This is a genomic window from Micromonospora costi, assembly GCF_003626655.1.
GTDB classification, from domain to species: Bacteria; Actinomycetota; Actinomycetes; order Mycobacteriales; family Micromonosporaceae; genus Micromonospora; species Micromonospora costi.
In genome coordinates this window covers 399898-456598 of record NZ_RBAN01000004.1, presented here as the reverse complement: position 1 = coordinate 456598, position 56701 = coordinate 399898, and the positions used below count along the sequence as shown (strand labels likewise).

Sequence of the window (56701 nt, the reverse complement as noted above, 5' to 3'; positions counted from 1 at the left end):
TCCCCGGTGCGGACGACGTAGTAGACGCTCACGCCGGCGGCCACCAGCGACAGCACGCGCAGCGCCCACGTCAGCGCCGGGCGGGCCGGGGCGCCCGCCGTCGACGCGGGTGCCACCAGGTAGACCAGGGCCAGCGCCACGACGCCCAACCCGATCGTGGCGTAGAGCGTGAGGTTGCCGAACTCCTGATGGGCCTCCAGCCTCGGCACGTACTCGGGGCTGACCCGGTTGCCGGTCAGCAGGCGGTCGAAGAACGCGTCGCCGGTGAGCTTCGCCCCCAGCGCGGACAGCGGTGCGCCGACGGCCAGCAGCCCCAGCACCCAACGGGTGTGGGAACGGATCGGCGGGATGAACGCGTACCCGACGGTCAGCACTGCGAGCAGCGGCACGAACACGACGGCGGCGTGGAGCACGAGAGGATGGGCGGGGATGCCCATGAACTCCTCGAACAAGGGCCTCTCCTGTACGTGAGGGGACATCAGGTCAGCCACGGCAGGCAGCGAACGCTATCGGGACGCGGCGGGCCTGTCACCCCCTGGAGGATCGGCGGGCGAGGTACACGACGTCGGGTTCGCCGCGCGGCACGTCGACGAGGCGGGTGGTGACCGGCCCGACCACCGCCGCCAGGCGCGTGGCGTACGCGGGCGCTGCCGACGCGCTCCAGGCGGCGAGTACACCCCCGTCCGCGAGGTGGTCGCGCAGCAGCGCGGTGCCGTCGTCGTCGTACAGGGCGGTGTTTTGCGGGAACACCGTCCACTCGGGGCCGTTGTCCGTGTCGAGGCAGATCGCGTCGAAGACGTCGTCCGTGGCACGCAGCCAGGCGACGACGTCGTCGGTCACCACCCGGACCCGGGGGTCGTCCAACGCGTGCCCGCTGAAGCGGGCGAGGCTCGACCGGTGCCAACCGACGAGGGCTTCCTCGATCTCGACGACCACGATCTCCGCGGGCACCGGGGACGCCACGGCCTCGGCGAGCGAGAAGCCGACGCCCAGGCCGCCGATCAGGACCCGGGCCCCGGGGCGTACGAGCGCCAGCGCCTCGCGGACGAGCAACCGCTCGGAGGAGCCGGCCCGGGTGTCCATGAGGAACACCCCGTTGCTGATGATCTCGAAGTGCTCGGCGCAGCGACGCAGGACCAGCTCACCGCGGTCGGTCACCACGCGTTCGACCACCGTCGCCGCCTCGCCCACCGGGCCAATCTAGGCCAGGGAACCGGCAACGACGGCTGATTTTCCGGCCACCTCAGAGGTTGAGCGGGCCCGGGTCGGCGGCGAGGGCGCGGAATCGCTCCCGGGGCTCGGGCACCAGTCGACGCGCCGACAGGTCGAGCAGCCCGCCCACCCCGGTCAGCGTCGCGACCCGGCTGCCGTCGGGGCGCGTGTAGTCCTGGTCGATGTGGAACGTCTTGCCCTCGCCCCAGCGGAACGCGCACGACACGTCGACCTCGTCGCCGCCGCGGAGCTCGCTGAGATATCGCAGCGTGACCTCCAGCGCCACGGGTCCCACGCCGCTGGCGAGGAGCCGGTCCTGCGAGATGCCGGCGGCACGCAGGCACTCCCACCGTGCGTGCTCGCCATACTGGAGGTAGACGGCCTGGTTCAGATGGCCCTGGGTGTCGAGCTCGTAGCCGCGCACCGTGACACGCACCCGGAACGGATCTCCCACACCCCGAGCCTACCGAGGGGTACGACACGGCCGGTCGAGGCGCCCGCCCCGGGATCAGAGCCGTCGGCCGTGGGCGTCCCGGGCGATGATGCCGTCGAGCCGGACCCCCGGCGGGAGGGCCTTCGGATCGAACCAGAAGATCACCACCTGCGCGTCCTCGCTCCACCGCGCCTGACGGGCCACGATCTCGCGGCCGTCGACGGTGCCGATGATCTGCTCGGCCGGTCCCACGAAGTATCCGAAGGTCGGCGCGGCCGGCCGGCTCGGGCCCGGCTCGTCGTAGCCGATCTCGTGGAACCCGGGCCGGCGGTCCCGGCCCGACACGTCGTTGACCAGGTAGTCGGAGACGAGTTCGCCGGTGGCGGTGCGGCGGCCGGCGACCAGACCGATCGTGACCTGCGGGAGATCCGGCACGTCGACGGGGACCAGGTAGAAGACGCGCTCGTCGGCGCCGTACCGGATCCCGCTGCGGACCACTGTGCCGATCGGCCGCGGAGCCGGCTCCGCGCGGGTCGCGGCGAGATCCGGGGTGGGTGTCGGTGTGGGGCGCTCGACCGGCGCCGAGGCCGCCGGGACCGCCCGCCGGGACGGGTCTGGGCCGCCCGAGCGCAGGCCCACCGGAACGCCCACCGCCACCGCCAGCGCGAGCGCGGCGACGCCGGTGGCCGCGAGACGCCGCCGTCTGCGCAGGCGACGGCCGGTACGCATCACCGCGGCCACGTCGATGCTGGCCCGGCCCGTCCACTCGGTCGCCCGCATGGCCTCGCGAAGCTGCTCCAGCTCGTTCATCGGCACGTCCCGTGGACCTCGCGCGCCGGCGACCCGCTGCTGCGCAGCTTCTCCAGGGCACGGGAACTGGTGCTCTTGACGGTCCCGACCGACACGCCGAGTTCGCGTGCCACCTGCGCCTCCGACAGGTCGAAGTAGTAGCGCAGCACCACGATGGCCCGCTCCCGGGGGCTGAGCGCGCCGAGGATGGCGAGCAGCCAGCGGCGCGTGGCGACCGCGTCGGCGACGTCGTCGGCGCGCTGCTCCGGAAGATCCTCCGTGGGGTACTCGCGGATCGGCCGCCGCCACCGGTCGACGAGGTGGTTGACGAGCACCGAGCGGGCGTACCCGTAGGCGTCTCCCTCCCGGATGCGCGACCACGACGCGTAGGTACGGGCCAGCGCCGTCTGCGCCGCGTCCTCGGCCTGGTGGTGGTCGCCGGTCATCAGGTAGGCGGCGTGCACGAGCCGGCGGGAGGCGGCCCGGGCGAACTCGACGAACTCCGCGTCACCCCGGGCCATGGCCGCCCACTCCGTACTCCACGCCGATCAGGACGGGTGAGGCGGGCGGAAAGTTGAGTCCGTCGCTGATCAACTTTTCGGCCGGGCGGGCCGTCCTCCTCCCTGCGCACCGGCCGTCCGCGGTGCGGGGTGAGGGGAGACGCATGAGACCGAAGAGTACGAGCCGCGCGCGGGCCGCCGCCGTCCGGGCACTGCCGCTGGCGGCCCTGCTCCTGACCGCGCCGACCGCCTGCGGGGAGCCCGCGGCGGGCCAACCGCCGTTCGCCCCGCCCGTCCGGTTCGCCGAATCGTCCACACCCGCGGCCCCGCTCCGCTCCACCCGGCCGGCGCCCACCCCCGTCACCTATCCCGCCGACGGCGGCAACCGCTGGCAGGTCGCCGCCGCCGAGCCGGGTCGCGGGCGGGGCGGCGGTCACGTCCTGCGCTACCGGGTGGCGGTGGAGCGCGACATCGCCGGCCTGCCCGTGGCGGGCTTCGCGGCCGACATCACCCGGATCCTGAGCGACCCGCGGGGTTGGACCGCGGCCGGGACGCTCGGTTTCCGCCGGGTCGGCCCCGGCCAGTCCGCCGACTTCACCATCTACCTGGCCACCCCCGGCACCCGGGACGAGCTGTGCCAGGACGTGCCGGACGGCTATACGTCCTGCCGCAACGGCGACCGGGTGGTGCTGAACGTCGCCCGCTGGGTGAGGGGCGTGCCCCGGTACGGCGCGAGCCTCGCCACCTACCGGACGTACATGGTCAACCACGAGGTCGGGCACCGGCTCGGCCACGGCCACGAGCGCTGCCCCGGGCGCGGCCGCCCGGCACCCGTGATGCAGCAGCAGACGCTGGGCCTGCACGGCTGTACCGCGAACGCCCTGCCGTACCTCGACGGCGACCGGTACACCGGGCCGTCCGGCGCGTACGACGACCCGATCCCGCCCCGGGAGGGCGCACGGCGACGCTGAGGTCACCCCGAGCAGCGTCGCCGTCGGCCGGCCCGGTGGACCGGCCGGGTCATCTCCCGGAGCGGCGGCGGACGGCCCGGGAGCGGTGAGGTGGTACGCGCCTCAGCGCAACGGGCCGTCGCCCGCGCCGAACGGGTCGTCGACCAGGTGGACGGCGGCCTCCTCCGCGCTGGCGCCGCCGGCGTCGATCCCGGCGTCCCAGGCCACCGAGTCGGCCTCCTCGTCCTCGCCGAGACCCTCGTCGTAGGCGACGAGGCGGCCCGCCCGCGTCTCCACCTCGTACCCGCGGCGGGTCAGCTCGTCCTCGTCGTCGACCGGCTCGGCGTACGGGTCGATGTCCGGCTCCTCCTCGGCGAGCAACTGCTCGAGGGACTCGCCGGCGCGTTCCTCGGCGGGCGTGGTCCCGAACCGGTCCGCGCCGACCCAGCGGTCGCCGGCGGCGATGCCGGTGTCGAGGGGATCGGCGACCCGGTCGTCGTCGAGCGTGTCGGACGCGTCGAGGACGCCGTCGTCCTCGGCGACGTTCCACTCCTCAAGGCGGTCGGTGTTGTCGGTCTGGCTCATGGCGGTCTCCCCTCGTCACGCCCGCAGGCGACGGGTGCCAGCCTAGGGCGCTCCCACCCCGTTGGTCAGGCGGGGGAGCGCTCGGGTGTGCCCTGCGTCGCAGCGGGCGGGGAGACCGGCGGCCGTCGCCGCAGCCGCGCCGCGCCCACGGCGTTCAGGCCGACCCCCCACAGCAGGAGGACGACCAGCCACTGCGCCCACCGGACGGCGTCCATGTCGCGGGAGAGCAGGTTCCGGACGGTGGCGTACGGGGTGAGCCAGCCCTGCGCGGGCCGCAACGCGTCGACGCCGAGCAGCGCGTACAGGCCCAGGGGCAGGACGATGCTGGCCAGGGCCGCGACCACGAACGAGCGCAGCAGCAGACCCAGCCCGACGCCGACCAGCTGCGCGACCACCTGGACGAGCACGCTGCCCAGCGCGATGGTCCCCGCGTACCGCCACGTGTCGGCCGCGGTGCCGCCCGGCGCGAGCACCAGCGCGGCGGCGCAGACGAGCACCCCGAACACGCCGACGGCGGCGGCCACCAGGGTGGCGGCGACCATCGTCGGGGCGAGCCGGGCCGTGCCGGGCGCGCGGCGGAGGTCGTGGGCCAGCAGGATGCCGAGGAACGGCACGGTCACCGACATGAGGCTCTGCACCGTGTCCGCGAGCGCGGCGAACGTGCGCTCGCCGGCCGGTGTCGCCGCGGTGACGCCCACCCCGGCCAGGACACCGAGCAGCAGGGTGACCGCGACGAGCCACCGCCGGGGGCGCGTCGCGCCGCAGCGCCGCAGTGCGGCGAGGGTCGCCGGGGCGAGGCCCGCCCGGTCGTCGTCGTCGTCCCGAGCGTGCGGCATCGCGGGCCCCCGTCCGTCGTCGTCTCCGCACATGATCCCGCACCTCTGTGTGGCACGTCACGATCGGATGGACGTCACAGCGCAGGCGAGTTCGCGTTTGAAAAACGGGACGAACGCCGGCGTACGCGGACGGATGGCCAGCCGGAAGGGCCGGGTCGGCGGTCGTAATCCGGGGCGGGCTGTCGGTACCGGCGGCTACTCTGCCTGCGAGCGTTCGCCCTCCGCACCGCGCCGTGCACGTCGCGCGCGCACCACCCCCCGCCGCTCACCTTCTGCCGACTCATCCGACCTCAGGAGATTGTGTGACCCAGCAAGCTGTCGCGGCACCGGACAAACTCGATGCCGCGGTTCTCAAGGTGGCGGGGGTCGTCGTTCTCGGCGCGATCATGTCGATCCTCGACGTGACGGTGGTCAGCGTCGCGCTGCCGACATTCCAGCGCGAATTCGACGCCTCCTACGCCCGCGTCGCGTGGACGATGACCGGCTACACGCTCGCCCTGGCGACGGTGATCCCGCTCGCGGGATGGGCCGCCGACCGGTTCGGCACCAAGCGGCTCTACATGATCGCGTTGGCCCTGTTCACGATCGGGTCGGGGCTGTGCGCCACGGCCGACTCGATCGGGCAGCTCATCCTCTACCGGGTCCTTCAGGGCCTGGGCGGCGGCATGCTCATGCCGATCGGCATGACGATCATGACGCGCGCCGCCGGCCCGAACCGCATCGGCCGACTGATGGCCGTCCTCGGCATCCCCATGCTGCTCGGCCCGATCTGCGGCCCCATCCTCGGCGGCTGGCTGATCGACACGGCGAGCTGGCACTGGATCTTCCTGATCAACCTGCCGATCGGCGTGATCGCGCTGCTCTACGCCCAGATGGCGCTGCCGAAGGACGCGCCGAAGCCGTCCGAGTCGTTCGACTTCATCGGCATGCTGATGCTCTCGCCGGGTCTCGCCCTGTTCCTCTACGGCATCTCCACGCTGCCCGAGGCGGGCACGTTCGCCGACGCCGAGGTGTGGGCGCCCATGCTGGTCGGCGCCGCGCTCGTGGTGGCGTTCGTCCGCTACTCGTTCAAGCCCCGGCACCCGCTGCTCGACCTGCGGCTGTTCGCCAACCGCAACCTGACGATCGCGTCGGTGACCCTGTTCGTGTTCATCATCGCGTTCATGGGCGCCGGGCTGCTCTTCCCGAGCTACTTCCTCCAGGTGCGCGGTGAGTCGACGCTGGACGCCGGCCTGCTGATGGCGCCGCAGGGCATCGGCGCGATGCTCACCATGCCGATCGCCGGGACGCTCGCCGACCGGGTGCCCATCGGCCGAACCGTGCCGTTCGCCCTGGCCCTGATCGTCGTCGGGTTCTTCTCGTTCACCCAGGTCGACCCGACGACGTCGTACTGGCTGCTCTGCGGTTCGCTGTTCGTCATGGGTCTGGGCATGGGCGGCACCATGATGCCGATCATGACGTCGGCGCTGAAGACGCTGCACGCCCAGGATGTCGCCCGCGGCTCGACGCTGGTCAACATCCTCCAGCAGATCGGCGGGTCCGTCGGCGCCGCGGTCATGTCGGTGATCCTCACCAACGAGCTCAACGGCTCGCAGCCGATCCCGGGCGTGACCGATCCGGCCAGCGGCAAGCCGGTCACCGAGGCGGGGCTGGCCACCGCCGTCCAGTTGCAGCCGGACCTGCTGCGGCAGTTCCCGGTCGATCCGGCGCTCATCGAGCGCGGCCTCGACTTCGCCGCCCGCTCGTTCTCCAGCACCTTCTGGGTGGCGTTCGCGCTGGTGCTGGCCACCTTCATCCCGGCCGCGCTCCTGCCGCGCCGGCGGGAGCCCTCGCACCTGCTCGACGGCGAGCAGGGCGACGAGCAGCCCAAGACGCCCGTCGTCATCCACTGACGCGCGTCGCGGCGGGGGCCGTCGGGCGGTTGTCCCGGCGGCCCCCGCCGTGTGCGTAGGGGCGTCCGCGCCTCCGCCCTGTGTCGGCGCACGCCCGGGCGCGGCCGAACCGTCCCGGCTCAGGGGCGCAGGGCGCCCACGACGACCCGCGTGGCCCGGGCGATGAGCGCGTCGTCGTACGGGGCGTCCTTCGCGTCGCGGCGGGACATCACGGCCAGCACGATCGGCGCACCGTCCGGCGGCCACAGCACGGCGATGTCGTTGCGCGCGCCGTACCCGCCGGAGCCGGTCTTGTCGCCCACCACCCAGCCCTGCGGTGTGCCGGCACGGATGAGCCCGTCGCCGGTCGTGTTGCCCCGCAACCACCCGTTGAGGATGTCCCGGTCCTCCCGGCCCAGCGCGTCGCCGACCGCGTACGCCCGCAGGTCGGTGGCGAAGGCACGGGGCGTGGTGGTGTCGCGTCGGTCGCCCGGCCGGCCCTCGTTGAGGCTCGTCTCGTAGCGTTCCGCGTCGGTGGCCGTGTCGCCGAGGCCGCGGAGCGACTCCCCGAAGCCGGCCGGCCCGCCGAGGCGGCGCAGGATCAGGTTTCCGGCGGTGTTGTCGCTGTAGCGGACCGCCGCGTCGGCCAGGTCGCGCAGGGACATCCCCGTGGCCACGTGCCTCTCGGTGACGGGGGAGTGGGCGAGCAGGTCCTCCCGCGTGTAGTGGACGACCTCGTCGAGCTGGGCCGCCGACGTCCGGTCGAGCAGCGCGGCGGCGGCCAACGCCTTGAACGTGGAGGCGTACGCGAACCGCTCGTCGGCCCGGTACGCGACGGTGCGACCGGTGCCGGTGTCGACCGCGTGGACGCCGAGCCGCGCGTCGAACGCGGCCTCGAGCCGGCGGAACTCCGGGGCGAGGTCGATGGCCGGGGAGGCGGTCACGCCCGGTACGGACGGGCTGGCGCCGCCGGGTGCGGTGGCGGAGGGGGACGGGCCGCCGGCGGCGGGACGATCGTCGTCGGGACCGCACGCGGCGAGCCCGGCGAGTGCCGTGGCGGCCGTCACCGCGGCGACGCCGCGTCGTACACCGGAGAGATCCACGTCCCCGCCCCCTCTGCCGCCACGGCGCCGGCTCGTCGTCCGTGCCGCTTCCGGAATGCGCCCGGACCCGGACGCCACCGGGGCGCAGCACGGACCACCGACCCTACGTCCCGTGGCGGGCCTGGTTGGTTCAGGCCGGCGCCGCGCCGCCCAGCGGGTCCGCGAGCAGGTGCGCGAAGGCCAGCTCGGCCGCACCCACGAGGGCGGCGGTGCCGCCCAGCGCCGCGGGCCGGAGCTGCACCTGCTCCCGGGAGGCGGGCAGCGCCAGCTCGTCCAGGCGGCGGTGCACGGTCTCCGCTCCGGCCAGGTAGACCTCGCGCAGCGAGCCGCCGAACACGACCGTGTCGGGGTTGACCACGTTGACGAGGTTGGCCACACCGAAGCCGAGCCAGTCGGCGACCTGCTCGACGGCGGCCCGGGCCGCCGGCTCGCCGTCCGCCGCGGCGCGCAGCACCTCGGCCACCGTGTCGGGGGACTCCTGGTCGCGCCCGGCGTGGCGCAGCAGCGCGGCGTCGCCGATCTCGGTCTCCCAGCAGCCGCGCGAGCCGCACCGGCAGGGGTGGCCGTGCGGGTTGACGACCATGTGGCCGACCTTGCCGCTGTGCCCGCCGTGGCCCCGCACGAGCCGGCCGCCGATGATGATGCCGGCGCTCACGCCGGGCCCGCCGTGCAGGTAGACGAGGTCGTCGACGCCGGCGGCCACGCCCCGGACCTGTTCGGCCAGGGCGGCGATGTCGGCCATGTCGCCCGCGACGACGGGCGGGCCGGAGGGGAACTCGGCGTCGAACGCGACGCGGAGTGCGTCGTCGGGGCCGGCGATGCGGATCCGGCCGTCCCGGCCGTGGGTCGTGTCGGTCACGGCGACCGCCGCGCCCACGCAGATCGCGTCCGGCCCCGCCGTGCGCTCCATGTCGCGGATCAGCCATGACAGCGGGCGTACGGCGTCGGCGGGACACGACCCGCGGGGGTGTTCGACCTCGCGCAGGTCCAGCACGCGGCCGCCGAGGCCGACGCGGGCGGCGCGCAGCCGGTCCGGCTCGATGGTCATGGCACGCGCGTACACGCGGGTCGAGCGGGGGCTCACCACGAGCGAGGGGCGTCCGGCCCGGCGGGTGGTGGTGGGTGCCTTCTCGGTCACGAGACCGGCGGCCGCGAGGTCGGCGGCGAGGGCCCGGATGGTGCTGCGGTTGAGGCCGAGCCGGGCGGTCAGCTCGGCGCGGGAGGTGGGGCCGTGCACGTGGACGTGGCGCAGCACGGCACCGAGGTTCTGCCGGCGGACCTCCTCCTGGTTGGCGGCGGGCGCCGGCGGTGCGGGGACGTCGGGACTTCGGCCGGTCGGGGGAAGACCGGAGAGCGCGGGGTGCACGATTGGGCCTCCTCTCCGTTGACGAGTCCGTCGTGCCCCGGGACGACGAAGGGTCCCGGAAGTTACTCCGGGACCCGACGTCGCCACGCGGTGTTACTTGGTCAGCGGCGCGAGCTTCGGGTCGTTCGCGTACGCCTCGGCCGCGTTCGCCTTGGTCACGGCGACCGGCGGCAGCAGGTAGGTGTCGACGACCTTGGAGCCGTTGTTGTACGACTTGGTGTCGTTCACCTGCGGTTCGTTACCGGCCTGGAGGGCCTTGACCATCTCGATGGTCTGCTTCACCAGGTTGCGGGTGTCCTTGTTGATCGTCATGTACTGCTCGCCAGCCATGATCGACTTCACGGACTCGACCTCGGAGTCCTGGCCGGAGACGACCGGGACCGGCTTGCCGGCGCCCTTCACCGAGGTGATGATCGCGCGGGCCAGGGTGTCGTTCGGGGAGAGGACGCCGTCCAGCTCCTTGTTGCCGTAGGTCGAGGTCAGCAGCTGGTCCATGCGGGCCTGCGCACCCTCGGCCTTCCAGCCCTGGATAGCGGTCTGCTTGATGTCCTTCTGGCCCGAGGCGACGACGACATTGCCCTTGTCGATCTCCGGCTGGAGAACGCTCATGGCGCCGTCGAAGAAGACCTTCGAGTTGTTGTCGTCCGGCGAGCCGGAGAACAGCTCGATGTTGTACGGGCCGTTCGGCTTCTTGGCCTTCATGCCGTCCAGCAGGGCCTGGCCCTGGAGCTGGCCGACCTTGAAGTTGTCGAACGCGACGTAGTAGTCGAGGTCCGGCGTGTTCACGATCAGCCGGTCGTACGCGATGACCTTGGCGCCGGCCTGGTGGGCGGCGGCGACCTGGGTCGACAGCTGGGCGGCGTCGGTCGCACCGATGACGATGACCTTGGCGCCCTTGGTGACCATGGCGGTGATCTGGGCCTGCTGGTCGGCGACCGTGGTCGACGCGCCCGCGTACTGCACGTCGCTCTGGAAGCCGGCCTCCTTCAGGCCGTTGGTGAACAGGTCACCGGCGAGGACCCAGTTCTCCGAGGTCTTGGCCGGCAGGGCGACGCCGATCAGCGAGTTGGCCGCGAAGCCCTTGCTGTCGCTGCCCGAGCCGCCCGAGGAGCCCTCGTCGCGGCCGGAGCCGCAGGCGGTGAGGGCAAGCATGGCGATGGCGCCGACGGCCACCGACTTGCCGAGTAGCTTGCGCATGATGAGCCTTTCTTGATGGTTGGGGTGAGGTGAGGTCGGCGTCAGCCGGCCACCGTCGTCCGGGCGGGCTCACGGGTCGCCTCGGACGATGACGTTGGGGTGGTTGGTTCGTCGCGTCGGAACGGCCGGGTGATGCTCCCGATGACCGAGAAGCGACCCTGCCGCTTGTTGTAGACGTCGATCGCGACGGCGAGCAGCAGGACCAGGCCCTTGATGATCTGCACACGGTCGGTGCCGACGCCCATCAGCTGCAGGCCGTTGTTGAGCACGGCCATGACCAGACCACCGACGATCGAGCCGCTGATGGTGCCGATACCGCCGGAGACGGCCGCGCCGCCGATGAAGACCGCGGCGATGGCGTCCAGCTCCCAGCCGTTGCCGTCCTGCGGGCCGGAGGCCGCCGAACGGGCCACGAAGATCATGCCCGCGAGCGCGGCCAGGACCGACATGTTCATCATGACGTAGAAGTTGACCCGCTTGAGCTTCACGCCGGACAACTCCGCGGCGCGGGAGTTGCCACCCACCGCGTAGATGTGCCGGCCACCCGCGGTGTTGCGGGTGAAGAAGGAGTACGCGAGCACGAGCGCCACGAGGATGATGCCGGAGACCGGGAAGCTGGTGCCCACGCGGCCGCTGGCGAAGCGCAGCGAGATGAAGACCAGCACGCCGACCATGACGGCCATCCGCAGGATGGAGATCCACATCGGGATCGGCTCCGCGTTCATCTCCCGCCGGGTCCGGCGGTTCTTCAGCTCCCGCCACACGACCGCGATGCAGCCCGCGAGACCGAGCAGCAGCGTCAGGTTGTTGTAGCCCGTGTTGGGCCCGGTCTCGGGGAGGAAGCCGGAACCGATCACCCGGAAGCCCTCGGGCACCGGGATCGTGTTCGCGTTGCCGATGAACTGGTTGCCACCGCGGAAGAGCAGCATGCCCGCCAGGGTGACGATGAACGCCGGCACCCCGATGTAGGCGACCCAGAAGCCCTGCCAGGCACCGATCACGGCGCCGATCGCGAGGCCGAACAGGATGGCCACGGGCCAGGGCAGGTTCCAGTCCGCCATCGACTTGGCCACCAGGATGCCGGTGAAGGCCGCGATCGAGCCGACCGACAGGTCGATGTGCCCGGCGACGATCACCATCAGCATGCCGATGGCCAGGATGAGGATGTACGAGTTCTGCTGGAACAGCGCGATCAGGTTGTCCGATCGCAGGGTCAGGCCGTCGGTCAGGATCTGGAACAGGACGACGATCGCCACCAGCGTGAAGATCATCCCGAACTGACGGGCGTTTGAGGTGGTACCTCCGAAGAGGTTCTTCTGAAGGTCCTTCAATCGGCTCATCGTGTCTGCATCTTCTTCGTGGAGGTCATCAGCTTCATGAGGTTCTCCGGGTCCGCGTCCTGCCGGGCGACTTCGCCGGTGATGGTGCCTTCGGACACCGTGTAGATGCGGTCGCAGAGCCCGATCAGCTCAGGCAGTTCCGAGGAGATGACGATGACGCCCTTCCCCTGGTCGGCGAGCCGCTGGATGATGCCGTAGATCTCGTACTTGGCGCCCACGTCGATACCGCGGGTCGGTTCGTCGAGGATCAGCAGGTCCGGGTCGGTGAACATCCACTTCGCCAGGACGACCTTCTGCTGGTTGCCGCCCGAGAGCTTGTTGACGCCCTCGTCGACCGTCGGAGTCTTGATCCGCAGGTCGCGGCGGTACGCCTCGGCCGCCTTGTACTCGGCGACCTCGTCCAGGACGCCGTGGTGCGTGATCTTGGACAGCTTGGCGGCCACCGTCGACGTCTTGATGTCGTCGAGCAGGTTGAGGCCGATCGCCTTGCGGTCCTCGCTGACGTACGCGAGCCCGTGGGCGATCGCGTCCGCCACCGACTTCAGCACGATCTCCTTGCCGTCCTTGATGATCGTGCCCGACTCGTACACCCCGTAGGAGCGGCCGAACACGCTCATCGCCAGCTCGGTACGGCCGGCGCCCATGAGGCCGGCGAAGCCGACGATCTCGCCGCGGCGTACGACGAAGCTCTCGTCCTTGCAGACCTGCCGCTCGGCGGAGATGGGGTGCCGGACGTTCCAGTTCCGGACCTCGAAGAAGACCTCGCCGATCTTCGGCGTGTGGTCCGGGAACCGGCTGTGCAGCTCCCGGCCGACCATGCCCCGCACGATCCGGTCCTCGTCGACGCCGTCGCCCTTGACGTCCAGCGTCTCGATGGTCCGGCCGTCGCGGATGATCGTGATCCGGTCGGAGACCGCCTCGACCTCGTTCAGCTTGTGCGAGATGATGATCGAGGTGATGCCGCGCTCGCGGAAGCCACGCAGCAGGTCCAGCAGGTGCTGCGAGTCGTCCTCGTTCAGCGCGGCGGTCGGCTCGTCGAGGATCAGCAGCTTGACGTCCTTGGCGAACGCCTTGGCGATCTCCACGAGCTGCTGCTTGCCGACGCCGATGTCCTTGATCAGGGTGTCCGGGTCCTCCCGGAGGCCGACCCGGGCCATCAGCTCCAGCGCCTGCCGGTTCGCCGCCTTCCAGTCGATCGCGCCCCCCTTGCGGGGTTCGTTGCCGAGGAAGATGTTCTCGGTGATCGACATGTGCGGGATGAGGGCGAGCTCCTGGTGGATGATCACGATGCCGGCTCGCTCGCTGGCCCGGATGTCCGAAAAGCGGGAGACCTCGCCCTGGTAGTAGATGTCGCCGTCGTACGTGCCGTACGGGTAGACGCCGCTCAGCACCTTCATCAGCGTCGACTTGCCCGCGCCGTTCTCACCGACGATCGCGTGGATCTCACCGGCGCGGACCGTCAGGTTCACGTCGGACAGGGCCTTGACCCCGGGGAACTCCTTGGTGATGGAGCGCATCTCCAGGAGGATGGGCACGTCGCTCATCGTTCGTACCACCTCGCCAACGTCATGGATGCCTCCGGAATGTTCATGGCCCGGATCTGTGGTTTGTTGCCGACGGCAACCTATTCGGACCAGAGGACCATTCGCAAGCTGGGGGCCCCATCAATTCCGTAACAACCCGGTAATAATGACCCCCCGGCGGTGCCACCCACCAACGGTGCCCGTGGGATCCACGCCACACTCATCACAGAGTGTGAGCGGCGCGGCACGCAACCGCGTCCCGGCCTGCGGACCCCGTCAGCCGGCGCTCTCGGCGGACGGTCCGGCACGATCAGCGATCGTGATCATGGACACGGCACCGGGAGCCCACCCGTCCTGAACCCGCGCCGCGCGCGGTCAGGTCCGTGCCGGTACGGGCTGGTGGCCCGACTGACCGGGCAACAGTACGCGCCGCTCCTCGGCCCCCTGCTGGGAGGCATCGGGTGTCGATCCCGAGGTGGCCGCCCGGCGGCTGACCCCGGGCCGGAACGACGTAAGGCCCGGCCGCTGCTCGCGGCCGGGCATCGTCGCCCGTGAGCCGGGCGGGGGCGGTCAGGCGGGTACGACGTACGGGAAGGTGTCGGACCGGGAGTCCTTGTTCACCTCGGAGGTGAGGCCGGAGGTCATGCCGGTGTTCAGCACCAGGGAGAACATGACCTCGGGCGCGTTGTCGGCCATGGTCCGCCCGTTGCGGACGGCGAAGCCGTAGTTGGCGGGGGTGCCGACCTGGTACGTGAGCAGGTCGGGGTAGACCTCCCGGGCCACGCTCCAGCCGTACGCCATGGGGTCCGGCGCGGTGCCGTTCGCCGCGACGACCCGCGAGACCGCCGTGGCGATCTCCTCGCCGTCGGCCCGCAGGTCGTCGCAGGGGTGGCGGACGTTGGCCGGGTTGGAGAAGTCGGTGTCGGTGGGCCAGAAGATCGGCCACATCATCGGGTGGCCCGCACGGTTGATCTGTCGCCAGCCGCCGGCGTCCGTGGCGAGCTTGGTGGCGGCCCAGACGCCGAGCCGCGTCCCGTCGTGCAGCATCGGCTCGTCGCGGGACACCTCCAGGACGATCGACTCGACCGTGGTGCCGGCGAACGTGTTCTTCGCCTTCTCCGGTCGCCAGGCCGAGCGGTCCAGCTTCGCGCCGTTCTTGAAGGCGTCGTTCACGGTGGCCAGCTGGTCGAGGTCGATGTAGAACGGGTCGGAGATCCGGCCCGCCCAGAGCCGGAGGTTGGTGGCCTCGACCACCTCGCCGCTGCGGCCCTGGGCGAGCATCGTCCCGGTGGCGGCGTCCTCGCGTGCCTCGCTGTCGATGAGCGCGTGCAGCGTCAGTTGCTGCCGGCCCTGACCGTCGGGCTCGCCGAAGGCCACCCGGTAGGTCAGGTCCTCCATCTCGGCGCCGTTGAAGTGGAGCTTGAACTCGTACCGCGCCTCCGAGTGGAAGCCGCGCTTGATGTCGGCTCTCGTCACCGAGCTGTTGACGTCCATGACGAACACGGTGCCGCGCTCGCCGTCGAAGACGAACAGGTCGTCGAGGTAGAGCTGACCGCTCTGAGCGGCGAGCGGGGTGTCGAGGTGGTGCGACATGGGCACGCTCCGGTCCGGACGGCACTGCTGGGGCGAATCCGAACATACCGGTGAGAAGTGCTCGGTTCGCGCGATCGCCCGGAACTCACCCGATACACCGCCAGCGGCTCAGCGGGCGGTGCCCAGCGCGGCGCGCAGCACGCCGACGGCCTGGGTGATCGCCGCCTGCGCCGCGTACGTCCCGCGCAGCGCGTTGAGCATGACGAAGTCGTGCGTGATGCCCTGGTACCGCACGGCGGTCACCGGTACGCCGGCCCGGCGGAGCTTGCCGGCGTACGCCTCGCCCTCGTCGCGCAGCACGTCCGCCTCGGCGGTGATCACCAGCGCCGGCGGCAGCCCCCGGAGTTGCTCGTCCGTGGCCCGCAGCGGTGAGGCGGTGATCTCCGCCCGCCGGGCCGGGTCGGTCGTGTACTGGTCCCAGAACCACTGCATCGCGTCCCGCCGGAGGAAGTAGCCCGTGGCGAACTGCCGGTAGGAGCCGGTGTCGAAGGCGGCGTCCGTCGCGGGGTAGAAGAGGACCTGCTGGACCAGCCGTACCCCGCCCCGCTGCCTGGCCATGAGGGTGAGCGCGGCCGCCATGGTGCCGCCGGAGCTCTCGCCGGCCACCGCCACCCGCTCGGCGTCGAGGCCGTGCGCGGCGCCGTGCGCCGTGATCCAGGTGGCCACCGTGTAGCTCTCCTCGATCGCGACCGGATAGCGCGCCTCGGGGGAGAGGCGGTACTCCGGGAAGACCAGCGCCGTCCGGGTGCCGGCGGTGAGTTCGCGGACGAGCCGGTCGTGGGTGTGGGCGTTGCCGAACACCCAGCCGCCGCCGTGAAGGTAGATGATCACCGGGAGTGGACCGGCCACGCCGGGCGGGCGCATGATCCGGACGGGCACCGGGCCGACCGGCCCGCCCGGCACCAGCACGTCCTCGACGTCGACGTCGGGCCGGTCGACCGCGCCGGACTGCACCTCGTCGAGTCGCCGGCGGCCCCGCACCGGTCCCAGGTCGAAGGGGTACGGCGGGTTCGCGGTGGCCTCCACGAACGCCTGGGCCGCCGGTTCGAGCACCACCGGCTGGCTCACGCCGCGGCTCCCGCCGTCCACCCACCCCGGGCCCCTGGAACACGTCGATTTCCCCACGATCCCGACCATAGGCCCCTCGCCGGATGCCCGGGCGGCGCAACGGCGGCACCGCCCGCCGGGGTGCCGGTCAGGGCGCGTCGACGACCTCGCGCCCGAGCGGCCAGAACGCCGCCGGCACCAGCTTGATGTTCGCGACGCCGAACGGGATGCCGATGATCGTGAGGCAGAGCACCACGCCGGCGACCAGGTGGGACAGGGCGAGCCACCAGCCGGCGAGCACCACCCACAGGATGTTGGCCAGGCCGGACGCCACGCCGGCGCCCGGCTTCGGCACGACCGTGCGCCCGAAGGGCCACAGCGAGTACCCGGCCAGGCGCAGCGCGGCGACGCCGAACGGGATGGTGACGACCAGGGCGAAGCAGACGAGGGCGGCGACGCCGTAGCCGACCGCGAGGACCAGGCCCCCGCCGAAGATCAGCCACAGCACGTTCAACACGAAGCGGATCACGCCTTCCAGCATGAGCGGCGCTCGCCAGTACCCGCGGCCGCCTCAGACCAGCCGGGCGTCGTGGGCCAGCAACGCGATCTGCGTCCGGTTCGTGAGGTCCAGTTTCGTCAGGATGTGCGAGACGTGGGCCTTCACCGTGGTCACGCTCATCAGCAGGTCGGCGGCGATCTCGGCGTTCGAACGCCCCTGGGCGATGGCCAGGACGACGTCGCGTTCCCGTGCGGTGAGGGGCGCCAGCCGGGCGAGCGCCTGTTCGTACGACTCGCCGCCGGAGGCCACCTGCTGCATGAGGCGCCGGGTGACGCTCGGCGACAGGATCGGGGCGCCCGCCGCCACGTTGCGGACCGCCTGGCTGATCTGCTCCGGCGGGGTGTCCTTGAGCAGGAACCCGCTGGCACCCGCCCACAGCGCCCGTACGACGTGCTCGTCGGTGTCGAAGGTGGTCAGCACGATGATCTCGGGCGGACGGGGGCGGCGGCGCAGCCGCTCGGTGGCCGTGATGCCGCTGACGTTCGGCATCCGGATGTCCATGAGCACCACGTCGGGCGCGTGCCGTTCGACAGCGGTGAGTGCCTGACCGCCGTCCGCGGCCTCGCCGACCACGGTGATCCCGTCCGCGCCGTCGAGCATCAGCGTCAGCATCCCCCGTACCAGCGGGTCGTCGTCGACGACGACCACGCGGATCGGGCCGGTCACGCCGACCACGGCAGCCACGCGTCCAGGTGGAAGTGGCCGTCGTCGCCGACGCGGTGCGTCACGCGCCCACCGGCGAGCGCCGCCCGCTCGGCGAGCCCGATGAGCCCGCTGCCGGCGTCCCGATCCGGCGCGGCGCCGGGCGGCGCCGGATTGCGGACCGCGATGCGGAGGCCCGCGCCCGGAGCGCCGGACAGGGCGAGGGTCACGGGCTGCCCGTCGGCGTGCTTGCGGGCGTTCGTGAGCCCCTCCTGCACGATCCGGTACGCGGTGCGGCCCGCCAGCGGCGGGATCTCCACCGGCGGCGCGATCGAATCGTCCACCTCGACGCTCTGGCCGGCCGCCCGCGCCTCCGAGACCAGGCGGGGCAGGTCGGCGAGATTCTGCCCGGGCGGCTCGTCCGCCGGCGCGTCCGGATCGTCGTTGCGCAGGACGGCGACGACCTCGCGGAGTTCGTTGAGGGCCTGGTGCGCGCTCGTGCGGATGACGCCGGCCGCGGCGCTGAGCCGTTCGGGCGGCGCGTCCGGCCGGTACTCCATGGCGCCGGCGGCCGCGGCCAGCAGCGACAGCCGGTGGGCCAGCACGTCGTGCATCTCCCGGGCGATGCGGTTCCGCTCGGCGGCGCGCGCCTCGGCGACGCGCAGCTCCTGTTCCTGCTCGGCCCGCCGCGCACGGTCGCGCAGCGCCTCCACCAGCGCGTGCCGGGCGCGAGCCCACGTGCCCCAGCCCAGCAGCGCCCCGAAGGCGGCCGTCATGAGCAGCAGCCACCACCCGTACGGCAGGCCACGCACCGGCCGCCACATCCCCTGGACGGCGGCGCCCGCCGTGCCGGCCAGGGCGACCGTGAGGGCACGCCGGAAGGGCCGGTGCTGGGCGGTGAACAGCACCGCGAAGCTCACCGCCGGGGTGGCGACCGGCGACAGGGCCACGAGCAGGCTCGCGAGGATGCCGCCGGGCACCGGGCGCACCATGACCAGCGGTACGGCCGCGAGGGCGGCGACCGCGACGGCCACGTCGAGCCGTACGGACGCGGGAGCCGCCGAGCGCGTCGCGCCGAACAGAGCCGACGCGATCAGGATGCCGATCCCCGCGGTCGACACGGCCACCGCGACCGTGCGCCGCGTCCGCGGCAGGCGGAACCCCCAGGTGGCGGAATTCATGGGCGCAGGCTACTGGGCCGCGAACGGGCCGGACCACCTTCTTTGGTAGGAGCCGACCAGCCGCCCGGTGTACCCGGCGGGGCGTCCGGATCCATGTGTACGACGGTCGCGGGCGCCCAGACTCGGCGTATGACGAACCTGCGCACCCTCCTGGCCATGACGGTCGCCGGTGCCACCGGTCACGGCCCGGCCTGACTCGCCGGGTGCTCACGCCGTCGGGGTCGACCGGTAACCTGCCGTCATGATCCCTGGCCCGGGCACCGCCCGTCGATCCCTGTGGAAGGACCGGACCTTCTCCACGTACTGGGTGGCGCAGTCGCTCTCCGCGGCAGGGGACGCGTTCGCCTACCTCGCGGTCCCGCTGCTGATCCTGCACGCCACCGGGTCCGTGGCGCAGATGGGCCTGCTCACCGCCGTGGCCGGGGCCGCGTCCGTGGGCGCGGGCGTCTTCGGCGGCGTCCTGGTCGACCGGTACGACCGGCGGACCCTGATGATCGCCGCGGACCTCACCCGGCTCGTGCTCTACAGCCTGATCCCGCTGGCCTGGCTCGCCGGCCCACAGGTGTGGCTCCTCTTCGTCGTCCTCCCGATCTGCGAGGCGGCCGGGATGATCTTCCAGATCGCCGCGGTCGCCGCCGTCCGGAACCTCGTGGACCGGGATCGGATCACGGAGGCCAACGGGCGGTTGCAGGCCACGTACGCGGCGACCGCCGTGGTCGGGCCGCTGCTCGCCGGCGTGGTCTCCGCCCGGTTCGGGCCCTCCGCGGCCGTCGCCGTCAACGCGGCGAGCTTCGCGCTGTCCGCCGTCGGTCTCGGGCTGATCCGGTTCCGGTCCCGTGTGGAGGGTGCGGACGCCGCGCGGCGGGAGGGGCCGGTGGCCGAGTTCCTGGCCGGGGCGCGGTTCCTCTGGCGTGAGCCCGTGCTGCGGGCGCTGACCGTCCTGCTCTCGGTGTTCATCTTCCTCACCTACGGCTTCACCGACGTGCTCGTCTACCACGTGAAGCACGGCCTCGGCGGCACCGACGGCACGGTCGGCACCGTGCTCGGCCTGGCGGCGCTCGGCACGGTCGCCGGGGCGCTGCTCGTGGCGCCGCTGCGGCGCCGGCGCGGCTTCGGCGTCGCCTGGATCGGGGCGCTGCTGGTGTCCGGCCTCGCCATCGTGGGCGTCGGGCTCGCGGGCACCGTGCCCGTCGTCACCGCGCTCACGGCCGTGTACCTGTGCGGGGTGAGCGTCGGCGGCATCTCGTCCATGTCGCTGCGCCAGGAGATCACCCCGGACCACCTGCTCGGCCGTGTCACGTCCGCCTTCTGGAGCACGCACTACTCGCTGGGGCCGGCCGGGGCGGCGCTGCTCACCTGGGCGGCGGGACGGTTCGGCGTCCTGGCGGTGACCCTCGTGACGGGCATCGGGTGCGTCCTGATCGCCGTGGCGGGGCTGTTCACACCGATCCGTCGCGCCGGGACGCCGCAGGCCGTCCCCCGTGCGGAACCCGCCGCCGTCGCCACCTGACGGGTCGGGTCGGCGGCGTCCCGTCCGCCCCGCGGATGCCGTCACGACACTGCGGCGCGGCGTGCGGCGCCGGTGCCCGACCCCGTCCCCAGCGGGCGGACGGAGAAGACCGTAGAGTCTCGCCGTGATTGAGATCGGCGCACAGGTCGACCTGTTCCACCCTGTCGACAGGGTGTGGCATGCACTGACGGACCGGGAACTGCTCGGCCGCTGGTTCACCGACGTGGAGAGCGTGCCGGACGCGCCGGGGCGGCTGCGGTTCGCCACCGCGGACCTGCCCGGGTTCGACGCCGCCGTGGAAGCCGAGGTGATCGAGCAGCAGGTGCCCGAACTCATCACGCTGCGCTGCCAGGAGGCGGACCGGCGCAGCCGCCTGACCTGCACCGTCAAGGCCACCACCGAGGGCTGCCGGCTGTCGATCCGGGAAACCCTGGAGTACGGCGAGTGGGCTCCGCCGCAGCGCGACGGTCGCGAGCAGGCGTACGAGCAGGCGCTGAACGGCCGGCTGCCGGCCATCCTGGACTGGTTCGCCTTCCAGCAGGTCGACCTGGGCCGCGGCGACGCCGGCATGACCACCGAACTGCCGGTCGTGGAGCTGCCAGGGGGCACGAAGCCGCGACGGGGCACCTGGGCGGTGCTCGGCGCCGCGGGGATCGCCATGCTCCTGGCCGGAGGGGCCGCCGTCTGGGCGCTGCAACCGGACCAGCCCCGAGAGGCCACCGCCCAACCCACGCCCACGCACACGCCGAGCGCGAGCGGCGCCGCCAGCCCCACGACCCGTTCCGCCGCCGCCGAGCCGGCGGCCCGCCCCAGCCGGACGTCCAGCGCGACCGCCAGCCCGAGCCGCAGCGCCGGCTCGCTCCCGCCCTCCCGTACCCCCTCCTCGGCGCCCCCCACGTCGGCCGCACCGCCGGCCATGACGGCCCGGTACGAGACCGTCTCCACCCGGCTGCTCGGCTACAGCGGCGAGGTGGAGGTCGCGAACCCGGGCAGTGCGGCGGGTACGGAGTGGACGGTCGTCGTGACCTTCTCCGACGACAGTGAGGTCACCAAGGTCAGCGGCGCCGAGTGGCGGCAGGAGGGACGGACCGTGACGTTCACCGGGTCGCCCCTGGCCGCGGGCCGGTCGCAGACGATCAGGTTCGACGTCCGGGACAGCGCGCCGTTCGCCAAGGGGCCCGAGAGCTGCACGGTCGAAGGGAACCCCTGCGAGGGCCTGTGAGCCCGGGCCCGGTCGGGGCGCGATCGGCTCGGGTTCCTGGATGTCGCGGTGTCCGGGGTGGTGGGACGGCGCGACTTCAAGGAACCGGAGTGGATCAGGTGCCGATGGCACCCGGGGGCGCCTGCGTCCGGGTGATCGACTCCGTTTCGCCGATATGGCGGGGTCCGGGTGGGTGGGACACCGCCACATCGGCGAGCTGGTGTTGATCGGGGTGGCGGGCACCCGGTCGTGGGTGTGCGGCCCCCGGCCGCCGAGGAACCGCCGGCCTACGTCCGGCGCCCGCCTCGGCCCAGGATGAGGTCGGCGGCCCGCCAGGCGAGGGCCATCACCGGGGCGTTGAGGTAGCCGGACACGAGCACCGGCAGCACCGAGGCGTCGACGACGCGCAGGTTGGCCACGCCCCGGACCCGTAGCTGCGGGTCCACCACGGCGTCGTCGTCCGGGCCCATCGCGCAGGTGCCCACCGCGTGGTAGCCGCAGTAGCCGTTCACCAGCGCCGCCTCGATGATCTCGTCGTCGTCCTGCACCGCGGGCCCGGGGAGCGTCTCCGCCGAGATCCGCTTCGCGATGGGACCGGTGGCGAAGAGCTCCCGCATGCGCCGGAAGGCGCCCACGGCGACCGCGCGGTCGTACGGGGCCTGGAAGTAGTTGGCGACGATCCGCGGCGGTGCGCCCGGGTCGGCCGACGTGATGGCGAGGCTGCCCTCGCTCTCCGGTCGGGTGACCGTCATGAGGCCCATCAGCCCGGGCTCGCGTTCCAGTTCCAGGGCGCGCCCGGGCCGCCGGGGCGCCGCCGAGAAGGGCGAGATCAGCAGTTGCGCGTCGGGGCGGTCGGTGTCCGGCCCGGACCGGACGTACGCCCCGATGTCGGACACCGGGAGGGCGAGCGGCCCGCGGCGGGTGAGGAGGTACCGCACCGTGGCCCGCGCCTGGCCGAGCGCGCTGCTCAGCGCCTTGTTGTAGCCGCCCGGGCCGGTCAGCCGGTACTGCACCGGCACCGACCGGTGTTCGCGCATCCCGGCGCCCACCCGGGGCCGGTCGAACAGGACCGGGACACCCGCGCGCCGGAGGACGTCGGCCGGGCCGATACCGGAGACCTGCAACAGCTGCGGTGTGGCGAGCGCCCCGGCGGCGAGGACGACCTCGGCGGACGCGCGGTAGTCGACGGTTCCGCCCTGCTGACGGGTGCGTACGCCGATGGCGCGGCCGTTGTGGATGAGCAGCCGGAGCACGACCGTGCGGACGGCGACCGTCAGGTTGGGCCGGTTGCGGACGGGGTGCAGGAAGGCGTCGGCGGCGCTGGTGCGGCGACCGTCGCGGATGGTCGCCATGAGGTAGCCGATTCGTTCGCCGTCGTCGGCGTTCAGGTCGTCGACCCGGCGCAGGCCAAGGTCCTCCCCGGCGGCGATGATCTCCTCGCAGAGCTCGTCTGTGCCGGTGGCGGTGGACAGGCGCAACGGGCCGCCGGTGCCGCGCAGCTCGGACGCGCCGAGCGGGTTGTCCTCCAACCGCCGGTAGATCGGCAGCATGGTGTCCCAGCCCCAGCCGGGGTTGCCGAGGCGCTCCAGGGCGTCGTAGTCGAGCCGGTCGCCCCGGCCGTAGACCATCCCGTTGATCGAGCTGGATCCGCCGACGAGCCGTCCGCGCTGCCAGACCTCCTGCCGGCCCGGCGTCACCTCGGCCGTGTAGTGCCACGCGGTGCGCTTGTCGTCCATGAGTCGGCTGAAGCCCTTGGGGATGCGGACGTACGGGCTGCGATCCCAGCCGCCGGCCTCGACCAGAAGCACCCGTGTTCGCGCGTCCTCGGTCAGCCGGTTGGCCAGTACGCATCCCGCCGAGCCCGCGCCGACCACGATGTAGTCGAACTCCTCCACGAGGTACCCCCGTTCCGCCGGCACCAACACACCTACGGTAAGTCCTTGATCACGCAACGGAAAGCCCCCCGGCGCCGTGCACGTTGCGCGCGAACCGTCCCCATTGACCCGCGATCTTGCACTTTCTGCCCCGGCACAAGCCGCGAACCGGGGCATAACAAGGGCAAAAACTGCAAGATCGCGGGGGAGCGGGGAGCGGGGAGCGGGGTCAGAGGACTCTGCGGAGCCACTCCTCGACGCCCGCCACGTGCACGGTCGCCCAGGAGCGGGCGAGGTCGGCCTGGCCGGAGGCGACCGCGTCGAGGATCGCGGCGTGCTGCTCCCGGGTCTTGGCGACCGCGCCCTCCTGCGTGAGCCCGCGCCAGATGCGGGCGCGGGTGGTCGGTCCCGAGAGGCTGTCGAGCAGGGACGACAGCACGTTGTTGCCCGCGCAGGCCGCGATCAGCCGGTGGAACTCCAGATCGTTGGCGACGAGCTCGTCGATGGTCGGCTCGTCGCCGAGACCGTCCAGGACGGCGCGCAGCGCCGCGACGTCCTGCTCGGTGGCCCGCTGCGCGGCGAGCGCGGTGGCGCCCGGTTCGAGGATGCGCCGGACCTCGAGGAACTCCAGCACAGTGTCGTCGCGGTGGAAGTCGACCACGAAGCTCAGGGCGTCGAGCAGCAGTGCCGGGTCGAGGCTCGTGACGTACGTGCCGTCGCCCTGACGCACGTCGAGGACCCGGATCAGCGACAGCGCCTTCACCGCCTCGCGCAGCGAGTTGCGGGACAGGCCGAGCCGTTCGGCCAGGTCGGGTTCCCGGGGCAGGCGGTCGCCGGGGCGCAACTCGCCGGCGAGGATCATCTGCTTGATCTTGTCGATCGCCTCGTCCGTGACCGCCACGTTCGCCTCCGCCCTCGTTCCGTACCGCAGGGTATGGGACTACTCACCGGGGGAGCCCGTAGGTCCGCGCGGCCGTGTCCCCGAACACCGCCGCCCGCTCGCCCGGCGACAACGGAGGCAGCGCCTCGGTCAGCGCCGACAGCACCGTGCCGTAGTCGGCGGCCAGCCGGCAGACCGGCCAGTCGGACCCGAACATCAGCCGGTCCGGCCCGAACCGGTCGACCGCCTCGGCCACGAACGGCCGCAGGTCGGCCACCCGCCACCGCGCCCAGTCCGCCTCGGTGACCAGCCCGGAGAGCTTCGCCGTGACGTTCGGCGCGGCGGCGAGCGCCGCGATCGGGCCGGTCCAGGCGGCCAGACCGGCGGCGCCGTCGCGGATCGCCGGCTTCCCGAGGTGGTCGAGGACGAACCGCAGCTCGGGCACCGCCCGCGCCGCGCCGGCCACCGCGGGAAGCTGGTCGACCCGGACCACGACGTCGAACGCCAGCCCGGCCTCGGCGATGGTACGAAGGCCGCGCCGCACCGCCGGCCGGTCCAGGTAGCCGGGGTCGGTCTCGGCCTGCAGCTGCGGGCGGACGCCGACGAGCAGGTCACCGCCGGGGGACTCCCGGTAGGCGGCGACGGTGTCGGCGAGCGCCGGGTCGGCGGGGTCGGCCCACGCGACCACCCCACCGATCACCGCAGACCCGCGGGCGTACGCCAGCAGGAGCGCCGCCTCGGCGGCGTCGCAGCGGCCCCCCTCCACGAGGACCGTCCGGTCGATCCCGGCCGCCGCCAGTTCCGGCTCCAGGTCGCCCGGGACGAACGAACGCCGGATCGGAGCGAGTTCCGGGGCGTCCAGCCACCGGTAGCCGTCCTCGATCCGCCACAGGTGGTGGTGGGCGTCGACGATCACGCCGCACCGACCGGCGAGGTGGGCAGGGGAGCGTCCGGCCGGAGCAGACCGGCCGCCACCAGCTCGGCCCAGAACTCCTCGGACGGCGGATCCGCCGCCATCAGTTCGGCGTTGCGCCGGATCTGGTCCGGCCCGTGCGCACCCACCACCACGGTCGCGACCGCCGGGTGCGCGGCGGCGAACGTGAGCGCGGCGGCCGGCAGGGAGGTGCCGTGCCGGACGCACACCTCGGCGATGGCCCGGGCCCGGTCGAGCACCTCGGCGGGCGCGTCGACGTACTCGTACGGCAGGCCCGCGTGCGGCCGCTCCACGGCGAGCAGACCGCTGTTGAAGACGCCCGCGTTGAGCACCGACACGCCATGCCTCTCGCACGTGGGCAGCAACGTGCCCAGCGCCGGCTGCTCCAGCAGCGTGTACCGGCCCGCCACCATGACCGCGTCCACGTCGGTCTCGGTGGCGAACCGGTGCAGCACCTGCCACTGCTTCGACCCGACACCGATCGCGCCGACCACGCCCTGGGCGCGCAGCTCGTGCAGCGCCGGGTACGCCTCCGCCAGGGCCGTCGCCTGGTGACTCTCCGGATCGTGCAGCAGCACGACGTCGATGCGGTCGAGGCCGAGGCGGACGAGGCTGCCCTCCAGCGAGCGGTGCACCCCGTCGGACGTGAAGTCCCACACCCGCCGGTGGTCGGCCGGCACGTCGAAGCCCTCCGGGTCCCGCCGGTCGGTCGCGGACCGGTCCGGTACGAGCAGCCGCCCCACCTTGGTGCTGACCGCGTACGCGTCCCGGGGCAGGGCGCGCAGCGCGTCGCCCAGCCGGCGCTCGGACAGCCCGAGACCGTAGTGCGGGGCGGTGTCGAAGTAGCGGACCCCGCAGTCCCAGGCGGCCGCCACCGTGGCGATGGCGTCCGCCTCGGCGATCGGGGTGTAGAGGTTGCCGAGCTGGGCGCAGCCGAGGCCGAGCCGGCTCACGGTCACCCGGGACCGTCCCACCCGTACGCCGGTCATGCCGTCGGCCCGCCGGACGCCGGCGGCAGCGCCCACACCAGCGGCAGCCCCGAGTCGGTGCCCGAGTAGTCGTCGGTCACGTCGAGCAGTTCGGCCATGCGGGCCTGCCACGCCACGTTCACCGGATGGTCGCGCAGCTCGTGGCGCATCCGTTGGTAGTCCTCGACCTCCACGAGGTGGAACAGGTCCGGCCCGTCCCGCCAGATCCACCACCCGTGCACGCCGGCCGCGCGGATCGCGGCCGCCAGCTCCGGCGGAATGGTGGCGTGGACGTCGTCGTACTCGCGTTCGCGGCCCGGCTTCAGCCGGGTGTGCAGGGCGATCCGTCGCACCGGCGCGCTCCTCTCCGTTGCCGGTCCCGGGCCGCGCCGGGCGGCCCGGGCGGTGACCGTCTAGTCCTGGGCCTTGCCGGAGGTGAGCCGGGCCAGCACGAGGGCGACCAGGATGATGCCGCCGTAGATGGCCTGGATCCACTGGGCGGAGACCCCGGCGAGGGTCAGGATGTTGTTGATCAGGCCGAGGACGATGACGCCGCACAGCGCGCCGAAGAGCGTCCCCTTGCCGCCGTCGAGGCTGATGCCTCCGATCACCGCCGCCGCGAAGACGGTGAAGATCATGCCGTCGCCCTGCGCCGCCGCGACCGAGCCGAGGCGGCCGGTCATCAGCAGCCCGGCGAGCGCCGCCAGGACCCCGCCGATCATCAGCACGACCCACACCACCCGGTCGGTGCGGATACCGGCCGCCCGGGCCGCGTCGGTGTTACCGCCGATCGCGTAGACGGCCCGGCCGTGCCGGAAGAAGCCGAGCGCGGCGATGCCCACCGCGAACAGCGTGCCGCTGATCCAGATGGAGGCCGGCACGCCGAGCCAGACGGCGCTGCCGAGGTAGAGCACGGACGGTGGGATGTCGAAGAGGTTCTGCCCGCCGGTGATCCCGATCTGCAGGCCGCGCAGCACGATCAGCATGCCGAGGGTCACGATGAAGGCGGAGAGTTTGAACCGCAGGATCAGCAGGCCGTTGAACGCCCCGATCACCAGGCCGGTGAGCAGGCAGAGGGCGATGGCCAGGCCGGCCGGCAGCTCGGTGCCCAGGCCGTTGCTGGCCGCCGGGATGACCAGGGCGACGGCCAGCGCCGGCGCGAGGCCGATCGTCGACTCCAGCGACAGGTCGAACTTGCCGGCGATCAGGATGATCGCCTCGGCGAGCACCAGCAGCGCCAGCTCGGTCTGCTGTTGCAGCACGTTGGTGATGTTGGCCGCGCTCAGGAACACCGGGTCGATGAGCGCGCCCACCACCACGAGCAGGAGGATCGCCGGGACCAGCGCGAAGTCCCGCAGCCGGGCCAGCGGCACCCGGCCGGCACCGGGTCGGGCGCCGGCGGGCGCCGGTTGCTTGGCGATCGTCGAGGTACCGCTCACGGCTGTCCCACTCCCTCCACCGCGGACACCAGGTCGGCGTCCGTCCAACCCCGGGGTACGTCCCGGATCACCTGTCCGTGGAACATGACCAGCACCCGGTCGCACGAGCGCAGGTCGTCGAGCTCGTCGGAGACGACCAGCACCCCGGTGCCCCGCGCGGCGGCGTCGGTGACGGCGCCCAGCAGGGACGCCTTCGACCGGACGTCCACGCCGGCGGTCGGGCTCACCATGACGAGCGCCGTCGGCTCGTTGGCGAGCGCGCGGGCCAGCACGACCTTCTGGGCGTTGCCGCCGGAGAGGTCGCTGACCGGCTGATGCGGGCCGTCGGTCTTGATGTCGTACGTCTGGATCATCCGTTCGGCGGCGGCCCGGCGCCGGGCCGGGGCGACGATCCCGGCGCGGCCGAGCTGGCCGGCGATCGGCAACGTGGCGTTCTCCGCCACCGACAGCAGTGGTACGAGGCCCTCCCGGTGCCGGTCCTGCGGCAGGTAGCCGAGCCCGGCGGCGAGCGCGGCGGGGACGCTGCCCGGCTTCGGCGTGGCGCCGCCGATCGTCACCGTGCCGGCGTCCGCCCGGCGCAGCCCGGCGATCGTCTCGGCGACGGCCACCTTGCCGCTGCTGCCCGAACCGATCAGGCCGACCATCTCGCCGGCCCGCACCGTGAGGTCGACGCCGTCGTAGAAGCCGGCCAGGCGCAGGCCCCGCACGTCGAGCACCACGGGAGCGGTCTCCGGCACCGGAGGCCGGGCGGCGCCGGCGGCGAGCGACGGGCCGGTCTCGCCGGTCATCGCGGCGACCAGGTCGTCGCGGGTGAGCGCCGCCACGGGTCGGGTGAGGATGTGCCGGGCGTCGCGCAGCACGGTCACGGTCTGGCACACCTCGTACACCTCCTGGAGGTGGTGCGAGATGAACAGGAACGTGACCCCGGACGCCTGCAGCTCGCGCATCCGCCCGAAGAGCCGGTCGATGGCTCCGGCGTCGAGCTGCGCGGTCGGTTCGTCGAGGATGATGAACCGGGCCCCGAACGACAACGCCCGGGCGATCTCCACGAGCTGCCGTTGCTCGACGGTCAGCGAGCCGGCGAGGGCGGCCGGGTCGACCTCGACGCCGTACCCGGCCAGCAGCTCGCCGGCGCGGCGCCGCAGCCCCCGCCAGCCGATCGGGCCCCGACCGGCCTGCCGGTTCAGGAACAGGTTCTCGGCGACCGTGAGCGTGGGGATGATGGTGGACTTCTGGTAGACGCACGCGACCCGCTGCCGCCAGGCGTCCCGGTCCGCGAGCGACGGGGCCGCGGCGCCGTCGAACCGGACCTCACCGCTGTCCGGCCGCTGCAACCCGGTCAGGATCGACACCAGCGTGGACTTGCCCGCGCCGTTGCGTCCCACCAGCGCGTGGGTCTCGCCGGCCGCCACGACGATGCCGGCGGAGTCGAGCGCGACGGTCGGGCCGTACCGCTTGGATACGCCGCGCGCCTCCGCGGCCGGGGCCGGTGCCCCCACCGCGGAGCCGGCGGCCTGCTGCGAGGTCGTCATCACTTGCCGATCTGGTTTCCCCAGAGCGCCGGGTCGTCGACGTTCTCCTTGGTGACCAGCGGCGCGGCGAGCTGGTCCTCGAGCCCGTTGCCGATGTCGATGATGGTGCTGTCGTGGTCCGTCGGGCCGGCCTGGAACGTCTTGCCCTCGGCGGCGGCCTTGGCGTAGTAGAGCGCCCACTTGGCGTAGAGGTCGGCCGGCTGCGAGACGGTGGCGTCGATCTCGCCCTTGCGGATCGCCTCGAACTCCTGCGGGATGCCGTCGTTGGAGACGACGAAGATGTGCTTCGGGTCGGTCGGCGGGACCAGCAGGTTCTTCGACCGGAGCACCTGGAGCGTCGGGGCCAGGAAGACGCCGCCGGCCTGCATGTAGATGCCCTTGATGTCGGGGTGCTGCGCGAGGCGGGTCTGGAGCGCGGCCGCCGCCTTCGGGCCCTCCCAGTCGGTCGGCTCCTCGAAGATGGTGATGCCGGGGAACGTGGTGCGCATGCACTCGGCGAACGCCTCGGAGCGGTCCCGGCCGTTGATGGAGGAGAGCGAGCCCTGGAACTCGATCACCTTGCCCTTGCCGCCGAGCTTCTCGCCCAGGAACTCGCACGCCTTCTGCCCGTACGCGCGGTTGTCGGCGCGGACGACCATGAACACCTTGCCCTTGTCGGGGCGGGTGTCGACGGAGACCACCGGAATCTTGCGGGTCTCCAGGTTGTCGAGCGTGGAGGCGATGGCGCCGGTGTCCTGCGGCGCCATCACGATGGCCTTCGCGCCCTGGCTGACCATCGCCTGCGTGTTCGCCACGAGTTTGGCCACGTCGTTCTGCGAGTTGGTCGGCGACATCAGGTTGACGTCGTACTCCTTCGCGAACTGCGGCACGTACTTGGCGTAGGAGTTCCAGAAGTCGGAGTCGGCGCGGGGCAGGTCGATGCCGACCTGCGGGCCCGAGCCGCCCTGCCCGCTCCCGCCGCTCGACGACGAGTCACCACAGGCGACGGTGCCGAGGGCGAGAACCGCGGCCAGCGCGATTCCGATCGGGGTTCTGGCGGTATGTCTCACGGTGGTCCTCCATCAGGCGGATACGGTCTGGCGTAACTCGGAGGCGGCGGAAACACGCTGGTAATACATCGGATGTGTATCAATGAATCCGGGGGCCGACAAGGGGCTGTTTTCGGGCCTTTGTGGACCGCCGCGGAGCGTTCATCGGATGACCTGGGGCTGTGTGCCTCACGTCGGCGGCGGGGCGGGAGGCAGCCGCAGCCCGTGCATCCCGCCGTCGACGGCGAGCACCGTGCCGGTGGTGGCGCCGGCGCGCGGGCTCGCGAGGTACGCGATGGCGGCGGCCACCTCGTCCGCGCTCACGAGGCGGCCCGTGGGCTGGCGGGCCTGGAGCGCGGCCAGCTCCCCGGCCGGGTCGTCGGCCGCGTCGAGCAGCCGGCGCACCCAGGGCGTGTCCACCGTCCCGGGGTTCACGCAGGTGACCCGGATGCCCTCCCGCACGTGGTCGGCGGCCATCGCCAGGGTGAGCGCCTGGACGGCGCCCTTGCTGGCGCTGTAGAGCGCCCGCTGGGGCAGCCCAGCCGAGGCCGCGATGGAACAGGTGTTGACGACCGCGGCGTGCGCCGAGGCGCGCAGGTGGGGGAGCGCGGCCCGGGTCACCCGGGCCATGCCCACCACGTTGACGTCGAGCACCCGGTGCCACTCCTCGTCGGAGTTGGCCTCCACGGTGCCCTGCGCCCCGATGCCGGCGTTGTTGACGAGCACGTCGATGCCGCCCAGCGCGTCCGCGGCGGCGGCGACCGCGGCCCGCACGCCCGCGTCGTCGGTCACGTCGGCCGCGAGGCCGAGCAGCGGCTCGGGCAGGCCCTCCGGACGCACGTCCAGGCAGGCCACCCGGGCACCGCGGTCGGCGAGCAGCGTGGCGGTCGCCAGGCCGATGCCCGAGGCGCCACCGGTGACCACGGCCGCGATCCCGTCGAACTCCCTCCGGTCACCGCTCACGGTGCCACCTCCGTTCCCGGTCGTCGCTGTGCTGGTCGTGGAGCTGCTTCGGCGGCACCGGGATCCGGCGCCGCCCAGACGGGGCCGTCCGGGTAGGCGTACTCGGTGCGCGTCCGCGGCCGGATCGTGGCGCTGAAGCCGGGCGCGGTCGGCGCGACGTATCGGCCCTGGCGGATCACCACCGGGTCGACGAAGTGCTCGTGCAGGTGGTCGACGTACTCGATGACGCGGTCGCTCATGTCGGCGGCGACCGCCACGTAGTCGAACATCGACAGGTGCTGCACCAGCTCGCAGAGCCCCACCCCGCCGGCGTGCGGGCACACGGGCACCCCGAACTTCGCGGCGAGCAGCAGGATCGCGATGTTCTCGTTGACCCCCGCCACCCGCGTCGCGTCGATCTGCACGTACGACACCGCGCCGAGCTGGAGCAGTTGCTTGAAGAGCACGCGGTTGGCCACGTGCTCGCCGGTGGCTACCCGCATCGGCGCCAGCTCGCGGGCGATCGTGGCGTGCCCCACCACGTCGTCGGGGCTGGTCGGCTCCTCGATCCAGTACGGGTCGAACGGTGCCAGCTCACGCATCCACGTGATCGCGGTCGGCACGTCCCACCGCTGGTTGGCGTCGACCGCGATCCGGAAGTCCGGCCCGCAGGTCTGCCGCGCGATGGTCATCCGCCGCACGTCGTCGGCGAGGTCGGCGCCGACCTTGAGCTTGATCTGGCCGAACCCGTCGGCGACCGCCTCCTTGCAGAGCCGCCGCAGCTTGTCGTCGTCGTAGCCGAGCCAGCCCGGCGAGGTCGTGTACGCGGGAAAGCCCTCGCGCAGCAGGTGCTCCTCGCGTGCGGCCCGTCCCGGCTGCGCCGCCCGCAGGATCCGCAACGCCTCGTCCCGGGTCAGGGCGTCGTCGAGGTAGCGGAAGTCCACGAGGTCGACCAGGTCCTCCGGGCTCATCCGGCTCAGCAGCTGCCACAGCGGCAGGTCCTCCCGCTTGGCCCGCAGGTCCCACAGCGCGTTGACGACCGCCGCGATCGCCATGTGCATGACGCCCTTCTCCGGGCCGAGCCAGCGCAGCTGGGAGTCGTGCACGAGTTCGCGCCAGAAGCCGCCGAGGTCGGCGAGGACCGCGGCCACCGGGCGGCCCACCAGGTACGGGCGCAGTGACGCGATGGCCGCGGCCTGGATGTCGTTGCCCCGGCCGATCGTGAAGGCGAAGCCGTGCCCCTCGTGGCCGTCACCCGCGTCGGTGCGGAGCACCACGTAGGCGGCCGAGTAGTCCGGGTCGGGGTTCATGGCGTCGGAGCCGTCCAGCGCCCGTGAGGTCGGGAAGCGAATGTCGGAGATCTCCAGATCGGTGAAGATCATGCCTGCGCCACCACCTGACGCTGCCGGCCGAGGCCGTCGATCTCCAGCTCGACCACGTCGCCCGCGGTCAGGTACGGCTTCGGATCGGGCTGGCCGAGGGCGACGCCGGCGGGAGTGCCGGTGTTGATGACATCACCCGGGTAGAGCACCATGAACTGGCTCACGTAGCGGACGATCTCGGCGACCGGGAACACCATGTCCGAGGTGTTGCCGTCCTGCCGCAGCACACCGTTGACCCAGAGCCGCAGCCCGAGCCGCTGCGGGTCCGGGACCTCGTCGGCGGTCACGAGCCACGGCCCGAACGGGTTGAACGTCTCGCAGGACTTTCCCTTGTCCCACTGGCCGCCCCGTTCGAGCTGGAACTCCCGCTCGGAGACGTCGTTGGCGACCGCGTACCCGGCCACGCAGGCGAGCGCCTCCTCGGTGCTGGCGAGGTAGCGCGCCCGGCGGCCGATGACCACCGCGAGTTCGACCTCCCAGTCCGTCCGGGTGCTGCCGCGGGGGATGAGGACGGGATCCTCGGGACCGACCACCGTGTCCGGCGCCTTCAGGAACACCACCGGCTCGGTGGGGAGCGCGGCGCCCGTCTCGGCGGCGTGGTCCCGGTAGTTGAGCCCGATGCAGACGATCTTTCCGGGACGCAGTGGCGCGCCCACCCGCACGCCCGTCGCGTCGCGCACCGGCAGTTCGTCCACCGGAACCGCGGCCAACCGGGCGAGGCCGTCCGCCGCGAGGAACGCGGCGTCGAGGTCGTCGGTCACCCCGCTGAGATCGCGCAACCGGCCATCCTCGTCCAGCAGCGCCGGGGTTTCCCGCCCCGGCGCGCCCACCCGCAACAACCTCACCCGTCGCCCCCAGAAACGCTCTCGCAACCCGTCAGCAATACATCCGATGTCTATCAGCGGCCGCGGCGGTTCACAAGACCGTGTTGCGGACGAGGCGCGTTCCCCGGGGGCTGCAGGTCGACTTTGGAATGGCCTTTTTCCAGGCCGTAGGCCGGATTCGGGGCGCATCGAGGGTGGTCGGTCCTTGTTGCGACGCGGTGTCCTTTGTAACCTCGTCGTCAAACATCCGAGGCGTGTCGCACGTGATCGGCCTCGCCGAGAGAGCACGCCCGCCTCCATCCCGGCCCTCGGACGATCCCGGAGACCCCCATGGACGACCCCTCCCGGTGGCGTGGCCCGCGACGGTGGGCGGCGACCGTCGTCGTGACGGCGCTGGCCGCGGCGCTCCCCGTCTGGTCCGCCACCACGCCGGCCGCCGCCACGACCGCCGCCGCCACGACGGCCGCCCCCGCGGCGTCCGGCGACCCGCTCACCCTCTGGTACGACGAACCGGCCACCGACTGGGAGACCCAGGCGCTGCCGATCGGCAACGGCGCCCTCGGCGGCATGGTCTTCGGCCGGGTCGCGGCGGAGACGGTGCAGTTCAACGAGAAGACGCTGTGGACCGGCGGCCCCGGCTCGGCCGCCGGCTACAACTTCGGCAACTGGACCTCACCCCGGCCAGGCGCCATCGAGGAGGTGCAGCGGCTCATCAGCGAGCGTGGCCGGCTCGCCCCGGAGGAGGTGGCGAGCCGTCTCGGCCAGCCCAAGAGCGGCTTCGGCTCGTACAACACGTTCGGCGACCTGACGCTGCGACTCACCGAGGACCCGGGCGCCGTCCAGGAGTACCGCCGCGGGCTCGACATCGGCCGCGCCGTGGCCACCGTCTCCTACCTTGACGACGGGGTGCGCTACACCCGCGAGTACTTCGCGAGCTACCCCGACCACGTCCTCGTGGTCCGGCTCAGCGCCGACCAGCCGGGCCGGATCGGGTTCACCGCCGAGGTCACCGCGCCGGGCAACCGGTCGAAGACGGTCACCGCCAGCGGCGGCCGCATCACCCTCGCCGGCGCGCTCACCGACAACAAGCTCCGGTACGAGTCCCAGATCCAGGTGAACGCCGACGGCGGGGCGGTCAGCTCCGGCGCCGACGGCACCGTCACCGTCCGGGACGCCGACTCGGCCACGCTCATCCTCGCCGCGGGCACCGACTACGCGGCCCGCTACCCGACCTACCGGGGCGTCGACCCGCACCCCGCGGTGACGGCCGCCGTGGACGCCGCGGCCGCCAGGACGTACGCCGACCTGCTCGCCGCGCACGCCGCCGACCACCGGGCCCTGTTCGACCGCGTCCGCCTGGACATCGGGCAGCAGATGCCCGACATCCCCACCGACGACCTGCTCCGCCGCTACACCGGCGGCGACTCGCCCGCGGACCGGGCCCTGGAGGCGCTCTTCTTCCAGTACGGGCGCTACCTGCTGATCGCGTCGTCCCGGGCGGGCTCACTGCCGGCGAACCTCCAGGGCGTCTGGAACAACTCGACCAGCCCGCCCTGGGACGCCGACTACCACGTGAACATCAACCTGCAGATGAACTACTGGCCCGCCGAGATCACGAACCTGTCGGAGACCACCGGGCCCCTGTTCGACTACGTCGACGCGATGGTCCCGCCGGGTCAGGTCACCGCCCGCGAGATCTACGGCAACCGGGGCTGGGTGGTGAACAACGAGACCAACCCCTACGGCTTCACCGGCCTGCACAACTGGGCCACCTCGTTCTGGTTCCCCGAGGCGGGCGCCTGGCTCGCCCAGCACTACTACCAGCACTACCAGTTCACGCGAGACGAGCGGTTCCTGCGGGAACGGGCGTACCCCGTGATGAGGCAGCTGGCCCAGTTCTGGCTCGACGAGCTGGTCGTCGACCCGCGCGACGGCACGCTCGTGGTGTCACCCAGCTACTCGCCCGAGCAGGGCGACTTCACGGCGGGCGCCTCGATGTCCCAGCAGATCGTGTGGGAGCTGTTCACCAACACCGTCGAGGCGGCCGGGATCGTCGGAGGGGACAACGCGTTCCGCAAGCAGGTGCGGGCCGCGCTCGACCGGCTCGACCCGGGGATCCGCGTCGGCTCGTGGGGCCAGTTGCAGGAGTGGAAGGCCGATCTGGACGACCCGGACAACGAGCACCGGCACGTGTCGCACCTGTTCGCCCTGCATCCCGGCGCCCAGATCTCCGCGCTGAAGGACCCCGAGCTGGCGGCTGCGGCCAAGGTCTCGCTCACCGCGCGGGGCGACGGCGGCACCGGCTGGAGCAAGGCCTGGAAGATCAATTTCTGGGCCCGGCTCCTCGACGGCGACCACGCGCACAAGATGCTCACCGAACAACTGCGCCAGAGCACCCTCGCCAACCTCTGGGACACCCACCCGCCGTTCCAGATCGACGGCAACTTCGGCGCCACCTCGGGCGTCGCCGAGATGCTGCTGCAGAGCCAGAGCGGGGACGTCCACGTCCTCCCGGCGCTCCCGGGCGCGTGGAAGAACGGCTCGGTCAGCGGGCTGCGCGCCCGGGGCGACCTCACCGTCGACACGAGATGGTCGGCCGGCGCCGCCACCGAGATCGCCGTGACCGCGGGCCGGGCCGGCGAGGTGAACCTCCGCAGCCCTCTCTTCGCCGGCCCGTTCCGCCTCATGGACGCCACGACCGGCAAGCGGGTCGACGCGCGGTCACAGGGTGAGCGGCTCACCTTCGACGCCCGCAAGGGGCACCGGTACGTCGCCACCGCGCAGGTCACCTTCGCCGTCGACGCGCCGCCGACCCTGGAGGCCGGCCAGTCCGGGATTGTCGCCGTGACGGTCCGGGCGTCGGACAAGCTCGCCCCGTCGACGCTGAAGCTGAACCTGCCGGCCGGGTGGGCCGCCCGCCCCGCCCGGTTCGACGTGCCCCGCCTGCGCGCCGGTGACGTCCAGGTCTACCGGTTCACGGTCACGCCGGGCACGGAGGCCACACCAGGCCCGAACCGGATCGAGGCGCGCCTCGTCGGCGACGGGTGGCGCGCGTCCGCGTGGGCCGGCATCGCGCTGCCCGTACCGCCACCATGCGGCCGGCCGGACCCCGGCCAACCCCTCGTCGCCTGGGACCCCACCAGCGGGGACACGATCGCCGACCGGTCGCCCCACGGGCGCACCGCGACGGTCCAGAACGGTGCGGCGTACGTCGCGGACGGACCGACCGGCAGCGCCCTGGTCCTCGACGGCGCCCGCTACCTTCGGACCGCACCCACGACACTGGGCTTCGTGGAGGCCGCCACGTTCGCCGCCGAGGTCAAGGTGACCACGAGCGGCAGCTACCGTCGGCTCTTCGACTTCCAGCCCGGCGGCGACCCCGGCACCGACGGCGTGCTCGTCGACCTGACCCCGAGCAACCAACTGCGGTTCATCGGCTCCGGCACCGGAGTCACCAGCACCGCAACCGTGCCCGTCGGCCGGTATGTCGACCTGGCGGTCACCATGGACGACGCGGGAGCCATCGTCGTCTACGTCGACGGCCAGCAGGCCGGGACGGCCAAGGTTCCCGACGGTGGCATCGTCGGCTGCGCCACCCGCGAACTGCGCTTCGCCGCCGACCAGGACGGCGGGCAGCGGCTCACCGGCGAGGTGGACCGGATGGCCATCCTCCCCGAGGCGCTGCCGGCCGACCAGGTGCGCACCTGGCAGAGCCGTGCCTTCGGCTGAGCGCCCCCGGGCGCCCCGGCCGCGGGCCGTCACGCCGTTGCGGATCGGCGGGCGATCTGATCGAATGGCCGCCCGAGCGGTGCCGCGACCCGGCCTGGCGGGCCCGGCCGGGCGGGCGGCGGACGAGGCGGCCCGGTGGTCGGCCGGGCACCGGATGGGCGGGTGACGATGCGGGTCGCACTGTTCGTGACGTGCCTGGCCGACACGATGTTCCCCGCGGCGGCCACCGCGACCGTCCGGCTGCTGGAGCGGCTCGGCCATGAGGTCGTCTTCCCCGAGGCGCAGACCTGCTGCGGCCAGATGCACGTCAACACGGGCTACCTCGGCGACGCGCTGCCGCTCGTGCGCCGCCACGTGCGCACCTTCGCCCCGTACGACGTGGTGGTGGCGCCGTCCGGGTCCTGCGTCGGATCGGTGCGGCACCAGCACGCCATGGTGGCCCGGCGGGCGGGCGACGAGCGGTTGGCCGGTCAGGCCGAGGAGGTCGCCGCGCGCACGTACGAGCTGTCGGAGTTCCTCGTGGACGTGCTCGGGGTGACCGATGTGGGGGCGTACTTCCCGCACCGGGTGACGTACCACCCGACCTGCCACTCGCTGCGGGTGCTGCGGGTGGGGGACCGGCCGTTGCGGCTGCTGCGGCAGGTGCGGGGGCTGGAGCTGGTGGAGCTGCCGCAGGCGGAGCAGTGCTGCGGCTTCGGCGGCACCTTCGCGGTCAAGAACGCCGACACGTCGACGGCGATGCTCGCCGACAAGCTGCGGCACGTCCTGTCCACCGGCGCCGACGTCTGCACGGCGGGGGACTCCTCCTGCCTCATGCACATCGGCGGGGGGCTGTCCCGGCTGCGCACCGGCGTCCGCACCGTGCACCTCGCGGAGATCCTCGCCGCGACCGAGGAGACCGGCGCCGTCGCCGCGGCGGGACGGACGGGGGCACGCACGTGAGCCGCACCTTCCTCGGCATGCCCGCGACCGCGCCGCGCGGTGTGGGGCACCTGCGTGGCGACGAGCCGTTCCCGGCCGCCGCGCGGCGGGCGCTCGCCGACCCGCAGCTGCGCCGCAACCTCGGGCACGCCACCACGACGATCCGCGCCAAGTCCGGCGCGGTCATCGCCGAACTGCCCGACTGGCAGCAGTTGCGCGCGGCCGGGTCCGCGATCAAGGCCGACGTGCTCGCCCGTCTGCCGGAACTGCTCGAACAGCTCGAATTGGCGGTCACCGCGGCGGGTGGCACGGTGCACTGGGCCGCCGACGCGGTGGAGGCCAACCGCATCGTGACCGAACTGGTGGCGGCGACCGGCAGTGACCGGGTCATCAAGGTCAAGTCCATGGCGACGCAGGAGATCGGTCTCAACGAGGCGCTGGAGGCGGCGGGCATCACGTCGGTCGAGACCGACCTGGCCGAGCTGATCGTGCAGCTCGGCGACGACCGGCCCAGCCACATCCTCGTGCCGGCGATCCACCGCAACCGGGCGGAGATCCGGGAGATCTTCCTGCGTGCCATGCCCGGGGTGGATCCGGCGCTCACCGACGACCCGGCCGCGTTGGCTGCCGCCGCGCGCCGGTACCTGCGGGAGACGTTCCTCAGTACGCCGGTGGCCGTGTCGGGGGCGAACTTCGCCGTCGCCGAGACCGGCACGCTCGCGGTCGTGGAGTCCGAGGGCAACGGGCGGATGTGCCTCACCCTGCCGGAGACCCTGATCACCGTGATGGGTGTGGAGAAGGTGGTGCCCACCTGGCAGGACCTGGAGGTGTTCCTGCAACTGCTGCCCCGGGCGTCCACGGGGGAGCGGATGAACCCCTACACGTCCATGTGGACCGGTGTCACCCCGGGCGACGGCCCGCAGGCGGTCCATCTGGTGCTGCTCGACAACGGGCGTAGCGCCGTCCTCGCCGACGAGGTCGGCCGGCAGGCGTTGCACTGCATCCGCTGCTCCGCCTGCCTGAACGTGTGCCCGGTCTACGAGCGCACCGGTGGGCACGCGTACGGGTCGGTCTACCCCGGGCCCATTGGGGCGGTGCTGTCTCCGCAGCTCACGGGCGTGGCCGACAACGCCTCCCTGCCGTACGCCTCGACGCTCTGCGGCGCCTGCTACGACGCCTGCCCCGTGAAGATCAACATTCCGGAGCTGCTGGTGCACCTGCGCGACCGGGCGCCCCACCCGAGGGCCGAGGCGGCGGCGATGGCCGCGGCCGCATACGTCATGGACCACCCCGCGCTGTACACGGCCGCGCAGCGCGCCGCCCGCCTCAGCCGCCTCGCCGGCCGCCGCGGTCGCGGACTGCCGCCGCCACTTTCCGGCTGGACAGCAAGCCGCGACCTGCCGGAGCCCCCGCCGCGGACCTTCCGCCAGTGGTGGGCGCAGCGGTGAGCCAGCGGGAGGAGGTCCTCGCGCGGCTGCGGGCCGCCCGCGGCGCCGCACCTGCCGCACCCGCCGCCGTGCCACGCGACTACCGCCGGGCGGGCGCCGAGGCCGACCTCGACCTGCTGGTGCACCGGCTCACCGACTACCGCGCCACCGTGCACCGGTGCACCGACGACGCGGTGGCCGAGGTCGTCGACGCCGTCCTGGGCGGCCGGCGGATCGTGGTCCCGCCGGGGCTGCCCCGCCGATGGCTGCCCGCCACGGTCACGGCCGTCACCGACGACGCCCTCGGCACCGACCAGATCGCCGCCCTGGACGGTGTGGTCACCGCGGCGGCGCTCGCCGTGGCCGAGACCGGCACCATCGTCCTCGACGGCGCCCCCGACCAGGGCCGGCGGGTCATCACGCTCCTGCCCGACGTGCACGTGTGCGTCCTGCGGGCCGAGCAGGTGGTCGCGGGCCTGCCGGACGCGGTCGCCCGGCTCGATCCGCGCCGCCCGCTCACCTGGATCAGCGGGCCCTCCGCCACCAGCGACATCGAACTGAACCGGGTCGAGGGCGTCCACGGCCCCCGGAACCTGCACGTGGTGCTCCTGCCACCCGGGACGGCTCGCTGACCTCCGGCCGCCGGCCCGGTGCCGGGCCGGCGGGCGATTCCCCGGTCACCGCGCGGCCGGGTCGCCCGTCGCGAGGTCGAGCGCCGCGATGTGCTCCGGGTCCGCCACGGCCTCGATGGCGATGATCCGGTCGGTGACGACGAAGGTGAGCACGATCCGGACCTGCCCGTCGACCACCACGACCGCGCCCGGGGCCGCGTCCACGTACGCGGGCACGGCGCCCTGCGCGCGGCCGTTGAAGAAGCCGGCCACCGCCGCCGAGCCACGGGTCTCCGCGCGCGCTCCCAGGCCGACGCCCGCAGGGTCGGCACGCAGCACGACGTGCGGGTCCAACAGGGTGACCAGGTCGTCGAACCGGCCCTCCCGGGAGGCGGCGAGGAACGCCTCCACGACCTGCCGCTGACGCGCCGGATCCGTCTCCCGGACCGGCCCACCGAGCTGCACCCGGCGGCGCGCCCGGCTGGCGATCTGCCGCACGGCCGCGGGGCTGCGGTCCACCACCGAGGCGATCTCGTCGAAGGAGACGGCGAACATGTCGTGCAGCACGAACACGAACCGCTCGGTGGGCGCGAGCGTGTCGAGCACGACCAGCAGCGCCCGGCCGACCGACTCGGTGCGCACGGCCTCCCGCTCGGGATCGACGGGCTCGCCCTCGGTCGGGCCGGGCTCACCCTCGTCCGCGTCCCACGGCTGCTCGGGCCGGGCGGTCCGGGCGCGCAGCCGGTCCAGGCAGACCCGGCCGACCGTGGTCGTGAGCCAACCGCCGAGGTTGTCGATCCGGTCCGCGTCGGCCCGGCTCAGCCGCAACCAGGTGTCCTGCACGGCGTCCTCGGCCTCCGAGCCGGAGCCGAGCATCCGGTGGGCGACCGCCCGCAGCCGGGGCCGGTGCTCCTCGAAGCGTCTGGCCAGCAGGTCCGCGTCGTGCATGGTCTCCACCCCGTTCGCCGTGCCCGTGCCGATGTGACCGTCGCCACGTCTGTCACGTCGTCCGGCCCGGCGCCGACATACCAGTGAACCCACCGGGACGCCGCGCCGCGACGGACCCGGCAAGCCTAGAGGACAGGACGGACGACACATGACCATCGAACCGCGCATCGCCAACCCCGCCGGGCTGCTGCCGGACGCCGTGAAGGCCGTCAACCTGCTGTACCGGGCGGCGCACTCGGCCGGCGTGCCCGAGAGCGTCCTGGAGCTCGTACACCTGCGGGCCAGCCAGATCAACGGGTGCAGCGCGTGCGTCGACTCGGGCGCCCGGTCGATGCGCAAGGCCGGCGAGACCGACGAGCGGCTGTTCACGGTCGCCGTCTGGCGGGAGACGCCGTACTTCACCGACGCCGAGCGAGCCGCGCTCGCGCTCGCGGAGGCCGCCACCCGGCTGGCCGACAAGGCCGACGCCGTGCCGGACGACATCTGGGCGGAGGCGGCCCGGCACTTCGGGGAGAAGGAGTTGGCGGCGATCGTGCTCTGGATCGCCACCACCAACTTCTTCAACCGGATCAACGCCACCACCCGCCAGCCAGCCCCGCAGAACTGGGGCTGACCGGGGAAGCGGCGTACCTCGGGCGGACGGCGGCGCGAGCCGCCGCCCGCCCGGCCGTCGGACGACCGGGGCGGAACCACGGGCGCAGGGGGCCCTGCCTCCGGCCGCGGAACCCTATGCTGGCAACCGTGCGGGATCGACGGGCGGCGCTGCTGTGGGCGGCGTTCGCCACGGTCGCGCTGGTCTCGGCCCTGCTCGTCATGCGGCGCGAGGACCGGCTGTCCGACCTGCACATCTACTATGGAGCGTTGACCGACCTGCGCGCCGGGCGCCCGCTGTACGCGTACGTGGCGGAGAACGGCGGCCCCTTCACCTATCCGCCGTTCGCGGCGCTCGTGCTGGGGCCGATCACCCTCGTACCCGAACCGGTGCTACAGGTCGCGTGGCTGCTGGCGACCGTCGCGGCGGTCGTCGCCCTCGCCGTGCCGGTGGGCACCGCGGTCGCGCGGACGCCGTCGCGGCGCCACACCGCGGTGGCCGCCGTGGCGCTCGTGCTGATGCTCTCCGCACCGGTGCAGAGCAACCTCCGCTTCGGCCAGGTCAGCATCTTCGTCGTGCTCCTGGCCCTGCTCGACGGCATGGAGGTCGTGCCGCCACGCCTGCGGGGCGTACTCGTCGGGGTGGCCTCGGCCGTCAAGCTCACCCCGCTGCTGTTCGTGGTCTACTTCGTCGTGACCGGCCGCTACCGCGACGCCGCACGCGCGGCCGGGACGTTCCTGGCGTGTGCGGGGCTGGCCGCCGCGGTGCTGCCGGGGGAGAGCTGGACCTACTGGACCAGGACGATGCTGGCGACCGACCGGATCGGCAACCTCGCCTCGCTGGGCAACCAGTCCCTGCACGGGATGCTGCTGCGGGTGGGGGTCGACGAGGCGTCCCTTCCGCTGCTGTGGGCCGGCCTCGTGGCGGTGATCTGCGGGGTGGCGCTGCTGCGCGCCCGGCGGTTGGCGGCCCAGGGCCGCCCCGGGCACGCCGCGGTGCTCGTCGGCTGCGCCACCGTGGCCGCGTCGCCGGTCTCCTGGACCCACCACCAGGTGTGGCCCGTGCTGGCCGCCATGCTGCTGATCGGCACCTCGGGCGTGGCCCGCAAGGCGGCCGGCGTGGCGCTGGCTTCCGCGATGGTCGTGTCGCTGGGCGCCGCACTGAGCGCCGTCGCCACGCGCCCGGGCGTGCAGTTCCTGTTCGAGAACGCCCGCGCGCTCGGCGTCGCCGCGCTCTGTCTGACCGGCTTCGGTGGCGTGGCGGTCGCCACGGCCCGGGCGCGGCGCCCCCGACCCGCCGGGCGCGCCTGGCTGCGCGTGGGGGTCGCGGCCACGGCCGCCGTCGCGTTCTTCGCCGTGCAGCCGCTGCCCGCGGGAGCCGATCCCACGTTCAAGGCGTACGCGCTCGACGACGTCACCAACCCGCGGTACTTCTTCGTGTGCCGCAGCGCGACCGCGTGCGCGGCCTACGGCACGGGCGCGCCGGTCACGTTCGGCACCCGCAAGGAGAAGACCAAGGTGCGGGTGAACGGGGTCGTGTCGGCGCGCGTGACGCGGTTGGAGTACTACTCGGCACCCGGTGGCGCGCCGCGCGTCATCCCGCTGCTGTCCCCGTACGCGGGGCCGCGCGTCTTCTCGTTCCGGTCCGCGACGATGGCGCACGGCCGGCTCGTCGCGTACGACGCCGGCGGGCACCCGATCGCGGTCGTCGACGACGAACTCGCCGCCGCGTTCGGGTGACCGTCCGGCTGGCCCGGCTCAGTTCTGGGCGGCGGTGAGGGCGTGCAGGGCCGTGGCCGTGGCCGCCCTCGTCGGGCTCGCCGCCGGCAAGCGGGGCGTCCTGGCGCACCCGGAGCGGCACACCCGGCTGTGGCGGGTGCTGTGCCTCGTCGGCTTCCCCGTGGGGCTGGCCGGAGCGGTCATGTTCGCCACCACCGGCGGCACCACCGGGCTCGACGCGGTGGCGCTGGCTCTCACCGTCCTGACGGCGCCGCTGCTGGCGGCCGCGTACGTCGCGACGCTGTTCCAGGTCTTCCCGACCCGGCTGGGCGCAGCCGTCTCCCGCGCGCTGGCTCCCGCCGGACGGTTGGCCCTGTCGAACTACCTCGGGCAGTCGGTCATCTGCGCCGTCATCTTCACCGGGTGGGGCTTCGGCCTGATCGGTCGGGTGTCCCCGCTGACCGCCGTCCTCGTCGCCGTCGCGGTGTTCGCGGCCCAGGTCCTCATCAGCGCCTGGTGGATGCGCCGGCACCACTACGGCCCGGTCGAGTGGCTGCTGCGGGCGGTCACCAACGCCAGTGTGCCGCCCTGGCGGCGCGCGGCAGCCTAGGTGGGCGCGCCGGTCGCCGGGTCCGACGGGCCCGGCGACCGGCGGTGCCTCACGCTCCGGGCAGGCCGTGGTGGTTCAGGTAGAGCACGACGCGGAAGGCGTCGCCGTCGTCGTGCAGCAGGAAGGACGACGCCAGCCGCACCGGCTGGCCGCCGCCGGTACGCGGGGCGTCCCAGTCGCCCCGGGCCAGCACGTAGGTCTCGTCGAGCCGCTGGCTGCTGACGTCCGTCAGGACCGGGGCGCCGAGGCCGGCGTCGCGGAACGCGCGCTCCCGACCGGGCAGGGCGGCGAGGAATGCCGCCCGGGGGACCGGCCGGGCGCCGGAGGCGTCGGCCAGCAGGAACGGGTCGGCGAAGGTGTCGGCGGCCGTGGCCGGGTCGGTGGCGCGGGAGAAGGTGGTGAGAAAGGCGCGGACGCGCGCGTCGAGGGTGGCGGTCGGGGCGTCGGACATGGCGGTCCTTTCCGGATCGCGCCGCCGGGGCGGCGGACGGGGGCGCTCCGTGCCGCGACGGGCGGTGCGGGAGCGCGGAGGCTCCGCCACGCTAACAGGCTCAATCGGACATAATACCACATAAGATCGATAAGATCAAGTGGTGACCGGCTCGTCCGTGCCCGTCCGTTCGGGGGATGTCCCGGCTCCCGCCGCTCCCGCCGCTCTCGCCGCTTATGCGGCGCCCGCCTCCAGCGGCGGCGTCGAGGTGGCCTGGGCTGACGGTGACCCGACCTCGCATCGGTGCTCGGCCTCGGGTGTGCTCGCTCGGCGCTGTGGAGCTGCCCCAGAAATGGGGCACCGCCATCGCCGCCGTCACAGCCACGCCGAGCGTTTGCCGCCACCGCCGATCGTCCGCGCGCCGTGCCCCAGAACTGGGGCAGCTCGACAGGACGGAGGAGGCATTCACCCGGACCGGTCCGGGTGGTGTCGGGCCGGCCGTCGACAAGGAGGCGAGCGGGGCTCGGGCGCCGACTGACCGGCCGGTCGGGCGCGATCGACTCCGTTTCGCCGATGTGGCGGGGTCGAGGTGGGCTGGATACCGCCACGTCGGCGATCTGGCGGGAAGCGCGCAGGGGTGTACCCGGGACGGCGTGGGGTACATGGCCGCAGGACTGCCGACAGGAGGTTTGCGGTGGAGAGTCGAGCCAAGGCGATGGGCCACGGGATCCATCCCATGTTGATCGTGTTTCCGTTGGGCCTGCTCGCGACGTCGGTGATCTTCGACATCCTGTACCTGATCACGGACCGGACCGGTTTCCAGATCTCGGCCGCCTACACGATCGCCGCGGGCGTCATCGGCGGCCTCGTGGCCGCCATGTTCGGGCTCATCGACTGGCGCGCCATCCCGTCGGGTACCCGCGCCAAGCGGATCGGCGCGGTGCACGGCATCGGCAACGTCATCGTGGTGGCGCTGTTCGCCGCGAGCTGGCTGATCCGCCTCGCGTCGGACAACTGGGAGCCGAACGCCGCCGCGCTGGCGTGCAGCTTCCTGGGGATCGTGCTGTCCGGAGGCACGGCCTGGCTCGGAGGCGAGCTGGTCGAGCGGCTGGGCATCAGCGTGAGCGACAACGCCAACGTGAACGCTCCCAGCTCGCTGCGCCGCGCGCCGGCCCGCGGCGCCTGACCGACCCCGCGCGGCGCCCGCCGCCGCGACCGGATCTCCCGTCCCGCAACGCGGGACGGGAGTTTTCGGCGTTCCGCCACGCGCGCCAGGTGGGCGCGGGCATCATCTCCTGTCATGAGACGAACGCCCGTCGTGGCGGCGCTGCTCACGGCTGTGCTGGCGGCGGGCTGCGACTCTCCCGAGCCGCCTCCGGTGACCGCGAAGCAGACGCCGTCCACCACCGTCACCACGCCCGCCGCGCCGCCCACCACCATCACCGTGGCGGCCGCCGGCGACCTGCTCGTGCACCCCCCGCTCACCGGGCAGGCGGCCGCCGACGCCCGCCAGGCGGGACGGGAGGGGCACGACTTCACCCGGGTGCTGGCCGCCGTCCGCGCCCGCGTGAGCGCCGCCGATCTCGCGATCTGCCACATGGAGACGCCGTTGGCCGAGCCCGCCGGACCGTTCACCGGCTGGCCGGCGTTCAGCGTCCCGCCGCAACTGGCGGACGCCGCCGCCTGGGCCGGCTTCGACACCTGCTCCACCGCGTCCAACCACTCGCTGGACACCGGCGTCGAGGGCATCGCCCGGACGCTGGACAACCTGGACCGGGTCGGGCTGCGGCACGCGGGGACGGCCCGGACCCGGGAGGAGGCGATGCGGCCCACCGTCCTGGACGTCAAGGGCGTCAAGGTGGGGCACCTGTCGTACTCGTTGAGCTTCAACGACATCCCGCTCCCGGACGGGCGGCCGTGGGCGGCGAACCTGATCGACGCCGACGCCATCCGGGCCGAAGCACGGCGGGCGCGGGCGGCCGGGGCGGAGATCGTCATCCTGTCCATGCACTGGGGCACGGAGTACCAGCACGAGCCCAACGCCGACCAGGTGGACCTGGCGCAGGAGCTGCTGGCCTCGCCGGACATCGACCTGATCATCGGCCACCACGTGCACGTGGTGCAGCCGTTCGAGAAGGTGGGCGGCAAGTGGGTCGCCTACGGCATGGGCAACCTGACGGCCCGGTTCGACGACGGGTCGCCGGAGGAGACCCAGGACGCGGTCGTCCCGGAGTTCACCTTCACCCGTAAGCCCGCCGGAGGCTGGGCGGTCAGCGCGGTGACCGTGATGCCGACCTGGATGGAGTACCGTCCGCTGGCCCGGGTGGTCGACCTGACCACCGCCGCGGTCGACCCGGCGTTGCCCACGTGGCGGCGCGCCCAGTACGCCGGCATCGCGCGGCGCATCGCGGGCTACGTCGACATGCGGGGCGCCGTCGCGGCCGGGCTGCGGACCACGCCGCACTGAGCGGGTCCCGGTCTCACCTGCCGGCCGCGCCCACGAGGTCCAGGTGTTCCTCGACGGCGGCGGTCGTCCGGTCGGCGTCGCCGGTGGCGAGCAGGTCCAGCAGGGCGCCCCGGAGAACCGCGAGGGTGAGGGTGTGTCCGGCCGGGCCGCGATCGGAACGCCGGGGGGTCGTCGGTCCGGCGAGTACGCCGAGCCAGTCGTCGACGGTCTGGCGGGCGAAGCCGGTCCACGGGCCGCCGGGGTCGACGAGGGACCGCGCGTACGCCTCCAGCCAGAGGGTCAGCAGCGGGCGGTGGGCCGGGTCGACGAGCCACCGCCAGGTGGCCCGGGTGACGGTGGCCGGATCGCTGCCCGCCGAGTCGGCCCGTACCCGGTCGAGCAACGCCAGCTCGTCGCTGCGCGCCCGGGCGAGCAGTTCGCGGATCAGGCCGTCCTTCGAGCCGAACAGAAACAGCAGGACGCGCGGGCTCGATCCGATGGCGGTGGCCAGGGGGCGCAACGACAGCTCGGCCAGCCCGCTGCGCAGCACGTACCGGTAGGCGCTCTCGAGCAGCTCGTCCCGGCGGGCGGAGGGGGCTCGTGTCGCGTCGCTCATGGCGCTACTCTGCCACTGAAACGGTCGTTTCAGTAGCTCGGGGGAGTGGTGATGGACGAGCGCATCAGGATCCGCAAGCTGGGCCGGCCCGGTGACCTGGGCTGGGTGGTCATGGCGCACGGCGAGCAGTACGCGGCGGAGTTCGGCTGGGACACGACGTTCGAGGCGTTGGTGGCGCGGATCGTGGCCGACTACGCGGCCGACCACGACCCGCGCCGGGAGGCCGCGTGGATCGCCGAGATGGACGGGCGCCGGGTCGGGTGCGTCTTCTGTGTCGCGGCCGACCCGGAGGTCGCGCAGCTGCGGATCCTCCTCGTGGACCCGTCCGCCCGGGGACAGGGTCTCGGCGGGCGGCTGGTCGACGAGTGCCTGGCGTTCGCGCGCCGGGCCGGCTACGCGCGCATGCGCTTGTGGACCAACGACCCGCTGGTCGCCGCCCGGCACGTGTACCTGTCGCGGGGCTTTGCCCTGACCGGGCAGGAGCCGCACCACAGCTTCGGTGCGGATCTCGTGGGCCAGGTGTACGAGGTCGACCTGCGCGCCGGAACCGAGGCGGCGTAGGGAGGACCGGGCGCCCGGGTGGGACGGTATCCGGTGGGCCCTAGGCCCGCTCGGGCTCCGCGGACAGCTCCCACAGCGACTTCATCTCGTCGAACGCCTGCTCCATGAGCTGCACCATGGCTCGCCGGGCGCGGTCGCCGTCGTGCCGCTGGATCGCCTGGGCCACCTCGGCGTGCAGGGCGAGCGCCTGCTCGTGCGGGTGGTGCGGCATCAGATGGTGCTTGTGCCGGCCGGTGAGCACCTCCGCCACCAGGTCCTGCAGGCGAAGGAACATCTCGTTGCCGGACGCGAGCAGCACCCGGCGGTGGAACTCGATGTCCAGGCGTAGGAACCGGTCCTCGTCGCCCGCCTGGCCGGCGGCCCACATCTTCGCCGCGAGACCCACGAGGTCGCTCGCCTCGTCGTGGCTCGCCCGGGTCGCGGCCAGCAGGGCGGCGTGCGGCTCGACGGCGGTGCGCAGCTCGGTGATCGAGCGGAGCTGGCCGATGCGACCGGCGGACGCGAGACGCCAGCGGATCACCTGCGGGTCGTAGACGTTCCACGCGGTTGCTGGGCGGATCAGCACGCCGACGCGGCGGCGGGTCTCGATGAACCCGATCGAGGCCAGGACCCGCAGCACCTCGCGGATCACCGACCGGGACACCGCGTAGCGGTCGACGAGGTCGTCGATGTTGAGGACCGCTCCGGGTGCCAGCTCACCGCCACAGATGGCGGTGCCGAGGTGATCGAGGACGCGTGCGTGCAGCCCGGACTCGACAGGGGCGGTCTCGGCGGCTGCAACCCCTGGGGAGGTCCGTTCCACGCCAAGGATCATATCAGTTGGATCAACCCCTTGAATAAGTCAGCTTTTTGCGCCTAGCATCCCGTCGTTAAGCGGATGTAAACAGCGAGGTAGCGCCTCCGCCGAGGTAGCGACCACGACAGAAGGAGAGACAAGCGTGCGACGTCGATCGATACTCGGCACTTCTCTTGCCGTGGTCGTCGCCATGGGCCTGTCCGCCTGTGGCGGTGGGGACGGCGGTGACGGGGGGTCCGACACCCTCCGCGTGACCCTCGTGAACCACGTGTGGACCGAGAACATCAAGAAGGCCCTGCCGGAGTTCGAGAAGCAGTCCGGCCTGAAGGTCGAAGTCACCCAGCTCGGCGAGGACCAGCTCTCCGACCAGTACAACGTCAAGCTGAACGCCGGGTCCAGCGACATCGACGTGATGATGTACCGGCCGCTGCAGGAGGGGAAGCTGTTCGCGAAGAACAAGTACCTCGCCGACCTCACCGACCGGGCCAAGTCCGACAGCGCCTTCGAGTTCGCCGACTTCCAGGCCGGGCCGGTGCAGGCCACGACCTATGAGGACAAGTTCGTCGGCGTACCGATCATCACCGAGCAGGAGGTCCTCTACTACCGCAAGGACCTGCTGGAGAAGTCCGGTTTCACCGCGCCGCCCAAGACCCTCGACGAGCTCAAGGCGCAGGCCGCGAAGGTCGAGGCCGACAACCCGGGCGTGGCCGGCTTCGTGGCCCGCACCGGCAAGGCGGCCGCCGTCACCCAGTTCTCCAGCTTCCTGTACAGCTTCGGCGGCGACTTCGTCGACGGCAGCGGGAAGTCCGCGGTCGGCAGCGAGCAGGCCAAGCAGGCGTACGCCTACTACGGTGGGATGCTGCGCGACCACGGCCCGGACAACATCAGCACCGACATGAGCTGGTCCGAGGCGATGGCCATCTTCACCCAGGGCAAGGCCGCCTTCTACACCGAGGCCAACTCGCTCTACAAGAACGCCACCGACCCGGCCAAGTCCAAGGTGTCCGACACCGTCGGCTTCGCCGCCTTCCCGGCCGGCCCGGCCGGCTCGAAGCCGTACAACATTCCCTCGTGGGCGCTGGGCATCAACGACACCTCGAAGAACAAGGACAACGCCTGGAAGTTCATCCAGTGGGCGGCCGGCAAGGAGCAGTCCCTGGCGCAGCAGGAGGCCGGCGTCCCCGGGGCCCGCGCCTCGGTCTGGGCGAACCCCGAGGCCATCTCGACCTACCCGAAGGACCTCGCCGAGGCCACGACCGTCAGCACCGCCAACGGCATCGGCCACGACCGGCCGCTGGTCGTGAAGGTCGCCGAGGCGCGGGAGATCGTCGGACAGCCGATCGTGGACGCGATCACCGGCAAGGACTCGGCCGCGTCGGCGGACGCGGCGCACGAGGCGTTCCAGAAGTTCCTCGACGACGAGGCGAAGTAGCCCGACCGCGACGGTGGCGGGGCCGCCCGGCCCCGCCACCGCGCGCGACCCTGGCCCTGCGAACCCGGAGTCTCCATGTCCACCGTCACCACCCCCGTCACCAGATCGCCCGACGCCCGGCCGGCGCCGCCGGACGGGTCGGCCTGGTCGCGTTGGGCCAACGCGCACCGCAAGTGGCTCTTCGCGGCGCCCGCCATGGTGTTCGTCGCCGTGCTGATCATCTTCCCGGTCGCCTGGACCGGGTACCTCAGCCTCACCGACGCCGAGGGCTCGGTGCGCGCCGAGAGCGAGTTCATCGGGTTCCAGAACTACCTCGACGTGCTCGCCGACACCGACCGGTTCTGGCCGGCCGTGTGGCGCACGGTCGCCTTCACCGGCGTCGTACTCCTTTTCGAGATCGTCCTCGGCATGGCGATCGCCCTGCTGCTGTGGCGGCCGTTCCGCGGTGAGCGCTGGGTCCGCGTCGCGATCCTCCTGCCCCTCGTGGCCACCCCGGTCGCCGTCGGCATGATGTGGCGTCTGATCTTCGACCCCAACATCGGGATGGCCAACCAGTTGCTGGGCTGGATCGGCATCGGCCCGCAGCCCTGGCTCTCCGGGCAGCACTCGGCGCTGCCCACCACGATGTTCATCGACATCTGGCAGTGGACGCCGATGGTCGTGCTCATCCTGCTCGCCGGCCTCACGTCGCTGTCCGACGAGCCGCAGGAGGCCGCCCGCATCGACGGGGCGAGCACCTGGCAGCGGTTCCGGCACGTCACCCTGCCGCTGCTCATGCCGACCGTGATCGTCGCGATCCTGCTGCGCGGCATCGACGCGCTGAAGACGTTCGACATCCTCTACGCCACGAAGGGCCGCGGCGGCGGGTCGTTCCACGAGGTCGAGACGCTCAACGTGTACGCGTACGGGCTGAGCTTCGACTACAACGACTACGGCGTCTCGTCGACCGTCCTCATCATCTTCTTCCTGATCATCATCGGGGTGATGTGGGCCCTGACCTACCGCAAGAAGGGGCTGGACCGATGAGGCCGAGCCGGCCGTACCAGATCTTCCGGGCGGTGGCCCTCGCCGTCGTGGTGGTCGCGCTGCTCGCGCCGCTGCTGTGGATGATCGCCGCGTCGTTCAAGACCAACGTCGACATCTACGACAGCGGCAAGGCGTTCGCCTTCTCGCCCACCCTGGACAACTACTCCAACGTGCTCCAGCGGGCCAACTACGTCCAGTTCATCGGCAACAGCCTCTGGGTGGCGTTCGCGGCCACCGTGCTCTCGCTGATCCTGGGTGTGCCCGCCGCGTACTCGATGAGCCGGTTCAGCATGCGCCGGTCGGCGGTCGTGGTGCTCATGGCCCGGGTGATCCCCGGCGTCTCGCTGCTGGTGCCCTGGTACTACGTCTTCTCGAACCTGCAGATGGTCGGCGGGTACACCGTGCTCATCCTGAGCCACATGTTCGTGTCGCTGCCGCTGATCGTCTACATCATGATGGGCTACTACGACGGCCTGCCGACCGAGCTGGAGGAGGCCGCGCTCGTCGACGGGCTGACCCACATCGGCGCCTTCCGGCGGATCTCGCTGCCGCTGTCGCTGCCCGGCATCGCCACCGCCGGCATCCTCTCCTTCATCTTCTCCTGGAACAACTTCATGTTCGCCCTGGTGCTCTCGGGCGCCGACACCAAGACGCTCCCCGTGGCGATCTTCGACTTCGTCGGGTACGCGAGCATCGACTGGGGCGGCCTGATGGCCGCGGCCACCGTGGTCACCCTGCCGATCATGGTGATCGCCCTGTTCGTGCAGAAGTACGTCGTCTCCGGCCTCACCGCCGGCGCCACGAAGGGTTGAGGACACCATGACCACGATCGCGCGGGTGGAGACGTTCCTCGTCGCGCCCCGATGGCTGTTCGTCCGGGTCGAGACCGCCTCCGGCCTGGTCGGCTGGGGCGAGGCGACCTGCGAGGGCCGGTCGGAGACCGTACGCACCGCCGTCGAGCAGCTCGGCGAGCTGCTCGTCGGCCGGGACGCGCTGCGCATCGAGGACCACTGGCAGGTGATGACCAAGGGTTCGTTCTACCGGGGCGGGCCGATCCTGGCCAGCGCCGTCGCGGGTCTCGACCAGGCCCTGTGGGACATCGCGGGCAAGCACTTCGGCGCGCCCGTGCACCAGCTGCTGGGCGGCCCGGTCCGGGACCGGATCCGGGTCTACGGCTGGGTCGGCGGCGACGAGCCCGCCGAGGTGCGTGACCACATCGCGGCCGCCGTCGAGTCGGGCCTCACCGCGGTCAAGATGAACGCCTCCGGCCGGATGAGCGCGGTGGCCTCGGTCGCCGAGCTGGACGGGGTGGTCGAGCGGGTGGCCGCGGCGCGCGAGGTGCTCGGCGACGACCGCGACGTCGCGGTCGACTTCCACGGCCGGTTCACGCTCGCCAACGCCCGCCGGGTCGCCCCGCTGCTCGAACCGTTCCGACCGTTCTTCCTCGAGGAGCCGGTGGTCCCGGAGAACTCCCACCTGATCGGCGAGTTCGTCCGTTCCACCACCACGCCGGTGTCCACCGGGGAGCGGCTCTACAACCGGCAGGAGTTCCTGCCGGTGCTCCAGGCCGGCATCGCGGTCGCCCAGCCGGACCTCTCGCACGCGGGCGGCATCACCGAGGTGCGCAAGATCGCTGCGTTGGCCGAGGTGTACGACGCGCAGCTCGCCCCGCACTGCCCGCTCGGGCCGATCGCCCTGGCGGCCTGCCTCCAGGTCGGCTTCGCCACCCCCAACTACCTGATCCAGGAACAGAGCATCGGCATCCACTACAACCTGGGCGCCGAGGTGCTCGACTACTGCCTCGACAAGACGCCGCTCACGTTCTCCGACGGGTACGTGGAACGGCTGACGGCACCCGGCCTCGGTATCGACATCGACGAGCACGCCGTGCGGACGGCGGACAAGCGGGGCCACGCCTGGCGCAGCCCGACCTGGCGGCACCTCGACGGCTCCTACGCGGAATGGTGAAGAACATGACCCTCAACCTCACTGCCGAACTCACCGACGCCCGCATCCTCGCGGTCATCCGTGGCACCTCCACCGCGGGCGCGATCGCCGCCGGCGCGGCCCTGCTGGAGGAGGGCGTCCGCATCGTCGAGGTCGCCCTCACCACGCCCGACGCGCCGAAGGCCATCGCGGCGCTGCGGGAGACGGCGCCCGCCGGTTCCCTCGTCGGCGCGGGCACGGTGCTCACCGCCGCCGACGTGGCCGACGTGGCCGCCGCGGGCGCCCAGTTCGTGGTGACCCCGGCCGTCGTCGAGTCGATCCCGGAGGCCGCCCGCCGCGGCCTGCCGGTCGCCGCGGGGGCGTTCACCCCGACCGAGGCGTACACCGCGACGCGGATGGGCGCCTCGGTGGTCAAGCTGTTCCCGGCGTCGGTGGGCGGTCCCGGCTACCTCAAGGCGGTGCGCGACCCGTTCCCGGACATCCCGTTCGTGGCCGTCGGCGGAGTCGGGTTCGACGACGTGCCCCGCTATCTCGCGGTGGGCGCCATCGCGGTCGGCGTCGGTGGCCCGCTGGTCGGTGACGCGGCGTCCGGCGGCGACGTGGACGCCCTGCGGGAGCGGGCGCGCACCTACCTGGAGGCCGTGGCGGGGTGGCGCGCGTGACCGCGCCCGACCTGCTCACCTTCGGCGAGGCCATGGTGTCGTTGCGCTCGACCGGCCCGCTCGCGAGTGGCGCCACGCTGAGCATGCACCTGGCCGGCGCCGAGTCCAACGTGGCCGTCGGCGTGGCCCGCCTGGGCCATCGGGCAGCCTGGGTAAGCCGGGTGAGCACCGACGAGTTCGGCGAGTACGTGCTGCGGCAGCTGCGCGCCGAGGGCGTGGGCGTGGACGGGGTGACCCGCGACGCCGAGCGGCAGACCGGTCTCATGTTCCTGGAGCAGCGCAGCGCCGACCTCACCCGTGTGCAGTACTACCGGGCGGGGTCGGCCGGGTCGGCGCTGCGCGTCGACGACGTGAAGGCCCCGCTGGCCACCGGAGCGCGGATGCTGCACCTGACCGGCATCACCCCGGCGCTGTCGGACACGGCTCGCGAGGCCACCCGCTGGGCGGCCGAGACCGCCGCCGCGGCCGGTGTCCCGGTCTGCCTCGACGTGAACTACCGTGCCCGCCTCTGGAGCCGTGAGGCCGCCCGCGCGGTGCTCACCCCGCTGGCGGCGTACGCCTCGACGGTCATCGCCTCCGTCGACGAGCTCGATCTCGTCGGTGACCCGGGCGCCGACGAGTCGACCGTCGTGGCCGACCTGCTCGGGCGCGGCGTGGAGACCGTCCTGGTGAAGCTGGGCGCCGACGGCGCCCGGGCGCACACGGCCGACGGGGTGACGCACGCGGGCGTGCTTCCGGTGACCGCCGTCGACACCGTCGGCGCCGGGGACGCGTTCACCGCCGGCTACCTGTCCGGCTGGTTCGACGGGCTGGACCTGGCCGGGCGGCTGCGCCGCGCGGCCACCCTCGGCGCCTTCGCGGTCTCCACCCGCGGCGACTGCGAGGGCCTGCCCCGCCGCGCCGAACTCGCCCTCCTCGACGGCCACGAGGCGGGCAGCGTCCTCCGCTAGCCGCCGCACCCGTTTCCAGAAAGGCACCACCCCTCGTGAAGATCGCCGCCGCTGACGTCATCGTGACCAGCCCGGACCGCAACTTCGTGACCCTCAAGATCACCACCGACGACGGCCTCACCGGCCTGGGTGACGGCACCCTCAACGGGCGGGAGCTGGCAGTCGCGTCGTACCTGCGTGACCACGTCGTCCCGCTGCTCATCGGGCGGGACCCGCACCGCATCGAGGACACCTGGCAGTTCCTCTACCGCTCGGCGTACTGGCGGCGCGGGCCGGTCACCATGGCGGCCATCGCCGCCGTGGACGTCGCCCTGTGGGACATCAAGGCCAAGGCCGCCGGGATGCCGCTCTACCAGCTGCTGGGCGGCGCGTCGCGCACCGGCATCATGGCGTACGGCCACGCGTCCGGCCGCGACCTGCCGGAGCTGTTCGACTCGATCCGCCGGCACCTCGACGAGGGCTTCCGGTCGATCCGGGTGCAGACCTCCGTGCCCGGCATCAACGCCGTCTACGGCGTCGCCGCCCAGCCCAGCGTCGACGGCAAGCGGTACGACTACGAGCCGGCGCAGCGCACCCCGCTGCCCGCCGAGGAGGACTGGGACACCCGGGCGTACCTCCGTCACCTGCCGGGCGTGTTCGAGGCGGTCCGCAACGAGTTCGGCCCGGAGCTGCCGCTGCTGCACGACGGGCACCACCGGATGACACCCATCCAGGCCGCGAAGCTCGGCAAGGCGCTCGAACCGTACGACCTGTTCTGGCTGGAGGACTGCACGCCGGCGGAGAACCAGGAGGCGCTGCGGCTGGTCCGCCAGCACACCACCACCCCGCTGGCGATCGGCGAGGTCTTCAACACCGTCTGGGACTACCAGACGCTGATCCGCGAACAGCTGATCGACTACGTCCGCTCCGCGGTGACCCACACCGGCGGCATCACCGCCATGCGCAAGCTGCTCGACTTCGCGGCCCAGTACCAGATCAAGAGCGGCATCCACGGTCCCACCGACATCTCGCCGGTCGGCATGGCCGCCGCGCTGCACCTGGACCTGGCGATCCACAACTTCGGCATCCAGGAGTACATGAAGCACGGTCCGCTCACGAACGAGGTGTTCCGGCAGTCGTTCACGTTCGCCGACGGCTACCTGCATCCGGGCGAGCAGCCGGGCCTGGGCGTGGAACTCGACGAGGCCGCCGCCGAGGCGTTCCCGTACGTGCCGGCGTACCTGCCGTTCAACCGGCTGATGGACGGCACGGTCCATGACTGGTGAGCACCGGCCCACCCGGCACGTCGTGGTGATGGGGGTGTCCGGCGCCGGCAAGACCACCGTGGCGCGAGGGATCAGCGAGGCGACCGGGCTGCTCTTCGCCGAGGCGGACGAGTTCCACACGCCCGAGAACGTGGCGCGGATGCGGGCCGGCGTACCGCTCGACGACGCGGCCCGGTGGCCCTGGCTGCGGGAGCTGGCCGCGTGGATGGCCCGGCGCGGCGCCGAGGGCCGGTCGACGGTGCTGGCGTGCTCGGCGCTGCGGCGCTCGTACCGGGACGTGTTGCGCCAGGGACCCCCGTCGGTGGACTTCGTGCACCTGGACGGGCCCGCCGAGGTCATCCGGGAGCGGATGTCCCGCCGTACCGGGCACTTCATGCCGGCGAGCCTGCTCGAATCACAGCTCGCCACGCTGGAGCGGAGCGAGCCGGACGAGTCCGTGCTGGTGCTCGACGTGTCACTCGACCCGGACGAGCTGGTGGCCCGGGCGGTCGAGGGCCTCGGTCTGGCGGCCGCGACCCGCGTGGGGGAAGCCTAGTCGTCCGGGATTGTCGGTGGCGGTCGCTACCGTCGCGGCATGGTGACCGTCGCCGACGTCCGGGCGCTGGCCCGCACGCTGCCCCGCAGCAGTGAGCACCTGATCCACGACCGGGTGAAGTTCCGGGTCGGGTCGATCGTCTACGTGGCCTTCAGCCGCGACGAGGCGACGATGGGCTTCGGCTTCCCGAAGGAGGAGCGGGCGGCGCTGGTCGCCACCCAGCCCGACCTGTTCTTCC

General features: G+C 72.7%; 55 protein-coding genes (2 of these 55 running past the window's edge). 23 read left to right on the top strand and 32 right to left on the bottom strand.

The annotated features are described in order from the left end of the window. From D7193_RS23905 to D7193_RS23885, 5 genes are all read right to left on the bottom strand, one after another. Nucleotides 1-452: the 5' portion of a DUF2231 domain-containing protein gene (locus tag D7193_RS23905; protein ID WP_120781770.1), read on the bottom strand. Its footprint begins 34 nt before the window's first position; 452 of the gene's 486 nt are visible here — the first part of the coding sequence; the start codon lies at nt 450-452; its stop codon lies beyond the left edge, outside the window. A gap of 76 nt (nt 453-528) precedes the next feature. Then, a complete protein-coding gene (locus tag D7193_RS23900) occupies nt 529-1191 on the bottom strand; it encodes a spermine/spermidine synthase domain-containing protein (RefSeq protein WP_241563351.1) in 663 nt (220 codons plus the stop codon). A 52-nt stretch (nt 1192-1243) separates the two neighbouring features. Continuing rightward, nucleotides 1244-1666 (bottom strand): acyl-CoA thioesterase, encoded by a 423-nt coding sequence (locus D7193_RS23895; RefSeq protein WP_120781769.1) that lies wholly within the window; start codon nt 1664-1666, stop codon nt 1244-1246. Nucleotides 1667-1720: 54 nt separating this feature from the next. Continuing rightward, entirely contained in the window at nt 1721-2455 is a 735-nt protein-coding gene (locus D7193_RS23890) for a hypothetical protein (RefSeq protein ID WP_120782185.1), read from the bottom strand. Next, nucleotides 2452-2955 (bottom strand): SigE family RNA polymerase sigma factor, encoded by a 504-nt coding sequence (locus D7193_RS23885; protein WP_120781768.1) that lies wholly within the window; start codon nt 2953-2955, stop codon nt 2452-2454. Before D7193_RS23885 ends, D7193_RS23890 begins: the two co-directional genes overlap by 4 nt. A gap of 143 nt (nt 2956-3098) precedes the next feature. Here D7193_RS23885 and D7193_RS23880 point away from each other — a divergent pair, with 143 nt between their 5' ends. Beyond that, on the top strand, nt 3099-3905 hold the full coding sequence (locus tag D7193_RS23880) for a DUF3152 domain-containing protein (protein WP_120781767.1): 807 nt from the start codon (nt 3099-3101) through the stop codon (nt 3903-3905). 102 nt (nt 3906-4007) lie between these two features. On the opposite strand, the gene D7193_RS23875 is transcribed toward D7193_RS23880, so the two are convergent. Beyond that, entirely contained in the window at nt 4008-4469 is a 462-nt protein-coding gene (locus tag D7193_RS23875; protein ID WP_120781766.1) for a DUF5709 domain-containing protein, read from the bottom strand. 65 nt (nt 4470-4534) lie between these two features. Continuing rightward, entirely contained in the window at nt 4535-5338 is an 804-nt protein-coding gene (locus D7193_RS23870) for a hypothetical protein (RefSeq protein WP_147434437.1), read from the bottom strand. Nucleotides 5339-5607: 269 nt separating this feature from the next. Between D7193_RS23870 and D7193_RS23865 the strand changes: the two genes are divergently transcribed. Further along, nucleotides 5608-7197: a DHA2 family efflux MFS transporter permease subunit gene (locus tag D7193_RS23865; protein WP_120781764.1), complete on the top strand. Its 1590-nt coding sequence runs from the start codon at nt 5608-5610 to the stop codon at nt 7195-7197. Between the two features lie 119 nt (nt 7198-7316). Here D7193_RS23865 and bla read toward each other — a convergent pair whose 3' ends face one another. The 10 genes from bla to D7193_RS23815 all read right to left on the bottom strand — a co-directional run bounded on the left by bla (nt 7317) and on the right by D7193_RS23815 (nt 18727). Further along, the gene (gene bla, locus D7193_RS23860; RefSeq protein ID WP_120781763.1) at nt 7317-8279 is read right to left on the bottom strand and encodes a class A beta-lactamase; all 963 of its coding nucleotides are present in this window, start codon (nt 8277-8279) and stop codon (nt 7317-7319) included. A 130-nt stretch (nt 8280-8409) separates the two neighbouring features. Continuing rightward, nucleotides 8410-9648 (bottom strand): ROK family protein, encoded by a 1239-nt coding sequence (locus tag D7193_RS23855; protein WP_377456364.1) that lies wholly within the window; start codon nt 9646-9648, stop codon nt 8410-8412. A gap of 90 nt (nt 9649-9738) precedes the next feature. Further along, a complete protein-coding gene (locus tag D7193_RS23850) occupies nt 9739-10842 on the bottom strand; it encodes a substrate-binding domain-containing protein (protein WP_120781761.1) in 1104 nt (367 codons plus the stop codon). A gap of 41 nt (nt 10843-10883) precedes the next feature. Further along, nucleotides 10884-12182, bottom strand: coding sequence for a multiple monosaccharide ABC transporter permease (gene mmsB, locus D7193_RS23845; RefSeq protein ID WP_120781760.1), 1299 nt, complete (start codon nt 12180-12182; stop codon nt 10884-10886). Beyond that, nucleotides 12179-13726 (bottom strand): multiple monosaccharide ABC transporter ATP-binding protein, encoded by a 1548-nt coding sequence (mmsA, locus tag D7193_RS23840; RefSeq protein ID WP_120781759.1) that lies wholly within the window; start codon nt 13724-13726, stop codon nt 12179-12181. The genes mmsB and mmsA overlap by 4 nt, the downstream gene beginning before the upstream one ends. A gap of 549 nt (nt 13727-14275) precedes the next feature. Then, nucleotides 14276-15298: a DUF4331 family protein gene (locus tag D7193_RS23835; protein ID WP_120781758.1), complete on the bottom strand. Its 1023-nt coding sequence runs from the start codon at nt 15296-15298 to the stop codon at nt 14276-14278. Nucleotides 15299-15406: 108 nt separating this feature from the next. Continuing rightward, nucleotides 15407-16366, bottom strand: coding sequence for an alpha/beta hydrolase (locus tag D7193_RS23830; RefSeq protein WP_241563348.1), 960 nt, complete (start codon nt 16364-16366; stop codon nt 15407-15409). A gap of 127 nt (nt 16367-16493) precedes the next feature. After that, complete coding sequence (locus tag D7193_RS23825; RefSeq protein ID WP_187356266.1) at nt 16494-16874, bottom strand: YccF domain-containing protein; 381 nt, start codon at nt 16872-16874, stop codon at nt 16494-16496. 42 nt (nt 16875-16916) lie between these two features. Further along, entirely contained in the window at nt 16917-17579 is a 663-nt protein-coding gene (locus D7193_RS23820; RefSeq protein WP_241563431.1) for a response regulator, read from the bottom strand. Next, complete coding sequence (locus tag D7193_RS23815) at nt 17567-18727, bottom strand: sensor histidine kinase (protein WP_120781755.1); 1161 nt, start codon at nt 18725-18727, stop codon at nt 17567-17569. The genes D7193_RS23820 and D7193_RS23815 overlap by 13 nt, the downstream gene beginning before the upstream one ends. Before the next feature lie 241 nt (nt 18728-18968). On the opposite strand from D7193_RS23815, the gene D7193_RS23810 reads away from it, so the two are divergent. Together D7193_RS23810 and D7193_RS23805 are read left to right on the top strand one after the other, a co-directional pair. Continuing rightward, nucleotides 18969-20237: an MFS transporter gene (locus D7193_RS23810; RefSeq protein WP_120781754.1), complete on the top strand. Its 1269-nt coding sequence runs from the start codon at nt 18969-18971 to the stop codon at nt 20235-20237. 124 nt (nt 20238-20361) lie between these two features. Continuing rightward, nucleotides 20362-21459 (top strand): SRPBCC domain-containing protein, encoded by a 1098-nt coding sequence (locus D7193_RS23805; protein ID WP_120781753.1) that lies wholly within the window; start codon nt 20362-20364, stop codon nt 21457-21459. Between the two features lie 266 nt (nt 21460-21725). Here the strand turns inward: D7193_RS23805 and D7193_RS23800 are convergent, their stop codons facing one another. The 11 genes from D7193_RS23800 to D7193_RS23750 form a co-directional block, all read right to left on the bottom strand. Then, a complete protein-coding gene (locus D7193_RS23800) occupies nt 21726-23333 on the bottom strand; it encodes a GMC family oxidoreductase (RefSeq protein ID WP_120782183.1) in 1608 nt (535 codons plus the stop codon). A gap of 208 nt (nt 23334-23541) precedes the next feature. Continuing rightward, the gene (locus D7193_RS23795) at nt 23542-24213 is read right to left on the bottom strand and encodes a FadR/GntR family transcriptional regulator (RefSeq protein WP_120781752.1); all 672 of its coding nucleotides are present in this window, start codon (nt 24211-24213) and stop codon (nt 23542-23544) included. A 43-nt stretch (nt 24214-24256) separates the two neighbouring features. After that, entirely contained in the window at nt 24257-25108 is an 852-nt protein-coding gene (locus D7193_RS23790) for an amidohydrolase family protein (protein WP_120781751.1), read from the bottom strand. Continuing rightward, entirely contained in the window at nt 25105-26151 is a 1047-nt protein-coding gene (locus D7193_RS23785; RefSeq protein WP_241563344.1) for an aldo/keto reductase, read from the bottom strand. The genes D7193_RS23790 and D7193_RS23785 overlap by 4 nt, the downstream gene beginning before the upstream one ends. Further along, entirely contained in the window at nt 26112-26447 is a 336-nt protein-coding gene (locus D7193_RS23780; protein WP_120781750.1) for an L-rhamnose mutarotase, read from the bottom strand. Before D7193_RS23780 ends, D7193_RS23785 begins: the two co-directional genes overlap by 40 nt. Nucleotides 26448-26507: 60 nt before the next feature. Further along, nucleotides 26508-27533 carry an ABC transporter permease gene (locus D7193_RS23775; RefSeq protein ID WP_120781749.1) on the bottom strand — a complete coding sequence of 342 codons (1026 nt, stop codon included), beginning with the start codon at nt 27531-27533 and terminating at the stop codon, nt 26508-26510. Further along, the gene (locus D7193_RS23770) at nt 27530-29065 is read right to left on the bottom strand and encodes a sugar ABC transporter ATP-binding protein (RefSeq protein ID WP_120781748.1); all 1536 of its coding nucleotides are present in this window, start codon (nt 29063-29065) and stop codon (nt 27530-27532) included. The genes D7193_RS23775 and D7193_RS23770 overlap by 4 nt, the downstream gene beginning before the upstream one ends. Then, nucleotides 29065-30114 carry a sugar ABC transporter substrate-binding protein gene (locus D7193_RS23765; RefSeq protein WP_120781747.1) on the bottom strand — a complete coding sequence of 350 codons (1050 nt, stop codon included), beginning with the start codon at nt 30112-30114 and terminating at the stop codon, nt 29065-29067. The genes D7193_RS23770 and D7193_RS23765 overlap by 1 nt, the downstream gene beginning before the upstream one ends. A gap of 168 nt (nt 30115-30282) precedes the next feature. Then, nucleotides 30283-31056 carry an SDR family NAD(P)-dependent oxidoreductase gene (locus D7193_RS23760; protein ID WP_120781746.1) on the bottom strand — a complete coding sequence of 258 codons (774 nt, stop codon included), beginning with the start codon at nt 31054-31056 and terminating at the stop codon, nt 30283-30285. Continuing rightward, nucleotides 31053-32417 carry an L-fuconate dehydratase gene (locus D7193_RS23755; protein ID WP_120781745.1) on the bottom strand — a complete coding sequence of 455 codons (1365 nt, stop codon included), beginning with the start codon at nt 32415-32417 and terminating at the stop codon, nt 31053-31055. The genes D7193_RS23760 and D7193_RS23755 overlap by 4 nt, the downstream gene beginning before the upstream one ends. After that, nucleotides 32414-33247, bottom strand: a complete 834-nt coding sequence (locus D7193_RS23750; protein WP_277749917.1) for a fumarylacetoacetate hydrolase family protein — start codon at nt 33245-33247, stop codon at nt 32414-32416. Before D7193_RS23750 ends, D7193_RS23755 begins: the two co-directional genes overlap by 4 nt. A 324-nt stretch (nt 33248-33571) precedes the next feature. On the opposite strand from D7193_RS23750, the gene D7193_RS23745 reads away from it, so the two are divergent. The 4 genes from D7193_RS23745 (at nt 33572) to D7193_RS23730 (ending at nt 39950) form a co-directional block, all read left to right on the top strand. Beyond that, nucleotides 33572-36970, top strand: a complete 3399-nt coding sequence (locus tag D7193_RS23745) for a glycosyl hydrolase family 95 catalytic domain-containing protein (RefSeq protein ID WP_120781743.1) — start codon at nt 33572-33574, stop codon at nt 36968-36970. Between the two features lie 168 nt (nt 36971-37138). Continuing rightward, on the top strand, nt 37139-37912 hold the full coding sequence (locus D7193_RS23740) for a (Fe-S)-binding protein (RefSeq protein ID WP_120781742.1): 774 nt from the start codon (nt 37139-37141) through the stop codon (nt 37910-37912). Nucleotides 37913-37929: 17 nt separating this feature from the next. After that, nucleotides 37930-39339 (top strand): lactate utilization protein B, encoded by a 1410-nt coding sequence (locus D7193_RS23735; RefSeq protein ID WP_120782180.1) that lies wholly within the window; start codon nt 37930-37932, stop codon nt 39337-39339. Continuing rightward, complete coding sequence (locus tag D7193_RS23730; RefSeq protein WP_120782181.1) at nt 39336-39950, top strand: LutC/YkgG family protein; 615 nt, start codon at nt 39336-39338, stop codon at nt 39948-39950. The genes D7193_RS23735 and D7193_RS23730 overlap by 4 nt, the downstream gene beginning before the upstream one ends. Nucleotides 39951-39995: 45 nt before the next feature. Here the strand turns inward: D7193_RS23730 and D7193_RS23725 are convergent, their stop codons facing one another. Next, nucleotides 39996-40877 carry a sigma-70 family RNA polymerase sigma factor gene (locus D7193_RS23725; protein WP_120782179.1) on the bottom strand — a complete coding sequence of 294 codons (882 nt, stop codon included), beginning with the start codon at nt 40875-40877 and terminating at the stop codon, nt 39996-39998. A 148-nt stretch (nt 40878-41025) separates the two neighbouring features. On the opposite strand from D7193_RS23725, the gene D7193_RS23720 reads away from it, so the two are divergent. The 3 genes from D7193_RS23720 to D7193_RS23710 all read left to right on the top strand — a co-directional run bounded on the left by D7193_RS23720 (nt 41026) and on the right by D7193_RS23710 (nt 43797). Then, nucleotides 41026-41490 carry a carboxymuconolactone decarboxylase family protein gene (locus D7193_RS23720; RefSeq protein ID WP_206611954.1) on the top strand — a complete coding sequence of 155 codons (465 nt, stop codon included), beginning with the start codon at nt 41026-41028 and terminating at the stop codon, nt 41488-41490. Nucleotides 41491-41618: 128 nt separating this feature from the next. Further along, nucleotides 41619-43208 carry a glycosyltransferase 87 family protein gene (locus tag D7193_RS23715; RefSeq protein WP_158674842.1) on the top strand — a complete coding sequence of 530 codons (1590 nt, stop codon included), beginning with the start codon at nt 41619-41621 and terminating at the stop codon, nt 43206-43208. 58 nt (nt 43209-43266) lie between these two features. After that, a complete protein-coding gene (locus D7193_RS23710; protein ID WP_206611953.1) occupies nt 43267-43797 on the top strand; it encodes a DUF418 domain-containing protein in 531 nt (176 codons plus the stop codon). Between the two features lie 49 nt (nt 43798-43846). Here D7193_RS23710 and D7193_RS23705 read toward each other — a convergent pair whose 3' ends face one another. Next, nucleotides 43847-44248 carry a nuclear transport factor 2 family protein gene (locus D7193_RS23705; protein WP_120781739.1) on the bottom strand — a complete coding sequence of 134 codons (402 nt, stop codon included), beginning with the start codon at nt 44246-44248 and terminating at the stop codon, nt 43847-43849. A gap of 694 nt (nt 44249-44942) precedes the next feature. Between D7193_RS23705 and D7193_RS23700 the strand changes: the two genes are divergently transcribed. Continuing rightward, entirely contained in the window at nt 44943-45413 is a 471-nt protein-coding gene (locus D7193_RS23700; protein ID WP_338324116.1) for a DUF2231 domain-containing protein, read from the top strand. A 114-nt stretch (nt 45414-45527) separates the two neighbouring features. Then, nucleotides 45528-46694 carry a CapA family protein gene (locus tag D7193_RS23695; RefSeq protein WP_120781737.1) on the top strand — a complete coding sequence of 389 codons (1167 nt, stop codon included), beginning with the start codon at nt 45528-45530 and terminating at the stop codon, nt 46692-46694. 13 nt (nt 46695-46707) lie between these two features. Here D7193_RS23695 and D7193_RS23690 read toward each other — a convergent pair whose 3' ends face one another. After that, entirely contained in the window at nt 46708-47289 is a 582-nt protein-coding gene (locus tag D7193_RS23690; protein WP_120781736.1) for a TetR/AcrR family transcriptional regulator, read from the bottom strand. 51 nt (nt 47290-47340) lie between these two features. Between D7193_RS23690 and D7193_RS23685 the strand changes: the two genes are divergently transcribed. After that, the gene (locus D7193_RS23685; protein WP_120781735.1) at nt 47341-47850 is read left to right on the top strand and encodes a GNAT family N-acetyltransferase; all 510 of its coding nucleotides are present in this window, start codon (nt 47341-47343) and stop codon (nt 47848-47850) included. Nucleotides 47851-47890: 40 nt separating this feature from the next. On the opposite strand, the gene D7193_RS23680 is transcribed toward D7193_RS23685, so the two are convergent. Next, nucleotides 47891-48652, bottom strand: coding sequence for a FadR/GntR family transcriptional regulator (locus tag D7193_RS23680; RefSeq protein WP_241563340.1), 762 nt, complete (start codon nt 48650-48652; stop codon nt 47891-47893). A gap of 244 nt (nt 48653-48896) precedes the next feature. Between D7193_RS23680 and D7193_RS23675 the strand changes: the two genes are divergently transcribed. The 9 genes from D7193_RS23675 to D7193_RS23635 all read left to right on the top strand — a co-directional run. Further along, nucleotides 48897-50078, top strand: a complete 1182-nt coding sequence (locus D7193_RS23675; RefSeq protein WP_241563338.1) for an ABC transporter substrate-binding protein — start codon at nt 48897-48899, stop codon at nt 50076-50078. A 75-nt stretch (nt 50079-50153) separates the two neighbouring features. Beyond that, nucleotides 50154-51104 (top strand): carbohydrate ABC transporter permease, encoded by a 951-nt coding sequence (locus D7193_RS23670; RefSeq protein ID WP_206611952.1) that lies wholly within the window; start codon nt 50154-50156, stop codon nt 51102-51104. After that, nucleotides 51101-51916, top strand: a complete 816-nt coding sequence (locus D7193_RS23665; RefSeq protein ID WP_120781732.1) for a carbohydrate ABC transporter permease — start codon at nt 51101-51103, stop codon at nt 51914-51916. Before D7193_RS23670 ends, D7193_RS23665 begins: the two co-directional genes overlap by 4 nt. A 7-nt stretch (nt 51917-51923) precedes the next feature. Then, nucleotides 51924-53072 carry a galactonate dehydratase gene (gene dgoD, locus D7193_RS23660; RefSeq protein ID WP_120781731.1) on the top strand — a complete coding sequence of 383 codons (1149 nt, stop codon included), beginning with the start codon at nt 51924-51926 and terminating at the stop codon, nt 53070-53072. Nucleotides 53073-53077: 5 nt separating this feature from the next. Beyond that, nucleotides 53078-53713 (top strand): bifunctional 4-hydroxy-2-oxoglutarate aldolase/2-dehydro-3-deoxy-phosphogluconate aldolase, encoded by a 636-nt coding sequence (locus D7193_RS23655; RefSeq protein WP_241563336.1) that lies wholly within the window; start codon nt 53078-53080, stop codon nt 53711-53713. Continuing rightward, nucleotides 53710-54663, top strand: a complete 954-nt coding sequence (locus D7193_RS23650) for a sugar kinase (RefSeq protein WP_120782176.1) — start codon at nt 53710-53712, stop codon at nt 54661-54663. The genes D7193_RS23655 and D7193_RS23650 overlap by 4 nt, the downstream gene beginning before the upstream one ends. 35 nt (nt 54664-54698) lie before the next feature. Continuing rightward, a complete protein-coding gene (gene manD, locus D7193_RS23645; protein ID WP_120781730.1) occupies nt 54699-55928 on the top strand; it encodes a D-mannonate dehydratase ManD in 1230 nt (409 codons plus the stop codon). Then, nucleotides 55918-56463, top strand: a complete 546-nt coding sequence (locus D7193_RS23640; RefSeq protein WP_120781729.1) for a gluconokinase — start codon at nt 55918-55920, stop codon at nt 56461-56463. Before manD ends, D7193_RS23640 begins: the two co-directional genes overlap by 11 nt. 39 nt (nt 56464-56502) lie before the next feature. Next, a protein-coding gene (locus D7193_RS23635; RefSeq protein ID WP_120781728.1) for an MmcQ/YjbR family DNA-binding protein crosses the window boundary here: on the top strand, nt 56503-56701 show its 5' portion. It continues 143 nt past the right edge of the window; the window shows 199 of its 342 coding nt (coding positions 1-199); its start codon is at nt 56503-56505; its stop codon lies off the right edge, out of view.

What these genes read in the sequence shown, in the direction of transcription:
- D7193_RS23890 (WP_120782185.1), bottom strand. Translation starts at nt 2,455, where the DNA reads ATGAACGAGCTGGAGCAGCTTCGCGAGGCCATGCGGGCGACCGAGTGG.
- D7193_RS23885 (WP_120781768.1), bottom strand. Translation starts at nt 2,955, where the DNA reads ATGGCCCGGGGTGACGCGGAGTTCGTCGAGTTCGCCCGGGCCGCCTCC.
- D7193_RS23880 (WP_120781767.1), top strand. Translation starts at nt 3,099, where the DNA reads ATGAGACCGAAGAGTACGAGCCGCGCGCGGGCCGCCGCCGTCCGGGCA.
- D7193_RS23875 (WP_120781766.1), bottom strand. Translation starts at nt 4,469, where the DNA reads ATGAGCCAGACCGACAACACCGACCGCCTTGAGGAGTGGAACGTCGCC.
- D7193_RS23870 (WP_147434437.1), bottom strand. Translation starts at nt 5,338, where the DNA reads ATGTGCGGAGACGACGACGGACGGGGGCCCGCGATGCCGCACGCTCGG.
- D7193_RS23850 (WP_120781761.1), bottom strand. Translation starts at nt 10,842, where the DNA reads ATGCGCAAGCTACTCGGCAAGTCGGTGGCCGTCGGCGCCATCGCCATG.
- mmsB (WP_120781760.1), bottom strand. Translation starts at nt 12,182, where the DNA reads ATGAGCCGATTGAAGGACCTTCAGAAGAACCTCTTCGGAGGTACCACC.
- mmsA (WP_120781759.1), bottom strand. Translation starts at nt 13,726, where the DNA reads ATGAGCGACGTGCCCATCCTCCTGGAGATGCGCTCCATCACCAAGGAG.
- D7193_RS23835 (WP_120781758.1), bottom strand. Translation starts at nt 15,298, where the DNA reads ATGTCGCACCACCTCGACACCCCGCTCGCCGCTCAGAGCGGTCAGCTC.
- D7193_RS23815 (WP_120781755.1), bottom strand. Translation starts at nt 18,727, where the DNA reads ATGAATTCCGCCACCTGGGGGTTCCGCCTGCCGCGGACGCGGCGCACG.
- D7193_RS23810 (WP_120781754.1), top strand. Translation starts at nt 18,969, where the DNA reads ATGATCCCTGGCCCGGGCACCGCCCGTCGATCCCTGTGGAAGGACCGG.
- D7193_RS23770 (WP_120781748.1), bottom strand. Translation starts at nt 29,065, where the DNA reads ATGACGACCTCGCAGCAGGCCGCCGGCTCCGCGGTGGGGGCACCGGCC.
- D7193_RS23755 (WP_120781745.1), bottom strand. Translation starts at nt 32,417, where the DNA reads ATGATCTTCACCGATCTGGAGATCTCCGACATTCGCTTCCCGACCTCA.
- D7193_RS23745 (WP_120781743.1), top strand. Translation starts at nt 33,572, where the DNA reads ATGGACGACCCCTCCCGGTGGCGTGGCCCGCGACGGTGGGCGGCGACC.
- D7193_RS23740 (WP_120781742.1), top strand. Translation starts at nt 37,139, where the DNA reads ATGCGGGTCGCACTGTTCGTGACGTGCCTGGCCGACACGATGTTCCCC.
- D7193_RS23735 (WP_120782180.1), top strand. Translation starts at nt 37,930, where the DNA reads ATGCCCGCGACCGCGCCGCGCGGTGTGGGGCACCTGCGTGGCGACGAG.
- D7193_RS23725 (WP_120782179.1), bottom strand. Translation starts at nt 40,877, where the DNA reads ATGCACGACGCGGACCTGCTGGCCAGACGCTTCGAGGAGCACCGGCCC.
- D7193_RS23720 (WP_206611954.1), top strand. Translation starts at nt 41,026, where the DNA reads ATGACCATCGAACCGCGCATCGCCAACCCCGCCGGGCTGCTGCCGGAC.
- D7193_RS23705 (WP_120781739.1), bottom strand. Translation starts at nt 44,248, where the DNA reads ATGTCCGACGCCCCGACCGCCACCCTCGACGCGCGCGTCCGCGCCTTT.
- D7193_RS23700 (WP_338324116.1), top strand. Translation starts at nt 44,943, where the DNA reads ATGGGCCACGGGATCCATCCCATGTTGATCGTGTTTCCGTTGGGCCTG.
- D7193_RS23695 (WP_120781737.1), top strand. Translation starts at nt 45,528, where the DNA reads ATGAGACGAACGCCCGTCGTGGCGGCGCTGCTCACGGCTGTGCTGGCG.
- D7193_RS23690 (WP_120781736.1), bottom strand. Translation starts at nt 47,289, where the DNA reads ATGAGCGACGCGACACGAGCCCCCTCCGCCCGCCGGGACGAGCTGCTC.
- D7193_RS23685 (WP_120781735.1), top strand. Translation starts at nt 47,341, where the DNA reads ATGGACGAGCGCATCAGGATCCGCAAGCTGGGCCGGCCCGGTGACCTG.
- D7193_RS23670 (WP_206611952.1), top strand. Translation starts at nt 50,154, where the DNA reads ATGTCCACCGTCACCACCCCCGTCACCAGATCGCCCGACGCCCGGCCG.
- D7193_RS23665 (WP_120781732.1), top strand. Translation starts at nt 51,101, where the DNA reads ATGAGGCCGAGCCGGCCGTACCAGATCTTCCGGGCGGTGGCCCTCGCC.
- dgoD (WP_120781731.1), top strand. Translation starts at nt 51,924, where the DNA reads ATGACCACGATCGCGCGGGTGGAGACGTTCCTCGTCGCGCCCCGATGG.
- D7193_RS23655 (WP_241563336.1), top strand. Translation starts at nt 53,078, where the DNA reads ATGACCCTCAACCTCACTGCCGAACTCACCGACGCCCGCATCCTCGCG.
- D7193_RS23640 (WP_120781729.1), top strand. Translation starts at nt 55,918, where the DNA reads ATGACTGGTGAGCACCGGCCCACCCGGCACGTCGTGGTGATGGGGGTG.